The organism is Lysinibacillus sp. FSL K6-1151 (assembly GCF_038630755.1).
Lineage (GTDB): Bacteria > Bacillota > Bacilli > Bacillales_A > Planococcaceae > Lysinibacillus > Lysinibacillus fusiformis_D.
The window spans coordinates 2,311,519-2,369,189 of the sequence record NZ_CP152040.1; the positions used below are offsets into that span (position 1 = coordinate 2,311,519).

General features: G+C 38.2%; 51 protein-coding genes, 2 riboswitches and 1 other annotated feature (2 of these 54 only partly in view). Of the genes, 34 read left to right on the forward strand and 17 right to left on the reverse strand.

Features of this window, described 5'->3' with window-relative positions; all coding sequences use genetic code 11:
* From argS to recQ, 4 genes are all read left to right on the forward strand, one after another.
* A protein-coding gene (gene argS / locus MHI04_RS11245) for an arginine--tRNA ligase (protein WP_342535770.1) crosses the window boundary here: on the forward strand, nucleotides 1–341 show its 3' end. It extends 1,339 nt beyond the left edge of the window; the window shows 341 of its 1,680 coding nt (coding positions 1,340–1,680); the start codon falls outside the window, past its left edge; its stop codon occupies nucleotides 339–341.
* 151 nt (nucleotides 342–492) lie between these two features.
* Nucleotides 493–1,668, forward strand: a complete 1,176-nt coding sequence (locus MHI04_RS11250; RefSeq protein WP_342535756.1) for an MFS transporter — start codon at nucleotides 493–495, stop codon at nucleotides 1,666–1,668.
* A 254-nt stretch (nucleotides 1,669–1,922) separates the two neighbouring features.
* The gene (locus tag MHI04_RS11255) at nucleotides 1,923–3,026 is read left to right on the forward strand and encodes a hypothetical protein (protein ID WP_036125975.1); all 1,104 of its coding nucleotides are present in this window, start codon (nucleotides 1,923–1,925) and stop codon (nucleotides 3,024–3,026) included.
* A 7-nt stretch (nucleotides 3,027–3,033) separates the two neighbouring features.
* On the forward strand, nucleotides 3,034–4,806 hold the full coding sequence (gene recQ, locus MHI04_RS11260) for a DNA helicase RecQ (RefSeq protein ID WP_036125973.1): 1,773 nt from the start codon (nucleotides 3,034–3,036) through the stop codon (nucleotides 4,804–4,806).
* Between the two features lie 54 nt (nucleotides 4,807–4,860).
* Here recQ and msrA read toward each other — a convergent pair whose 3' ends face one another.
* On the reverse strand, nucleotides 4,861–5,382 hold the full coding sequence (gene msrA / locus MHI04_RS11265; RefSeq protein WP_089933578.1) for a peptide-methionine (S)-S-oxide reductase MsrA: 522 nt from the start codon (nucleotides 5,380–5,382) through the stop codon (nucleotides 4,861–4,863).
* Nucleotides 5,383–5,556: 174 nt separating this feature from the next.
* Here msrA and MHI04_RS11270 point away from each other — a divergent pair, with 174 nt between their 5' ends.
* From MHI04_RS11270 to MHI04_RS11280, 3 genes are all read left to right on the forward strand, one after another.
* On the forward strand, nucleotides 5,557–6,507 hold the full coding sequence (locus MHI04_RS11270; protein ID WP_036126458.1) for an LCP family protein: 951 nt from the start codon (nucleotides 5,557–5,559) through the stop codon (nucleotides 6,505–6,507).
* A gap of 64 nt (nucleotides 6,508–6,571) precedes the next feature.
* Entirely contained in the window at nucleotides 6,572–7,771 is a 1,200-nt protein-coding gene (locus MHI04_RS11275) for an AI-2E family transporter (protein ID WP_141904389.1), read from the forward strand.
* Nucleotides 7,772–7,862: 91 nt separating this feature from the next.
* Nucleotides 7,863–8,228, forward strand: coding sequence for a cupin domain-containing protein (locus MHI04_RS11280; protein ID WP_340811108.1), 366 nt, complete (start codon nucleotides 7,863–7,865; stop codon nucleotides 8,226–8,228).
* Between the two features lie 71 nt (nucleotides 8,229–8,299).
* Here the strand turns inward: MHI04_RS11280 and MHI04_RS11285 are convergent, their stop codons facing one another.
* Nucleotides 8,300–9,475 carry an aminotransferase class I/II-fold pyridoxal phosphate-dependent enzyme gene (locus MHI04_RS11285; protein WP_058844421.1) on the reverse strand — a complete coding sequence of 392 codons (1,176 nt, stop codon included), beginning with the start codon at nucleotides 9,473–9,475 and terminating at the stop codon, nucleotides 8,300–8,302.
* A gap of 821 nt (nucleotides 9,476–10,296) precedes the next feature.
* On the opposite strand from MHI04_RS11285, the gene MHI04_RS11290 reads away from it, so the two are divergent.
* A complete protein-coding gene (locus MHI04_RS11290; RefSeq protein ID WP_036126442.1) occupies nucleotides 10,297–11,112 on the forward strand; it encodes an AAA family ATPase in 816 nt (271 codons plus the stop codon).
* A gap of 44 nt (nucleotides 11,113–11,156) precedes the next feature.
* On the opposite strand, the gene MHI04_RS11295 is transcribed toward MHI04_RS11290, so the two are convergent.
* Nucleotides 11,157–11,951, reverse strand: coding sequence for an enoyl-CoA hydratase/isomerase family protein (locus MHI04_RS11295; RefSeq protein ID WP_036126440.1), 795 nt, complete (start codon nucleotides 11,949–11,951; stop codon nucleotides 11,157–11,159).
* A gap of 366 nt (nucleotides 11,952–12,317) precedes the next feature.
* Between MHI04_RS11295 and MHI04_RS11300 the strand changes: the two genes are divergently transcribed.
* A complete protein-coding gene (locus MHI04_RS11300) occupies nucleotides 12,318–13,193 on the forward strand; it encodes a site-specific integrase (protein ID WP_036126431.1) in 876 nt (291 codons plus the stop codon).
* A gap of 43 nt (nucleotides 13,194–13,236) precedes the next feature.
* Here the strand turns inward: MHI04_RS11300 and MHI04_RS11305 are convergent, their stop codons facing one another.
* The 3 genes from MHI04_RS11305 to MHI04_RS11315 form a co-directional block, all read right to left on the reverse strand.
* Nucleotides 13,237–14,091, reverse strand: a complete 855-nt coding sequence (locus tag MHI04_RS11305) for a transglutaminase family protein (RefSeq protein WP_036126429.1) — start codon at nucleotides 14,089–14,091, stop codon at nucleotides 13,237–13,239.
* Nucleotides 14,092–14,152: 61 nt separating this feature from the next.
* Nucleotides 14,153–15,118: an alpha-E domain-containing protein gene (locus MHI04_RS11310; protein WP_080717130.1), complete on the reverse strand. Its 966-nt coding sequence runs from the start codon at nucleotides 15,116–15,118 to the stop codon at nucleotides 14,153–14,155.
* Complete coding sequence (locus MHI04_RS11315; protein WP_330493330.1) at nucleotides 15,072–16,562, reverse strand: circularly permuted type 2 ATP-grasp protein; 1,491 nt, start codon at nucleotides 16,560–16,562, stop codon at nucleotides 15,072–15,074. Before MHI04_RS11315 ends, MHI04_RS11310 begins: the two co-directional genes overlap by 47 nt.
* A 76-nt stretch (nucleotides 16,563–16,638) precedes the next feature.
* On the opposite strand from MHI04_RS11315, the gene MHI04_RS11320 reads away from it, so the two are divergent.
* The 8 genes from MHI04_RS11320 (at nucleotide 16,639) to proS (ending at nucleotide 24,451) form a co-directional block, all read left to right on the forward strand.
* The gene (locus tag MHI04_RS11320) at nucleotides 16,639–17,052 is read left to right on the forward strand and encodes a hypothetical protein (protein ID WP_340808994.1); all 414 of its coding nucleotides are present in this window, start codon (nucleotides 16,639–16,641) and stop codon (nucleotides 17,050–17,052) included.
* Nucleotides 17,053–17,540: 488 nt separating this feature from the next.
* The gene (gene tnpA / locus MHI04_RS11325; protein WP_271912593.1) at nucleotides 17,541–18,014 is read left to right on the forward strand and encodes an IS200/IS605 family transposase; all 474 of its coding nucleotides are present in this window, start codon (nucleotides 17,541–17,543) and stop codon (nucleotides 18,012–18,014) included.
* 250 nt (nucleotides 18,015–18,264) lie between these two features.
* The gene (locus tag MHI04_RS11330) at nucleotides 18,265–19,227 is read left to right on the forward strand and encodes a tyrosine recombinase XerC (RefSeq protein WP_036126422.1); all 963 of its coding nucleotides are present in this window, start codon (nucleotides 18,265–18,267) and stop codon (nucleotides 19,225–19,227) included.
* 57 nt (nucleotides 19,228–19,284) lie between these two features.
* Entirely contained in the window at nucleotides 19,285–19,779 is a 495-nt protein-coding gene (locus MHI04_RS11335) for a DinB family protein (RefSeq protein WP_036126434.1), read from the forward strand.
* A 175-nt stretch (nucleotides 19,780–19,954) separates the two neighbouring features.
* Nucleotides 19,955–20,104 carry a hypothetical protein gene (locus tag MHI04_RS11340; RefSeq protein ID WP_036126419.1) on the forward strand — a complete coding sequence of 50 codons (150 nt, stop codon included), beginning with the start codon at nucleotides 19,955–19,957 and terminating at the stop codon, nucleotides 20,102–20,104.
* A 217-nt stretch (nucleotides 20,105–20,321) separates the two neighbouring features.
* Nucleotides 20,322–20,492: a hypothetical protein gene (locus tag MHI04_RS11345; RefSeq protein WP_058844418.1), complete on the forward strand. Its 171-nt coding sequence runs from the start codon at nucleotides 20,322–20,324 to the stop codon at nucleotides 20,490–20,492.
* Nucleotides 20,493–20,883: 391 nt separating this feature from the next.
* Nucleotides 20,884–22,590, forward strand: a complete 1,707-nt coding sequence (locus MHI04_RS11350; RefSeq protein WP_271913421.1) for a GGDEF domain-containing phosphodiesterase — start codon at nucleotides 20,884–20,886, stop codon at nucleotides 22,588–22,590.
* Between the two features lie 69 nt (nucleotides 22,591–22,659).
* Nucleotides 22,660–22,879, forward strand: a binding site (T-box leader).
* Between the two features lie 135 nt (nucleotides 22,880–23,014).
* On the forward strand, nucleotides 23,015–24,451 hold the full coding sequence (proS, locus tag MHI04_RS11355; RefSeq protein WP_058844416.1) for a proline--tRNA ligase: 1,437 nt from the start codon (nucleotides 23,015–23,017) through the stop codon (nucleotides 24,449–24,451).
* A 27-nt stretch (nucleotides 24,452–24,478) separates the two neighbouring features.
* Here proS and MHI04_RS11360 read toward each other — a convergent pair whose 3' ends face one another.
* A complete protein-coding gene (locus MHI04_RS11360) occupies nucleotides 24,479–24,907 on the reverse strand; it encodes an NUDIX hydrolase (protein ID WP_340834329.1) in 429 nt (142 codons plus the stop codon).
* A 180-nt stretch (nucleotides 24,908–25,087) separates the two neighbouring features.
* On the opposite strand from MHI04_RS11360, the gene MHI04_RS11365 reads away from it, so the two are divergent.
* From MHI04_RS11365 to MHI04_RS11385, 5 genes are all read left to right on the forward strand, one after another.
* Complete coding sequence (locus tag MHI04_RS11365) at nucleotides 25,088–25,774, forward strand: diphthine--ammonia ligase (protein WP_342534825.1); 687 nt, start codon at nucleotides 25,088–25,090, stop codon at nucleotides 25,772–25,774.
* Between the two features lie 585 nt (nucleotides 25,775–26,359).
* Nucleotides 26,360–26,686 carry a metalloregulator ArsR/SmtB family transcription factor gene (locus MHI04_RS11370; protein ID WP_101966647.1) on the forward strand — a complete coding sequence of 109 codons (327 nt, stop codon included), beginning with the start codon at nucleotides 26,360–26,362 and terminating at the stop codon, nucleotides 26,684–26,686.
* On the forward strand, nucleotides 26,683–27,093 hold the full coding sequence (locus MHI04_RS11375) for an SRPBCC domain-containing protein (RefSeq protein ID WP_036126406.1): 411 nt from the start codon (nucleotides 26,683–26,685) through the stop codon (nucleotides 27,091–27,093). The genes MHI04_RS11370 and MHI04_RS11375 overlap by 4 nt, the downstream gene beginning before the upstream one ends.
* Before the next feature lie 104 nt (nucleotides 27,094–27,197).
* Nucleotides 27,198–30,365: an ATP-binding cassette domain-containing protein gene (locus MHI04_RS11380; protein ID WP_342534826.1), complete on the forward strand. Its 3,168-nt coding sequence runs from the start codon at nucleotides 27,198–27,200 to the stop codon at nucleotides 30,363–30,365.
* A 163-nt stretch (nucleotides 30,366–30,528) separates the two neighbouring features.
* Nucleotides 30,529–31,482 carry a nucleoside hydrolase gene (locus tag MHI04_RS11385; protein ID WP_058844414.1) on the forward strand — a complete coding sequence of 318 codons (954 nt, stop codon included), beginning with the start codon at nucleotides 30,529–30,531 and terminating at the stop codon, nucleotides 31,480–31,482.
* A gap of 1 nt (nucleotide 31,483) precedes the next feature.
* Here MHI04_RS11385 and MHI04_RS11390 read toward each other — a convergent pair whose 3' ends face one another.
* From MHI04_RS11390 to MHI04_RS11400, 3 genes are read right to left on the reverse strand one after another with little or no spacing between them, the layout of a single operon-like run.
* Complete coding sequence (locus MHI04_RS11390; protein WP_036126396.1) at nucleotides 31,484–32,608, reverse strand: Ger(x)C family spore germination protein; 1,125 nt, start codon at nucleotides 32,606–32,608, stop codon at nucleotides 31,484–31,486.
* Nucleotides 32,595–33,716, reverse strand: a complete 1,122-nt coding sequence (locus tag MHI04_RS11395) for a GerAB/ArcD/ProY family transporter (RefSeq protein ID WP_036126393.1) — start codon at nucleotides 33,714–33,716, stop codon at nucleotides 32,595–32,597. The genes MHI04_RS11390 and MHI04_RS11395 overlap by 14 nt, the downstream gene beginning before the upstream one ends.
* A gap of 16 nt (nucleotides 33,717–33,732) precedes the next feature.
* Nucleotides 33,733–35,253 (reverse strand): spore germination protein, encoded by a 1,521-nt coding sequence (locus MHI04_RS11400; RefSeq protein ID WP_342534827.1) that lies wholly within the window; start codon nucleotides 35,251–35,253, stop codon nucleotides 33,733–33,735.
* Nucleotides 35,254–35,716: 463 nt separating this feature from the next.
* Between MHI04_RS11400 and MHI04_RS11405 the strand changes: the two genes are divergently transcribed.
* From MHI04_RS11405 to MHI04_RS11420, 4 genes are all read left to right on the forward strand, one after another.
* The gene (locus MHI04_RS11405; RefSeq protein ID WP_342534828.1) at nucleotides 35,717–36,601 is read left to right on the forward strand and encodes a GNAT family N-acetyltransferase; all 885 of its coding nucleotides are present in this window, start codon (nucleotides 35,717–35,719) and stop codon (nucleotides 36,599–36,601) included.
* A gap of 174 nt (nucleotides 36,602–36,775) precedes the next feature.
* The gene (locus MHI04_RS11410) at nucleotides 36,776–37,318 is read left to right on the forward strand and encodes a glycoside hydrolase family 73 protein (RefSeq protein ID WP_101966653.1); all 543 of its coding nucleotides are present in this window, start codon (nucleotides 36,776–36,778) and stop codon (nucleotides 37,316–37,318) included.
* Nucleotides 37,319–37,330: 12 nt separating this feature from the next.
* The gene (locus MHI04_RS11415) at nucleotides 37,331–37,969 is read left to right on the forward strand and encodes a response regulator transcription factor (RefSeq protein WP_101966654.1); all 639 of its coding nucleotides are present in this window, start codon (nucleotides 37,331–37,333) and stop codon (nucleotides 37,967–37,969) included.
* On the forward strand, nucleotides 37,966–39,306 hold the full coding sequence (locus MHI04_RS11420; protein WP_058844410.1) for a HAMP domain-containing sensor histidine kinase: 1,341 nt from the start codon (nucleotides 37,966–37,968) through the stop codon (nucleotides 39,304–39,306). The genes MHI04_RS11415 and MHI04_RS11420 overlap by 4 nt, the downstream gene beginning before the upstream one ends.
* Nucleotides 39,307–39,724: 418 nt before the next feature.
* Here the strand turns inward: MHI04_RS11420 and MHI04_RS11425 are convergent, their stop codons facing one another.
* Nucleotides 39,725–40,927: an MFS transporter gene (locus MHI04_RS11425; protein WP_342503787.1), complete on the reverse strand. Its 1,203-nt coding sequence runs from the start codon at nucleotides 40,925–40,927 to the stop codon at nucleotides 39,725–39,727.
* A gap of 142 nt (nucleotides 40,928–41,069) precedes the next feature.
* Here MHI04_RS11425 and MHI04_RS11430 point away from each other — a divergent pair, with 142 nt between their 5' ends.
* Both MHI04_RS11430 and MHI04_RS11435 read left to right on the forward strand, forming a co-directional pair.
* The gene (locus MHI04_RS11430; RefSeq protein WP_036126370.1) at nucleotides 41,070–41,624 is read left to right on the forward strand and encodes an XRE family transcriptional regulator; all 555 of its coding nucleotides are present in this window, start codon (nucleotides 41,070–41,072) and stop codon (nucleotides 41,622–41,624) included.
* Nucleotides 41,625–42,184: 560 nt separating this feature from the next.
* Nucleotides 42,185–43,714: a DHA2 family efflux MFS transporter permease subunit gene (locus MHI04_RS11435; protein WP_036126369.1), complete on the forward strand. Its 1,530-nt coding sequence runs from the start codon at nucleotides 42,185–42,187 to the stop codon at nucleotides 43,712–43,714.
* 510 nt (nucleotides 43,715–44,224) lie between these two features.
* Here MHI04_RS11435 and MHI04_RS11440 read toward each other — a convergent pair.
* Nucleotides 44,225–45,139, reverse strand: a complete 915-nt coding sequence (locus MHI04_RS11440) for a C40 family peptidase (protein WP_340834337.1) — start codon at nucleotides 45,137–45,139, stop codon at nucleotides 44,225–44,227.
* A gap of 414 nt (nucleotides 45,140–45,553) precedes the next feature.
* On the opposite strand from MHI04_RS11440, the gene MHI04_RS11445 reads away from it, so the two are divergent.
* Nucleotides 45,554–45,877: a DUF4304 domain-containing protein gene (locus MHI04_RS11445; protein WP_330493315.1), complete on the forward strand. Its 324-nt coding sequence runs from the start codon at nucleotides 45,554–45,556 to the stop codon at nucleotides 45,875–45,877.
* A 5-nt stretch (nucleotides 45,878–45,882) separates the two neighbouring features.
* Nucleotides 45,883–46,101: a hypothetical protein gene (locus MHI04_RS11450; protein WP_342503786.1), complete on the forward strand. Its 219-nt coding sequence runs from the start codon at nucleotides 45,883–45,885 to the stop codon at nucleotides 46,099–46,101.
* 61 nt (nucleotides 46,102–46,162) lie between these two features.
* Here the strand turns inward: MHI04_RS11450 and MHI04_RS11455 are convergent, their stop codons facing one another.
* Nucleotides 46,163–46,786: a YitT family protein gene (locus MHI04_RS11455; RefSeq protein WP_342534829.1), complete on the reverse strand. Its 624-nt coding sequence runs from the start codon at nucleotides 46,784–46,786 to the stop codon at nucleotides 46,163–46,165.
* Between the two features lie 124 nt (nucleotides 46,787–46,910).
* On the opposite strand from MHI04_RS11455, the gene MHI04_RS11460 reads away from it, so the two are divergent.
* Nucleotides 46,911–47,429 carry a GNAT family N-acetyltransferase gene (locus MHI04_RS11460; RefSeq protein WP_271913436.1) on the forward strand — a complete coding sequence of 173 codons (519 nt, stop codon included), beginning with the start codon at nucleotides 46,911–46,913 and terminating at the stop codon, nucleotides 47,427–47,429.
* 48 nt (nucleotides 47,430–47,477) lie between these two features.
* Here the strand turns inward: MHI04_RS11460 and MHI04_RS11465 are convergent, their stop codons facing one another.
* Entirely contained in the window at nucleotides 47,478–48,095 is a 618-nt protein-coding gene (locus MHI04_RS11465; RefSeq protein WP_101966656.1) for an FMN-binding negative transcriptional regulator, read from the reverse strand.
* A 168-nt stretch (nucleotides 48,096–48,263) separates the two neighbouring features.
* Between MHI04_RS11465 and MHI04_RS11470 the strand changes: the two genes are divergently transcribed.
* The gene (locus MHI04_RS11470; RefSeq protein ID WP_342534830.1) at nucleotides 48,264–49,679 is read left to right on the forward strand and encodes a PLP-dependent aminotransferase family protein; all 1,416 of its coding nucleotides are present in this window, start codon (nucleotides 48,264–48,266) and stop codon (nucleotides 49,677–49,679) included.
* A gap of 219 nt (nucleotides 49,680–49,898) precedes the next feature.
* Here the strand turns inward: MHI04_RS11470 and MHI04_RS11475 are convergent, their stop codons facing one another.
* From MHI04_RS11475 to MHI04_RS11485, 3 genes are all read right to left on the reverse strand, one after another.
* Nucleotides 49,899–50,264: a hypothetical protein gene (locus MHI04_RS11475; protein ID WP_036126354.1), complete on the reverse strand. Its 366-nt coding sequence runs from the start codon at nucleotides 50,262–50,264 to the stop codon at nucleotides 49,899–49,901.
* A gap of 229 nt (nucleotides 50,265–50,493) precedes the next feature.
* On the reverse strand, nucleotides 50,494–51,231 hold the full coding sequence (locus MHI04_RS11480) for a DUF3888 domain-containing protein (protein ID WP_036126352.1): 738 nt from the start codon (nucleotides 51,229–51,231) through the stop codon (nucleotides 50,494–50,496).
* A 162-nt stretch (nucleotides 51,232–51,393) separates the two neighbouring features.
* Entirely contained in the window at nucleotides 51,394–52,875 is a 1,482-nt protein-coding gene (locus MHI04_RS11485) for an Lsa family ABC-F type ribosomal protection protein (protein WP_342534831.1), read from the reverse strand.
* A 555-nt stretch (nucleotides 52,876–53,430) separates the two neighbouring features.
* Nucleotides 53,431–53,610: riboswitch (cobalamin riboswitch) on the forward strand.
* Nucleotides 53,611–53,788: 178 nt separating this feature from the next.
* Here MHI04_RS11485 and metE point away from each other — a divergent pair.
* Both metE and nikA read left to right on the forward strand, forming a co-directional pair.
* On the forward strand, nucleotides 53,789–56,086 hold the full coding sequence (metE, locus tag MHI04_RS11490) for a 5-methyltetrahydropteroyltriglutamate--homocysteine S-methyltransferase (protein ID WP_342534832.1): 2,298 nt from the start codon (nucleotides 53,789–53,791) through the stop codon (nucleotides 56,084–56,086).
* A 171-nt stretch (nucleotides 56,087–56,257) separates the two neighbouring features.
* Nucleotides 56,258–56,451, forward strand: a riboswitch (cobalamin riboswitch).
* Nucleotides 56,452–56,835: 384 nt separating this feature from the next.
* Nucleotides 56,836–57,671 carry the 5' portion of a nickel ABC transporter substrate-binding protein gene (gene nikA, locus MHI04_RS11495; RefSeq protein ID WP_342534833.1) on the forward strand. Its footprint extends 778 nt past the window's final position, so 836 of the gene's 1,614 nt are visible here — the first part of the coding sequence; the start codon lies at nucleotides 56,836–56,838; its stop codon lies beyond the right edge, outside the window.

Here is a 57,671-nt window from a genome sequence, read left to right on the forward strand (position 1 = left end):
TACAGTATACGTATGCCCGTCTTTGCTCCATTTTAGAAAAAGCAAACGCCCCAGCTGAAGTGATGACCTTCCAGCCATTAGGAGAGCAGGCTTGGCCAATTGTTTTATTACTGGAGCAGTTTCCGAAAGTGGTAGCTACGTCTTTTGATCAGGCTGACCCGTCCCAAATAGCGAAATATGCCTTACAATTGGCCCGTTTATTGAATAAATATTATGCCCAACAGAAAATATTAGCGGATGATGAATATCAAGCGTCACGTCTAGCACTTTGTTCATGTGTTGCGATTGTCTTAAAAGAATCATTCGCCTTATTGGGCATTGAATTACCTGAAAATATGTGACATCTACTGAATCAAGATAAAAAACAGCCATTTTCAAGAAACTGTCCCAAGATTGACCGTCTATCGAAAACATGGTAAAAGGAGAGAGGAATAAATAAACAAACTCTTTCAGCAATGAATGTTGAGTGGCAGTAGAGAGGATATTGAACAAATGGCAAAAAAACAATGGACCCTTTCACTTATACTAGTGGTCATCAGTATATTTTTTGTTGCACTCAATATGAGACCTGCAGTAACAGGGATTGGCCCACTTTATAATGTACTGATGACATCCTTACATGTCTCCAATACAAGTATGAGTTTTCTGACATCCATCCCCGTTTTTTGTATGGGTTTATTTGCACCTTTGGCTGTACCGCTTCAGCGAAAGGTTGGCACGAAATCCGCCATAACATTTTTAGTGGCTATTCTCGTCCTTGCCAATGGACTACGCCTTTTACAAGAAAGCTACGCTTTGCTCATTGTGACAAGCTTTGCAGCAGGCTTAGCTATTGCGATGATTGGTCCTATTTTAAATGCCTTTATTAAGAAAAAGTTTCCACAGCGTTTTACGACTGTGATTGGCATTTATTCCTTCGGCATTGGCGTAGGTGCTACATTAAGTGCGGCCTTAACGGTGACATTTTATCAACGTTTCGGCAATAGCTGGACCGTCGCTCTTGGGATATGGGCTCTACTTGCATTAGTGGCGCTAGTTATTTGGTTATGGGCCATACCATCACAGCAAAATGAACAAGTTCTAAAGATAACGACGACTGAATATGCTCGTAATCCTTGGACATCTGGACGTGCTTGGGCAATCTTACTGTACTTTGGCTTACAAACCTCGCTGTTTTTTTCGATGATGGCGTGGCTTACACCGCTGTTGCAGGATAAAGGCTTATCACTAGAAACAGCAAGTGCTATGCTGACGTTTATGTCTATTGTGCAAATGATCGGCAATATTGCAGTGCCGATGCTCATGGAAAAATGGTCAAGTCGAATGGTATGGATACTGGCACTAGGCTTTGTAGGATTAATTGGTTTCACGCTATTATGGCTTACGTTAGGCGTCTATTTATGGCTTGCTGTTTTATTAATCGGCATTGTTCTAAGTGGTCTATTTCCGATTGGCTTATTGTTACCGCTGGATGAAGCCAAAAATGATCTGGAGGCTAATAGCTGGTCATCCATGGTGCTATCAGGTGGCTTTATGCTGAGTGCAATTATTCCCATTATGATCGGGGTTTGCTATGATATCACAGGCAATCATACATGGACTTATATCATCTTTTTACTGTTGATGGTGGGCATTATCGTATCGACAAGACTGTTAAGAAAAAAATAATCGAAGAAGACATGTGAAGCAATGCGCATGTCTTTTTTAATGAAAATTATTTTTAGGTCCAGTTATCCTCCAATCCTCATAGCAAATTTCGTATTTCATAAATAATAATAGGTAGAATGAAATATATTTAGCGGTGTTGTCGCATTTCCCTAACATTATTATAGAAATAATAATATTATGTAAACTTGAAACATCACAAATCCTTGATTATGATAGATAATAGAGAATGATGAATAGAAAGTTTTGGTGAAGGTATGTATAAAAAAATGCTCGTGTTAGGAGCGACGGCTTTCCTCGTTACAGGCTGTGACAGTCAAATAGGCACAGGCTGGTTTCAAAGTAAAAATGCGGAGGTTCAAACAGAGGGGGCAGTGACCAAGCAAGAGGAAAAAATTGTCCCAGAGGTCAAAGTCATCGGAGAGTATGGTGTTGGAGCAGGTATTATTATCAAGCAGCAGGAGGATCAGCTGTATATTTTAACAAATGGTGCATTAGTTGCTTCCAAACCGACGGCCCTTGTTCAATTTGGTCAGGACAAGCTAATGGCAGCAAACGTACATGTCATGTCAACAGCTCATAATCTAGCACTTCTGCAAGTAACGTATAAAGCGAATGTGCATGTGCCAAAAACGTATGAAGGTGAGCTGAATCAGCTAGCCGTTTATGTGAATGGCTTGCCCTACACGATTCAGAAATATCAAGATAAGGTAGCGGCCTATTATATAGATGTGAAACAAGCTATGCCTTTAGGAAGTCCTGTAATGGAGGCTGAAAATGGAGCTATTGTTGGACTATATTTTAATCGTCAACAGCAAGGAGAGTCCCAGCCATACATATTGCCGATGAAGGAAATCCAATCATTCGTGGATAAATGGATTGAGGATGGCATGAAAGCAAGTGTACGATTGTCCCAATCCAAAAATTTATATCCCTATATAGAACAAGGTGACAAAGAAGCTGTACAGCAAGCAATCGAGCAATATGGTGAGAATGTGTTTGCGTATAATACAGATGAAATCAAGCTGTTTTTAGATACGTTCCATAAGCATTTAAAGGCGGCTGTGGCCATTCAGGATGCGAGTGTCATGAAACCAATTGTCGGAACAGAGGATTTACAAGAGACCTTGAATAGCATGGTTGCTTATTATGCTTCCAAACAAGCTAAGATCCATTTCTCTAATACCGATATTCAAGCTATTCGTATAGAAGGCCAGCATCTTATTCTACGTGCTAAAACGGAATATGTTTTGACGAATGCTGCAGGGCAGGAGGCACTTGCCCATTCCATCATACTGTATGAAATCGAAAAAAATGAACAGGGCGAGTACATGCTACTTCGTCTAACAAACGAGGAGTGAACTTTGCATGGAGCAAGCAAGACAAATGCTACAGCATCATTTTGGCTATGAAGCCTTTCGCCAAGGACAAGCCCAAATTATAGAACAAACATTACGAGGGCAGTCGAGCCTGTGTGTCATGCCAACTGGTGGAGGGAAATCCATTTGCTATCAAATTCCTGCATTAATGCTAGATGGGTTAACTATTGTCATTTCCCCCCTTATATCTCTGATGCAAGATCAGGTGGAGGCTTTACGTGCGGCGAACATTCCTGCCGCCTATATTAACAGTACGTTGTCGGCACAGGAAGTAGATGAAACGATGCAACTAGCGAGCGCAGGCTATTTAAAACTTCTCTATATTGCGCCTGAGCGATTGGAAAGTGTATCCTTTCTGCAAGCACTATCCTATTTACCTGTGCCGTTAATAGCGGTAGATGAGGCACACTGTATCTCGCAATGGGGGCATGACTTTAGACCAAGCTATCGCTCCATTCAAAAGCTGTTTACACTATGGTCACAAAAGCCCGCGGTTTTAGCGCTGACAGCCACTGCGACACCAGCTGTCTGTGATGACATTCGCCAATTACTAACGATTGATGAGCAAGCGACAGTCATGACAGGCTTTTCACGTGAAAATTTGGCGCTGTCCGTACTAATTGGTGAAAATAAAGAACGTTATGTAAAAAATTATGTACAACAAAATAAACAGGAAGTCGGCATTATTTACGCAGCCACTCGAAAAGCAGTAGACGCGATTTATGACATGCTGAGTCGCTCTGGTGAAGCGGTTGCGAAATATCATGCGGGTCTGTCAGAGGACTTGCGAATAGCTGAGCAGGAGCGGTTTTTAAAAGATGAAGCACGTATTATGGTAGCAACGAATGCTTTTGGTATGGGGATTGATAAAAGTAATGTGCGCTTTGTGTTGCATTATCAAATGCCTCGTAATATGGAGAGTTATTACCAAGAAGCGGGTCGTGCAGGACGTGATGGTCTGCCGAGTGCCTGTATTTTATTATATGCTTCTGGGGACGTCCAAACACAGCGTTTTCTAATTGAACAAACACAGGATGAAGCACGTATAGCCCAAGAATTAGCCAAGCTCCAAACGATGGTCGATTATTGCCATACAGAGGGCTGCTTACAAAATGCGATTTTATCCTATTTTGCTGAAGAGCCAGAGGAGCCTTGTGGGCGCTGTAGTAATTGCAATGATGGGCGGGCAGTGACAGACGTGACTGAGGATGCACAAAAGGTGTTAGCCTGTGTGGTACGCATGGGACAAAAATTCGGCAAGACCATGGTGGCTCAGGTGTTGATTGGCTCCAAAAATCAAAAAATAACGGAATTTGGCTTTGCACGTTTATCGACCTATGGCATCTTAAAAGGAAAATATGCCTCAAAGGATGTTTCGAACTTCATTGAATTTTTAATTGCGGAAGGTTTACTTGCTGTGAAGCATGGGACATTCCCAACCATATATGTATCAGCGAATGGCAAGGAAGTACTGCTTGGCAATCGACAGGTTATGCGCAAGGAAGCTGTAGCAGTGAAGAAGCTGGTGGACAACGATCCTTTATTCGAACATTTACGCGTATTGCGCAAAGAGATTGCAGATGAAGAAAAGGTGCCACCATTTGTAGTGTTCTCTGACAAAACATTGCGTGATTTATGTGATAAGAAGCCAGCCGTACTGGAGGATTTACGACAGGTGAGCGGTATTGGTGAGGTGAAATTTGACAAGTACGGTAAGCGATTCTTTGACGCATTACAATCGTTTTTAGAAGCTTCCGTGTAATAGTGCTTATTACGTAGAAAGAGGTGTCTCTCCATTGTGAGACACCTCTTTTCATTATTGTTCCCAGTGCTTTGTTATGAATGTATCACGGCCAGAATTGGCACGATCTTGCTGATAGTGTTCCGTCTCTTTTTTATAATAATCTTGGTGATAGTCTTCTGCTGGATAGAAGCGTTCAGCATCGCGAATTTTGGTTACAATAGGTTTATCAAAGCGTCCACTATTGGCAAGCTTTTCTTTTGAGGCCTCTGCGATTTGCTTTTGCTCATCTGTGTAGGTAAAAATAGCTGTTGTATAGGATTCTCCACGATCATGGAACTGTCCATAAGCATCCGTTGGGTCAATTTGCATCCAGTAAATATCCAGGAGCTGCTCATAACTAAAAATAGCAGGATCGAATTCAATTTCGACCACTTCTAAATGGCCCGAAGATCCTTCCTTAACATCTTCATAGGTTGGGTTTTCTAAATGGCCGCCCATATAGCCAGAAGTCACTTTATGTATACCGTCCCACTCGACGAATGGCTTCACCATGCACCAAAAACATCCGCCAGCAAATGTAGCTTTTTCGATCATTTACATCATCCTTTCTTTTGTGAAAATATTATAGCATTGTTTTGCTCGAAACTGAGTAATTAGGTGTAAAATAATGATGAGATAGAAAAACATGGAATAGCTGATTGCCAAAATGAAACTTTCTAGCTAATCAATCGTTACATTAACTATATCAAAATAGAGGAGTTAGTTGTTATGGAAGAGCAAGATTATACGAGACGCTCCCAACGTCCTAAAAAACGTAAATTACGTAAAGGGAGAGCAATTTTTACACTATTATTACTGTGTATCATTGTCATCGTCGGATATGCTGTCATGCAATATCGCAGCGGGCTTGAGCTGGCGAATGATACGAAAGTAGCGCAGGAGGATTTTTCTGGAGATACAATCAAAGGGGATATTGAGAACTATTTAATTTTAGGAGTCGATACACGCGGCGAGGAAAAATCTCGTACAGATACGATGATGGTATTATCCTGGAATAAAGCAAACAATGATATTAAGCTTGTGTCCTTTATGCGTGATATTTACGCAGATATCCCAGGCTATCAATCCTATAAACTTAATACAGCTTACTACCTAGACGGTGTACAGCTATTAAAGGATACATTGACAAATATGTTTGGCTTACCGATTCATCATTATGCCCTAATTGATTTTAAAAACTTTGAATCATTAGTGGACATTTTAGCGCCAAATGGTGTGGAAATGGATGTAGAAAAGGATATGTCTGAAAATATTGGGGTAGAGTTAAAGCAAGGTGTTCATCATTTAAATGGACAGGAGCTATTAGGCTATGCACGTTTCCGTCACGATGCTGAAGGAGATTTCGGTCGTGTTGCCCGTCAGCAAAAAGTCATTGAGGCTTTAAAAACAGAGCTATTAACGCCTACGAACATGTTAAATTTACCAAAATTTGTTGGAGCTGCACAGGGCTATATAACAACCGATTATTCATCTGCTGAGGAAATGCAGCAAGTGCTTAAATTGCTATCTAAAGGTAAGGTCAACATTGAAAAAGCAACGATTCCCATCGAAGGTAGCTATCAATTCCAAAACTTTAGTCATGCAGGCGATTCCATCGTCATTGATGTGGAGCAAAACAAAGCCTTTTTAAGTGAATTTTTAGGTATTTCACTGGAGTGATGTTTCGCAAAAACCAACATTATCCTGTAATATAAAGGTAGAGCATTTGGATTGGGGTGGATATATGGAAAAAGAAAGACCAAAAGAGCGTTCAAGCCTATTAGCAACCAAGTTTATTCGTTTTTTAGGTGGTAGAAACCTATTATTTATGCTGGTGATTTTATTACTAGTTGCATGTGTTATTTTTATGTTTAATCAGGTTTCCTTTATCTTTACCCCGTTACAAGTATTATTTGAAGTAGTGATTTTACCAGGGGTACTAGCCGTCATAGGCTACTATTTATTGCGTCCATTGTTGGCGATCTTGGTCAGATGGCGAATCCCAAGAATTTGGGGGATTTTAATACTATACATTGCGGTTATTGGTGTCATTACACTACTCGTTGTGTTGGTTTATCCATTTTTACGCGACCAGTTCACGAACTTAGCACAGGAATTCCCAGAGTATTTCATGAAGTTTACACAAAATATCGTTGCATTCTTGAACAATTCACGTTTTAACGATTATTTAGATAAAATTAATTTTGATTACAATGAAGTGGTTAAAAACTTCACTACAGATATGGTGAAAACTGTAAGGGAAACAGCTGCAAATGTAGCGCAAGGTGTGGCCACAGGTATTACGGGCTTCCTTTCAACCTTAACAGGTATTGTGCTATCACTTGTAACGGTGCCATTCATTTTATTTTACTTATTAAAAGAGGGCGAAAAATTACCGAAATTTATGCTGAAAGTGTGCCCACCACGTATGCGTAAAGAAGTCACTGAAATTTTCCATGACATGGACAAGCAAATTAGTTCATACATACAGGGGCAAATTTTAGTATCTATGTGTATTGGAGCAATGGTGACCATTGGCTTTTTAATCATTGGCATGAAATATGCTTTATTGCTTGGATTCCTAGCGATGATTACAAGTGTAGTTCCTTATTTGGGGCCAGTCATTGCCATTACACCAGCCGTTATTATTGCCCTTGTCACATCTCCATTGATGTTGATTAAGCTGGCGATTGTATGGACGATTGTTCAATTAATCGAAGGAAAATTCATTTCTCCTCAAATCATGGGGAAATCACTCAGTATTCACCCGATTACGATCATTTTCGTCTTATTAACGGCAGGCTCATTATTCGGTGTTCCTGGTGTTATTTTAGGGATTCCAGGCTATGCGATCTTTAAGGTGCTGGTGACCCATTTATTCAAGCTCTTTAAACAGCGTTACAACCGTTACGAAGATGATGTTCATCAAAAATATGATGTGTGATAAAAACAGCTACTGCCGTTTGACAGTAGCTGTTTTTTTAATGTGTGTTATCCTTATTAGTAGATTCATCAAAAGGATGGGGGAAAAGGGCATGACATACATACCGATTAATTTTCAAGAAAAATTAACTAAGTTTCAAGAGCATTGGTCTCCGAAAGTGATTGCTGAAATGAATGATTATCAATTTAAATTAGTTAAAGTACAAGGGGATTTTGTTTGGCATAAACATGATGATACGGATGAAGTGTTTATCGTCATTGAAGGGCAGCTAATCATCGAATTCAGAGATGGAGAAGTGCGTTTAAATGAAGGAGAGATGTTTGTCGTACCACGCCATGTTGAACATAAACCTTATGCGGCTTCTGAGTGTAAAATTCTACTTGTAGAGCCGATGGGGGTTGTCAATACAGGCGAAGCACAATCAGAGCTAACTGCTGAAAATGATGTGTGGATTTAACATTCCTGAATAGTCATAGTAAAACCCTTCTAACAGACAAGGTTAGAAGGGTTTATTATTTTTCAAAAGCACTAGCTTTGTGCCAGTAATTGCACTTGTGCTAAGCGATCAACAGCTTCTTGAAGAAGTTCCTTTGGTTGCACCAATGCTAAACGTAAATAGCCTTGTCCAGCCGTACCAAATACGGTACCAGGAACGGTTACAACGCCAACTTGTTCAATTAATTGAAAGGCTAGTTCTGTACAGTCCATATCGAACGGATATTTTGCCCATACGAACATTCCACCATCAGATGGTGCGGCTTCCCAGCCTAATGCTTGTAAGCCGTTCATCAGGGTTTTATGACGTTCTGAGAATGTGGCACGTAAGCTTTCCGTAATTTCTTCTGCGTTATCAAGTGCGACGACTGCTGCATCTTGAATAGGCTCAAAAATACCGAAGTCTAAATTTGATTTTAATTGCTTAATAACGGCGATCATTTCAGCATTTCCTGCGATATAGGCAATACGCGTTCCTGCAAGACTAAAGCTTTTGGAGAGGGAGTTAATCTCCATACCGACTTCTTTTGCACCTGGTGCTGCAAGGAAGCTAATCGGACCATCACCTGTAAAATAAAACTCGGAGTATGCCGCATCATGAAGGACGATAATATTATATTTTTTGGCAAAGGCAATGACTTTTTCAAAATACGCTAAGGACGGCATCGCTGGTACAGGATTCCCTGGTAAGTTTAAAATCAATAGCTTTGCTCTCTCAGCAATTTCTTCTGGGACAGCGTCTAAGTCAGGTAAATAACCATTATCGGCCGTTTGAGGCATGTAATAAGGTGTTGCCCCTGCTAAGTGAATTCCTGCATCATAGGCAACATAGGCTGGGTTTGTGGATAACACGATGTCTCCTGGGTCACAAAAAGCTATCGGTAAATGGACAAGGCCTTCTTGAGAGCCAATAGTTTGAATAATTTCCGTAGCGGGATCTAAATCGACATGGCTACGACGCTTATAGTAGCGACTAACGGCTTCATAAAAACGCTGTGTGCCTGTCAGTGTGTAGCCGTAAGATTCAGCTAACCCTGCGCGATAAGAAAGATGCTCACGTATTTTGGCATGTGGAGGAAGATCAGGGCTTCCTAAGCTTAAGTCAATCAAGGTCATGCCCTTTGCTTGCTGCTCACGGGCAAAATTTTTCAAATCTCCGAAAATTGCTGGTGTAAATAATGACATTTTTTTAGATGGTACGATTTTCAAAACTAGTACACTCCTTATCGTTGTATAAAGTGCAACGTCAATCCGTAGATGATTCTCTTGTCTACGCTAATTGTTTGTTTGCACAAATCGGGCTTTAACAGACCATTGTTTGCTTACGGGCCTGTTTATGCGAGATAACAGAATAGTAGTACACATTTTATCATACTAAAGCACAGAAATGGGCAGATATTCTGAAAAAAGAAAATATTTATATAATGTAGAGGATGTGTGCATAGGCTAGCGAAAATAGATTGTCTGATGTTGGGATAAGCGACTATAAATACCTTCAAAGAGAAAATTGTATTATACTGAGTATAAAGTTTTTCAGGTGGGGAGAGCATGCATCTTAACGATTGAATAGCTGATTCAGTAGTGAACGATATGTTGCAAGGTTTCACTATTGTCTGCGCCGTAACAGAAACAACCTCCTTTTTACAAGATCGGACATAGACTTTGCTTACAGCTATACATACTGAATAGTATTAAAGGATAGCCATCGTATTGATGTTCCCCTATTATTGACAGTGGCAATGCTGGATGAGTAGGGGCAAAACAAACTGCCTATGCAAGTGTACGACAAGGCAGTCTTTACAAAACATGATGAATCGTTCAGCATTACGATTTTCAATTGTCTACAGCCAAGATAGGGAGGTATTAAAAAAGCTATATGCCAGCGGACTAGCGGGCATTGTATGTAAAAACCTACGCAGCTGCTGACTATGATACTATGAGGAATACCATAGTTGCGGCATGCACACTATTTCGAAGCATGTATGATACTACCTGATACGCAAACCATTTAGTAAGGGAGGGAGAGGGCAGTGAAGGTATATTCGTTAAGTGGACCAAGCGGCACAGGCAAAAGTACGAGTGCCCTTGCCTTTGCTCATAAATTAGGAGTGGAGGCTATCATTGATGATGGTCTTCTCATTGTCAATGGAATAAGAGTTGCTGGCATTTCTGCCAAATTCGAAAAAAATACAATTACCGCTGTACGACGTGCCATTTTTACGGAACAGGAACATCGTGAGGCTGTCAAAAAAGCGTTAGCAAGTCATAAGGTGCAGTCCATTTTACTGATTGGGACATCCACTAAAATGACGAATAGTATTGCTAAGCAGCTAGATCTTGGACCCATTGAACATTATTACGATGTGGAGGATGTTCGTTCCTTTAAGGAAATTCAAAAAGCTCGTTTTATTCGTCAAACGCAGGGCAAGCATGTGATGCCAATTCCTTATCGACAAGTGGAGCAAAACTTTTTTAAACGATTGGTACAAAAGGGCATGGAGATTTTTTCATCAAAACGCGAAAAAATCGGGGAAACAACGATAGTGCGACCTGATTTTCAACGGGAGTACATTGAAATTAGCAAGCATGTTTATGTTCAGCTACTGACGTATTGCTGTAGTCAACAAGCAATTGTACAAAAGGTGGAACAGGCCCAATTTTTGTTAGGAGATCAGGCTCAAGCTATTCTGACTATACAAGTAAAGCTACCGATAGATTATCCATTAGCAGCGCGTTTACTAGAGCTACAGCAGGCGGTGCAGAAGGCGTTTTATTTACAATTTGGCTATGAATTAGATGCGATTCATGTTCATGTCAAGACGGCTATACAAAAGAAAAAGTCGTGAAAAACAGGTACTCCCAACGCACTTTGCGACGAGAGTACCTGTTTTTATTTTGGTTGACGGCTGAACTGTGGCTGACGTTTTTCCACAAAGGCACGACAGCCTTCGGCGAAATCGCTGCCTACAAACGGTGAAGAGCCTTGCCATAATGTCGGCACACTATCGAGACATTCTTGAACGGATTGCTTCACAGCAAGCAAGGACTCTGGCGACATGCCTGCCACAAGCTTGCCCATGCGAATCATATATTTATTTAAATCCTTTTCGGCTACTAAGTAGTTAAGCATCCCAAGCTTGAAGGCTTCCTCCGCTTTAAACATGCGTCCTGTAAAGACTAAATCCTTTGTGGTCGCAGGGCCAACGAGCTGTACTAAACGTTGCGCAAATTTATTGTTTATGGTGATGCCTAATTTTCCGACAGGAATGCCGAGCTTGGCTTTGTCTGAGCCAATGCGGATATCACAAGCTAATGCCAATTCTAAACCAGCGCCCATCGCAGGCCCGTTGATGACGCCGATTGTTGGAATCGGAAGGCGCTCAATTGTGGAAATGGTTTTTTCCATATGTACAAACGCCTCCTCGGCTTGTTCAAGTGAGATGGCATTAAATTCTTTAATATCAGAGCCTGCGGTAAAGCTTTGACCAGAGCCTCGTAAAATGAGTACTTTATTTTTCGGATTGTCTAATACTTGTAGGGCAATCTTTGCTAATTGATCCCACATGTTTGCGGTTAACGCATTTTTTGCCTGTGGTCGGTGAATCGTAATTATCGCTAGTCCAGCTGTTTCTTGATAAATGATTTTTGCATCTTCTGCTTCCAATCGTGTCGTCTTTACTTGCATAGTGGAAAGCCTCCTACGTATTAATGTCTATCTTTATTATATAACACAATCAACTATAAACACGAAATGATATGAATTTTCACATAAAATTGCGTTGTTATACAAGAATGTAGGGAATAGTTAGCATTTATTGTTCTATAACAGGGGAGCGGAATTTACTATTGTAAGAAAGCAAAAGATATGAGAAACTACTGTAGGAACATACGTTTCTTATGCACGTAAGGGGCATTTGAAGACTGGAAGCGGCTTGTGTATTGATATTACAGATTATCCGACACTAAATTATTATAAAATGAATTGAAACACACGCACCCAAAATATAGTAAAATAAAATGACATGACGCACAGCAAACAAGGAGGGGCAATATGGTCACACTCAAGGAAGCATGGAATAGTTACATCTTACTGCTGCAATCATTGAAAAAAAGTGCTGCCACAAAAAAGCAGTACAACATAGATGGACAGCAATTTTTAACGTTCGCCCATGAACACCAATACTTGTATGTGGATCATCAATTAAAAAATCTATTACAGCTTTATTGTGACTATCTCAAGGAAACCTACTGCAATATCAATACATTTAACCATAAAATAGCGACATTGAGAGGCTTTGTAGACTTTATTTTTTTACGAGAATGGGTGACACCTTTTGATTATCAGCCCATTTTACAGCCGAAAAAAAGGCAAAAAGAGGTGCTGCAAGTACTGACCAATACGCAGATTATGCAAATTGCCAACGTTTGGCCAACCTATTTTCAATATGCAAAAACAGAGGAGCATGCTTGGCTGGCTAGACGCAATGGCTGTATAGTCCAAATGTTGATGGAAACAGGTTGTAAGCCTGCAGAGCTTGTGCGAATGAAATGGACTCATTTTAACGAAGAAAAGGCAACCCTTTTTATTGCGAATCGAAATGGCCGTCGAGAAATAAAATGTTCTCCTGTACTAATGGACATGCTAGCTCAGTATAAACTAGCGACAACAGTTTTACATGGGCAAGAGGTAGGGGAATGGGTTTGGGTAAGTGAGGCAAGTATTGTGAAGCCAATTTCAACGAAGACGGTGGAGCGTATTTTTCAAACGATGTCACAAGATATAGGAAAAAACATAAGAGCAACCGATTTGCGATATACCGTTATGCAACGGGCTTTTCAGCAGGAAAAAACGCTGGAGCATATCCAACAAGAAATGGGCTATGTGAGGAAATGGGTGCTGACAGAAAGACAGCAACGCTTCGAATAAAAGCGTGCAGTAATCGCGATTTATCACCATTACTGCACGCCTATTATAAATGATTCAATGCTTTGACACTCACTTTGACCGTTAAATCATGCTTGCCTCCACTATAAACACCTTCAACAGGGCTAATATCACTATAATCGCGACCTATACATAAAATAATATGATTTTCTAAAACTTCTACATTATTTGTTGGATCAAGACCAATCCAGCCAATACCTGGTATCATGACTTCCACCCAGGCATGTGTAGCACTATCACCAATGAGGGCTGAATTTTCATCCACATATAAGTAACCACTGACATACCGAGCGGGAATGCCTTTAGCTCGCAAAACAGCTAGCATGACATGGGTGAAATCCTGACAAACACCCCGTTTTAATGCAAATGCCTCACTTGCTGTTGTCGTTACAACTGTCGCTGTAGGATCATACTCAAAGCTAGCATATAAATATTGCATTAAATTAAGTGAAAAGAGCACTGGATTTTCAGCATGACCAATCGCATGATAAACTTCCTCTAATTGCTGATCGGTCATAAAAGTAAAATGAGTTGCTTTTAAATACGGTAAATAATGCTCATAAAATAGCTGTGAATGGAAAATGGTCTGCATTTCGGGCGAATATTGAATACGATGAATAAATGGTGCACGCTGAATACTAACAATCGAAGATGTATGAATTTCGAGTATTTGATGCTGCTCCGGTATATAAAAAGAACCAACTGTATTACCCCAAATATCCGTATGCTCACGGGTCAATGAGGAGGGCGTAATGGCAATTCGATACGATAATAATCGCTGCCGCTCATCACTGCGAGGCTTTAAACGAATCGTATTCAAGCTTTGATCGACTTCAGACTCATATTGAAAAATATTGGTATGCTGAATTTCAAATTTCATCGTGTCCGCTTCCTTCTGCTTACTGACTTGCCTGTTGAAAGGGAGCTGTGGTGGGTTCCTTTCAAGGTTGTATGCTGGGTTCATATAAATGATAAACTGTCGAAAAGGTATCACTAAAAGCTATACATTGCGACAGTCTTTCCTCCATTATAGTCATCGTTTCTTCAAGAGTCATTTGCCAAAAATCAAGATGATTGATTGCTAGGATGAGGCTACGAATGCTTGTATGCAGTGTTAAAAATCTTGAGGATAAAGAATCATGTTCAATCGCCGTAATAGCTTCCTCTATTTTCTTTAGACAAAACATCACAGAACATGGGAAATGCTCATCCTGTACTAAATAGCGAATAACCGCAAGTAAATTCGTCTGGCAATGTTTCCGCATATAAGACTCTCTTGCTGCTGTAAGCGCCAATAAAAAGCTACCATCATCCTCTAACAGGGATAAGCCCGACAGCTTCTGTTGTTCCACTATACTTAACGTCATCCGCAACGTTTTTTCTGCTCGTTCAAGCCATTTGCCAACCTGCATGAAATAAAAGGGAAGATCACGATCCATCGTGCTCTCGATTAACCCGTTCTCCATCCATAGAGTTTTTCTTACTTCCTGTAAAAATGCTTGAAGTTCAATAAGTGGGATTGGGCGTTCTCTTGTCAGTATGGCCTGTTGCTTCGTTAAATAAAAGGTATTTTGTATTTCCCATAGCTCAGTTGGTATACTATCACGCGTAACCCGTGCATTTTCTCGTATGGCACGTAATGTAACGTGGAGGGCATTGCCGTTTTTCTCGGAAAAAAGTAGATAGTCAATCAATGGGTTGACACGTATGGCTGAGTAATTCGCTAAATATTCCTCCTTAGAGGCACAAATAGCTAAGACAGCCTCCCAATGATCAAGATAAGCATGTTCTTGCCCCGATTGCTCCAACATATTCAACAGCTGTACCTGTAATATATGTGCATTTGATTGTGTGCGTTCACTATACCGTGCCATCCAGTATAGCGCGTCGGCTACTCGACTTAGCATGCTGCAACTCCTCCTTTAGTATCCACGTATCCTTAGCACCACCGCCTTGTGAGGAATTTACGACAAGTGATCCTTCTTGTAGTGCCACTCGAGATAAACCGCCAGGCAACACATAACAATCCTCACCCTTCGTGACATAAACTCGTAAATCGACATGACAAGGATAGAATCGTCCATTTTGAAAGGCAGGGGCTCTAGACAATTTAATCGTTGGTTGTGCAATATATTGAAATGGCTGCTTGCTAATTTTTTGCTTAAACAAAGCAATCTCTTCCTCACTAGCATGCGGGCCAATCAACATATCATAGCCGCCAGAGGCACTCACATTCTTAATGACTAGCTCTTGAATATGTTCTAGCACCCATGCTCGTTGCTTATCATCTCCTAAATGATAGGTTTTCACATTCGGTAAAATAGGCTCCTCCTGCAAGTAATACCGAATCATCTCTGGTACATAGGCATACATTGCTTTATCATCAGCAACCCCGTTGCCAACAGCATTTAAGATGGCGACATGCCCCGCTTGATAGGCAGCCATTAAATGAGGAACACCCAATAAAGAATCCTCACGAAAGACAACAGGATCTAAAAAATCATCATCAATACGACGATAAATAATATCTATTTGCTGTAGACCATAAATAGTTTTCATATATACTTTCAAATCCTGTACCACTAAATCACGACCCTCTACGAGCTGTATATTTAAATGCTGGGCTAAAAAGACATGATCGTAATAAGCTGAATTGTACATGCCAGCTGTTAGTAGCACGGCTTTAGGCTCTCTCTCTGCTTGCATGGAAGGTGGGCGGTGCACAAGAAGTGCTTTTTTCATATAAGCGATGTGTTTATCAAGTGGTTGGATGGTATGCTTAGAGAAAAATTCAGGATACACTTCCTTCATGACATCACGATTTTCAAAGACATAGGAAATGCCAGAAGGGTTGCGTAAATTATCTTCCAATACATGATAATCACCCTTTTCATCCCGTATTAAATCAATGCCTGCTAAAAATATATGATTCGCAATCGGTACTTGGAAACCCATCATTGTTGCTGTAAAATACGGATTATTTTCAACAAGCTGTCTTGGAATAAAACCGTCTCGAATAATCCTTTGTTGCCCATAAACATCCTGCAAAAATAAATTGAGGGCTTGCACACGCTGTTTGACGCCTGCCTCAATCATGGCCCACTTCGTTTGAGGAATAATAATGGGGACACAATCAAAGGGCATTGTACGCTCAGTTCCATCTTGCGCTCCATAGACCGTAAAGGTAATTCCTTGTCTGAGAAAGCTTGCTTGTGCTTGTCGATACTTTTCTTCAAGTTGCTCCTGAGAAAAAAAGGATAGCTTATGATGAAAAGATTGATAATGAGGCTTCGGCTGATTGCCATCAAACATTTCATCAAAAAACAGACTAGAATCATATAAATTCATCATATGGATCGCCTCCGAATTCAAGTAGTAGTGAAAACATGTTACACTGTGAATAAATACATATAAGGAGCTAACAATCATGACCATCATTAATTTAATGCAAGCTTATGAATTAGATAAACTATCTAAATTAAATTTTTCAGAAGAAGAGATCTTAGGCGCTTTACGTACGGGGGATGTATCAGCTTGGCAAGAACAAGTACCAAACTATGAATTTAATGAGACAATGGCTCTTTATAAAGAAGGGGAACAACAATTCTTAGAAGCGTACCATGGCCATTATCGAATCAAGTATGTAACATTGCCAGGCATCCAACGTTTATTGCAACTTCGCTTTCAATTAGAAGAAGGGAAGGATTACCAACTGTTAGAAACAGGTATCCAGCATTTAACGTGTAATGAGGAGACAGTCGCAAGACTTCAGCAAATGTTATCGACAAACTGGTCACTAACAAAACAGGCAGACGGTGCTTATTCAGTTTTTGTAAAATAATACCATTCGCGTTGTGAGACGAATCGACATGGGTAGTGACCCATCTTCTATTTTTTCAAAGCGTCTCACAGGGCAAGCGAATTGCGACTCCTCGTAACTTTGTTTTCAAGTAAATAAACAATACTCAAGCTACCAAGTAGAAGTTACTTGATATTAATCACACCGATATTGCCATAAGACATAGCCCTTTTTGACGGTTTAGTAGAAGGTGGGCAAGACAAGCATTTAAGCTGAATCAAGATGAAGTATACTAGATTTTAATATTCATTTAACGTGAACTTTATGACTATTTTCCTGCAACTGTCACAAAAGATTTAAAAGGAAATCCTCTTTTTTTAAAAAGGGGATTTTTTTATTTGTGTGCTTTGAAAACCCCCTGCTATGCAGGGGGTTCCGGAAAGCTTTTAGCTATGGACAATAAAAAAACTCCAAACGTACAATAAAGTCAGGTCTAGTCAACCGACTTCGTACGAAAGGAGCCACCATAAATGGATAACAAAAGTTTAGCACATACAACGTGGAATTGTAAGTATCATATCGTCTTTGCGCCAAAGTATAGAAGGCAGATTATTTATAGTCAAATTAAAGCAGATGTTGGAAGAATATTGCGCCAATTATGTGAAAGAAAAGATGTAGAAATCATAGAGGCAACAGCCTGTCCTGACCACATTCATATGTTGGTAAGTATTCCACCGAAATTGAGTGTATCTGCGTTCATGGGTTATTTAAAAGGGAAGAGTAGTCTAATGATTTTCGACCGACATGCGAATTTAAAGTATAAATACGGTAATCGTCAATTCTGGTGTCGAGGATACTATGTGGACACAGTCGGCCGAAATAAGAAAAAGATACAAGAGTATATAAAAAATCAATTACAAGAAGATATCCTGCAAGATCAAATGACGATGAAAGAATTCATTGACCCATTCACAGGAGAAGAAATCAAGAGAAAGAAAAAATAAGTAAGCCGCTTTAGCGGTTTGTGTGAAAACGGAGTGCGGTTGGCAGACCATTCAGAATGTCTTTAGACATGGGCCAGTACCCCAGCGTTTCACGCGCAGAGCAAACCACCAGTTATACTGGTGGTTCTGATTGCTTAAAAAGAACATTTGTTCTATATCATGAAAAAGGGCATTTTTTTCAATAAAGTTCCCAAATTTATATTTGGGAACGTTTTTTCATGGTAAAATAGAGCAAATAGAGGTGATTAGCATGCAAAATACCAAGCAACCGAAATTCATGAAGGATTTTCTAGTTTATTTAACGACCATCAAAGGAAAATCACAGCGCACAAGAAAAGAATATGAATATGACCTAACCTTATTTTTCCGTTTCCATAAAGCAATCCAGGAGGATCTGGATATAGAAAATTTAGTAGCCATTGATATTGCCACTATTACAATAGAAGAAATTCGTGATATTACATTAGAGGATCTTTATTACTTTATGGAGTACTGTGAGGTACAGCGAGGAAATTCTGCTGCTTCGAGGGCACGAAAAGTGGCGACATTAAAATCCTTTTTCAAGTACTTGAAAGGAAAACGTCGACTTATTGAGGAAAATCCAGCAGAAGAATTAGAAACACCAAAAATTGGCCGAAAAAGACCAATTTATATGAATCTTCAAGAGGCTACTCAATTTATCGATGGAATACCAACAAATCAGGCATCACCAAGAAATTACTGTATGATGATGTTTTTCTTAAATTTAGGAATACGTGTGACGGAGCTTTGCCAGCTCAATAAAACATCTATTCAAGGACGTTATTTAACGGTTGTCGGGAAGGGCAATAAGGAGCGTACTGTCTACTTAAACGATAGCTGTTTGCAGGCACTCGCAGATTATGAAAATAGTGGGAAAACGCCTTATAAGGGGGACGGGGATGAGCCTCTTTTCGTCTCACAAAAAGGAACACGCTTTACGCGCCAAACTGTTGCCAAAATCGTGAAACGTATTAATCAACAATCAGGTCTTCAAAAGGAACGACTTACACCACATAAGTTGCGTCATACATCTGCGACTATGATGTATAAAGCAGGTGCAGATATTCGGAGCTTACAGCATATCTTAGGACATTCAAGTGTAGCGACGACTCAAATTTATACGCATATAGAGGACGAGCAGCTACAACATGTTTTAGAAAATAATCCCTTTAATATTGTGCGCGAGAGATGATTTTTACCCCTCTCTGTCGAATATAGTAGTATGCCAAATGAAGGGGGTTAACTTATGATGTTAGTAGCAAAAGAACAATTCGACGCAACAAGGGCGCAATTACTTCAAACGATTCAAAACTTAGACAATACAAGCTTTAATGACAAACCAGATGCACAAAGCTGGAGTGTAGCACAAATCTGTCATCATCTTGTGTTAGTAGAGGAAGCAGCCAAAAAAGCCATTACATGGGGATTACAAGCCCAAGAACAATCATCACCTGCAAGAAAAAATGTTCAGCTTGTTGTTTTGGATAGAACAAAAAAATTTCAAGCACCAACTATTGTGGAGCCAATAGATCAGCCTTTTACCGTTCAGGAGATGCTAGATTTACTAGCCACAACAAGAATGAATTTTCTCGCTTTTTTACAAACAATCGAAGAACCTGAAATTTTAACAAAATATGCTGTGAAGCACCCAGCCTTAGGTACATTGCCACTCGATCAATGGATTGAAATGGTTTATTTACACGAGCAGCGTCATATCGAGCAAATACAAGAAATAATGAAATAAACATATGGTAAGTAAGTATAGAGGGATTTGAGCACACAAGTGTGAGCCAAATTCCTTTTATTGTTATATGTTTTTTCTATCATAACCTCTTGACGTGCTACATAATCTGTTATATATTAAATAAAAATAATAACAACTGTTATAAAACAGTTTTCAAATCAAGGAGGAATTTTTAATGACAAAGTATCGAGACGGCTATGAATTTTATTGTGAAATGTGTGAGCGTTATGGATTAGAGCCAATTTCTTTCCGCTATTATGTATTACAGTTATCACAGCAACAACTGTCTGCTTATAACATGCAAGCAAAACAATTAGGCATTTAAAGGACGTGGTTATGACGGAAGCCGACGTGAATATTTTATGAAAAGCCCAGCCATACTAAATACAATGGTTTGGGCTTTTGTGATTTATAAAAGAAATTTCAGATAATTTATTGACAAGCATCATACTCTGTTATATATTTTTAGAAAATAATATTACTGTTATATAACAAAAATCAAAAACCACATTTAGTAGCAATCATGAAAGGAAGTTAGAAGGGTGACAGATTATCGAGAGGGTTATGAATTTTACCGCCAAGTATGTGAGGAGCACGGACTAGAGCCTATTAATTTTCACTATTATATTTTAAATTTATCGCAAGAGCAGTTACATGCATATAACCAATATGCAAAATCATCAGAAGAGTCAATCGAATATGAGGTTTCTTAACTTGTAAAATACCTTATTACCTCTGTGGGTTCGTAAGGTATTTTTGCTTTCACAAAAAATTTACATAGCTGCATTCTCTTTATCTAGCATAATTGAAATTTGTATTTAATAGATAAATAGCCTAAAGAAAGCACTTTCAATAGTACAAAAGTATCAAAAAACTTTACGATTAGGTAAATTTAGGGTGTTTATAACCGCTATTTTTTGGCTATTTTCTCATAAATCCTCAAATAGGGCTTTAGATGTTTTTGATATTTGGGTTGAATTAACTGCTTTTCTAAGACTATAATATAATTACATAAAAAAGGGCGATATACCACAACTTTATACCTCGCTGTAAGATAAAGCAAAAGTACCAAACCCTTCATATTTTAATGAACGGAGAATGAAAATGATGAATATCACGCCTAATAGCATTAATCAAATGAACTATAGTCTAAAAGAATTACAAGATATCTTTTCCGCCATGAATAGTTCCATCATTGTAGCGATTACCGATCGTACCGGGAAAATTACGTTTGTTAATGATCATTTTTGCAAAATTTCGAAGTATACGCGTGAAGAATTATTAGGTCAAGATCACCGTTTACTTAACTCAGGCTTCCATCCTAAATCTTTCTTTAGAGAGATGTGGAGAACAATAGGTAATGGTGATATGTGGAATGGCGAGGTGTGCAATCGTGCGAAAGATGGCAGTTTATATTGGGTAAAGACAACGATTTTCCCATTCCTTGATGAAAAGGGAAAGCCTTATCAATATATCGCCATTCGCGTCGATATTACAGCGCAAAAGGACATAAAAAAAATTACCCATATTGCCTATCACGATGAATTAACAGGACTGCCAAATCGTCGTAAACTAGAACAGCGTTTAGAAAATGAATTCCATCAATCTCGACGTACAGGAGATAAATTTGCGTTATTTTTCATTGATGTGAATCGATTCAAACACATTAACGACGGGCTTGGTCATATTATCGGCGATATGTTTTTAGTGGAAATGTCGAATCGTCTACGAAATGTTGATTATACATCTAATTCATTCTATCGCCACAATAGTGATGAATTTGTCATGATTTTAAATGACGTCAGTCGCATTGACGAAATGGCCAAAGAAATCATTAATGTCTTCAATGAAAGTTTCATCGTCGATACCTATGAATTTTATGCAAGCATCAGTATCGGCATTAGTATATTCCCAGATCATGCAAACTCTGTAGAAGAATTATTGAAAAATGCGGATATTGCCATGTATGCAGCAAAATCTACGCGTGGAAATCAGTACCGTTTATACCGTGACAATATGGATGAAGCCAACGATAAATGGCTTCTATTAGAAACAAAATTACACCAAGCATTAAAACAGGACCGCTTAGAATTACATTACCAGCCTAAAATTGATTTAAAAACAGATACGGTCATTGGCATGGAAGCCTTGCTACGCTGGTATGATCCTGAATTAGGTCATATTCCACCAGATCGTTTTATTCCATTTGCAGAAGAATGTGGGCTTATTAATGATATCGGTGTTTGGGTATTACATAAAGCCTGTGCTCAAGCTCGTTTTTGGAATGAAGCACATAATTTAACATTGCGCGTAGCCGTCAATATTTCTCCGATTCATATTAGTACAAGTAGCTTTGTGGACATGGTGTGTGAAGTCATTGCAGAAACAGGCATTGACCCACACTTATTAGAAATTGAAATTACGGAAATGAGTATGCTTGATTATACGGAAGATTTAATTGATACCATCAAGCAATTACGGGCATTGGGCATTACGATTTCATTAGACGATTTCGGGACAGGCTATTCATCGTTAAACTACTTAAAAAAATTCCCTGTGGATGTCCTTAAAATTGACCGTGCCTTTGTCCGTGACATTGTGCCTGAAAAATCAGGGATTGCGATGATTTCAGCTATGATTTCCTTAGCACATGCTTTAAATCTTCAAGTAGTTGCTGAAGGTGTCGAGGAAGAAGCTGAATTGAACGTACTTCGTGAGCATGGCTGTGAGTATGTGCAGGGTTATTATTTCAGTAAGCCATTGTCTGTAGATGATTTTACAGATTTAATCGTTAATTCTGTGACAAAATAGACCAGTTATGAATTGCTATTCCTGAATGATTTTGCTAAAGTGGGATAAAGCCAAACAGTTCAGACAATATTCAATTTGATGATGTGGCCAAGTAAGTAAGAATTGTGAGACAGAAAATATAGCAATTGCTGAGAGCTATATCACCGCTTCTTTACTGAACACCTACCACGGAGATGTTATGCAAACATAACCGAGTCGTTTTCGTTACCAAACGTGAGAGGGTTTTAAGTTCTACTTAAAGCTAAATCAAGGTGGTACCACGTCTATCCAGCACAAAGACGTCCTTATTCAGAGGACAGCTTTGTGCTTTTTTCATTCAGCTTGATAGTAACAGCTCGCTGAAACAAGCTAAACGCCCTGGTAGATGGCACTGTTTTTCTTACACCAAGGCAACAATGATTTAACAAAAATTGGAGGAGATCACATGTCAAAACAATTAGAAGATTTTTCGAAATGGTATATTGAGACTATCCAAAAAGCTGATTTAATGGATTATACACCTGTTCGTGGCTGTATTGCCTTTAAACCTGATGGCTATGAGATTTGGGAGCATATTCAAGAGGAAATGGATCGTCGCTTTAAAGAGACAGGGCATCGTAATGCCTATTTCCCAATGCTTATTCCTGAATCTTTCTTCCAAAAAGAAAAGGATCATATCGAAGGATTCTCACCTGAGCTACCTTGGGTAACAGAGGCAGCAGGGGAACAATTAGAAGAACGTCTGGCACTACGTCCAACGTCTGAAACGATGATTGGCCATCTTTACTCCAATTGGATTAAAAGCTACCGTGACCTACCCGTTTTGATTAATCAATGGGCAAACGTCTTCCGTTGGGAAAAGAAAACTCTTCCTTTTATTCGCACATCTGAATTTTTATGGCAAGAAGGACATACAGCGCACGTCGATGAAGAGGATGCTCGTCAAGAAACGATGCAAATGCTTGAAATCTATAAAGAAGTTGTAGAACAAGTACTAGCAATTCCAGTCTATGACGGACAAAAAACACCTTCTGAACGTTTTGCAGGTGCTGTCGATACGTATTCGATTGAGGCGATGATGAAAAATGGCAAGGCTGTGCAAGCTGGTACATCTCATTATTTAGGTACGAAATTTGCAGAAGCCTTTAACATTAAGTATTTAAATAAAGCAAACCAGCATGAGTATGTGCACACAACATCTTGGGGTACATCTACGCGCTTAATCGGCTCGGTAATTATGGTGCATGGTGATGAGCAGGGGCTTGTTTTACCTCCACGCATCGCGCCAACTCAAGTTGTTTTAATTCCAGTGGGACCATGGAAAAAGAACCCTCAAATTATGGAGCATCTAGATGAAATTTTTGTCGCTTTAAAAGCGAAGGGCATTCGCGTACGCCTTGACGATTCGGACCAATCACCAGGCTTTAAGTTTAATGAATGGGAGCTAAAAGGGGTGCCAGTTCGCATTGAATTAGGACCTCGTGATCTTGACAACAATCAAGCTTTACTTAAAGCCCGTGATGAAGAGGAAAAACGAACAATTGATTTAGCTACGATTATCACAGCCATTGAAGAAGAATTAACAACCATGCAAGCGCGCTTACTCGAAAAAGCACGTCAGTTCCGTGAAGCAAACACACATACAATGATTGATTCATTACCACAATTACAACAGCATATTGAAGCAGCCAAAGCAAACGGTACAATTCCTGGCTGGGTACTAGCTGGTTGGTGTGGAGAAGATGCATGCGAGGAAAAAGTGAAGGAAGAAACAAAATATACATCTCGTAATATGCCGTTTAATCCACCAACAACAAAAACAACATGTATTGGCTGTGGAAATGAAGCTAAACATACGGTTTGGTTTGCACAAGCCTATTAATAACGACTACAACAGCCTCCTATTTAATTAGGAGGCTGTTGTTATGAGGTGGTGATCGATTACATCCTTTGCTTTCGGGAAGTAGTCCAATTTTAAGCTTTCGCCATCCCTCATAGTGAGCCATCCATCTGTCTGATCTGCTAAAAAGACTGCCGTTACGCCGAATACCTCATCCCCATTAGGATATTTAAAATAGTCCTGATAACCTGATAATATCGTTAAAAACTGAAGATTGTTTGCATGCAATTCTGTCTCTTCATACAGCTCTCGTTTCGCTGTTTCTTCAAGGGTTTCCCCTGGCTCCATTACTCCTCCAGGTAATCCCCACATTTCGATATCAGCACGAAATTGAAGGAGCACTTCTTTCGTCTGATTTAAGACAATTACTGTAGAACCTACTAAAATAACAGGCATTGTCCCAACTAGTTGTCTTAATTTGATAACATAATCACTCATAGCGCCCCTCCAACATAGTTAGCCAAATTTTTATTCTACTTATGATAAAATGAAGGGGTGTTATATCTTGAAAATTTCCTGAAGAAATGGGGATATAGCGATTAAAAATGATGCTACTATCTATGACTCAATTTTTTGATAAGGATGCTAACAGACTATTTTTGACAAGGAGATAAGGGAATGACAGATACAACAGGCTGGAAACAGAATGCACAAGATCGTCCATTTATTGCCTCATTTAGTGGTGGAAAGGACAGTACTTTAGCTTTATATAAAGCATCCCAGGTAGGTCAGGCTGTAGGACTGCTTGTGATGCTAGAGGAGGAAGGGAAACGTTCGAGGTCACACGGCATGCCACCTGAGCTTATCCAGGCGCAGGCTGACTCGATCGGATTGCCTGTCTTTACGGCTGCAGCTAGTTGGGCAGACTACGAAAGTGTCTTTATGCACCTTTTAGAAAAGGCAAAACAGCAGGGGGCAGAAGTGTTAGTGACAGGTGACTTAGATATGCCTGCACATGGCTGCTGGCATGATAAGGTCACAAAAAATGCTGGGTTACAGCTAGGCATGCCATTATGGGAAATGGACCATCGCGAAGCAGTCGATGAATTTATTAACTTAGGATTTATCACGATGATTGTCACGGTCAACTTATCCTTAGGCATGACTGAGGATGATTTAGGGCGAATACTTACCCCTGAATATGTATTAGAACTAGAAGCTCGTAAGATTGACCCGTGCGGGGAGGGAGGAGAATTCCATACAACCGTCATTGATGGCCCTCTTTTTCAGCAGCCAATAGCTGTGCGCAAATGTCCAATTATAAGAGATGGAGACTATGCATTTTTACCTTTAGAACGAGCGTAAATCCACAGCCTTTCTTGTGATGATCATGGTTTTTCCTTTTAATGTATATGGTCGTGTGTAATAAAATGATTACAGAGGAAAAATACATTAAATGGGGATGAATTACTATTAGTATTAAGTGCTTTGTCAAATCCTTATCGTTGAAAAATGATTGCCACTCTTCATCAAGAAAAGCAATATGTTAGCTGGCTAGCGCGAGAGTTAGGGAAGCTAAATTGATTAATGGTTATCACGAAATTTCTGAAAGTGGCAAAGCATTGAAAAAATACTGAAACAAGTTGATTAGACAAATGAGCGTTTCTTAAATAAACGATTTCGAGTAATAGAGAAAACAATGAGTCAACATATAGGCTTACTACATACTCTGGTTTTCATGGCTCTCATAATAAATTTAAAGAAATAGATACTAATAATGAACGAAAAGTACAAAGGCTCTCACCTCTGTACTTTTTTTGCATTTTGGCTGTTTCTTCTTTATAGGTATAGAATCCATCTCATTTTGTCCAAAATAATCATTGACCGGACACTAAATGGTGTCATATAATTAAGACACCATTTAGTGTCCTATTAGAAAGGGTGGTGGTTTTGAATAACAATCATCAAGAGCGTGACGTTTATGTAGCCATTGCTGACCCTACAAGACGAAAGTTGATCCGTTTACTGGCAGAGGTAGATGAGTTACCGCTTCACGAATTAACCGCTCAATTTGACATGGGGCGTACCGCTGTTTCGAAACATTTAGCCATCCTGAAAGATGCAGGTCTTGTCGTTGCTCGCAAGGAAGGTAGAGAGACAAGGTATCGGCTGAATGCGGCCCCGTTGAAAGAAATACAGGATTGGGTATCGTTTTATGAAGGATTTTGGAAAGAAAGAATCGCTAAATTACATCTATTATTGGAGGAAAAAAAATGAAACCAGATGTATCATTAGATTTTACATTTACAAGTTCAATCGAGCAGGTTTGGCATGCTTTAACCGATTCAGATACGCTAGCAAAATGGATTTGGAATAATGACTTCCAACCAATCGTTGGGCATAAATTTCAATTCCGTGCTGAACCAAATGAATGGTGGGACGGCATTGTAGACTGTGAGGTACTTGTAGTAGAAGAGCCTCATACATTATCTTACACTTGGACAAGTGCTGGTGAAACAACGACTGTTACATGGACATTAACACAAGATTCAGATGGCACGACTCAGCTTCATCTTGATCAAAGTGGCTTTAGCGAAGAAACAAAAGCTCGTCAAGGGGCAATCGAAGGGGCAACATATGCTTGGACGAATATGAGCACACAGCTTGAAAAAGTACTAGCCTAATACAAATCAAACGATAACAAGGAGAGCGCAATTCCGTAGCAAGAATTGTGTTCTTTCATTTTCACTCAAATTTTTTAATTTTCTAGACATGGAAGGATAACTAAATGAAGATCAATCAACTAATTGCCAACAATATCAACCGTTTAGATGTCGTCTTACCAGAACATCATTCATTGGGTATAGCCGGTTTGTCTGGCTCAGGGAAAACGACATTTTGTCAAACGATTGGGGAAGAATCCAAAAAACGTCTCGTTTCTTTATTACCTAAGGCGGAGTATCAATATTTATTTCCAAACATTATGGAAACGAACTTCAGTGCCATCAAAATGGAGGATATGCCCCTCGTACTTTTTTTAGGAAAATCCTCTATCTCCAGCAACCCACGTTCAACGATTGGTACTCATACGGGTGTTTTTAAAGAAATTCGTAATCGACTCGCGGATGAATTTCAACTTTCTCCAGAGATGTTTTCCTTTAACAATGCATTAGGCTGGTGTCCTGCATGTAAAGGACGTGGCACGACGAAAAATGTAGAATGTAAAAAATGCTCAGGTAAACGCTATAGTCCTGAAGTGGAGCAACATAAAATAGCTTTATGGAATGAATCATACAGTATTTCTGATATTCACAATTTCAGTATCGAAACGATCTATTCCTTATCAAAAGAATTAAATATAAGTGAAGAGAAGCAACATATTCTTCAAAATATTATCCAGATGAATATTGGCTATTTAACATTAAATCGTATTATGGGGACATTGTCGGGCGGAGAATTAACAAGACTTTACTTAGCAGAATTCATGGCTACTAGCGAAAACACGGTCATTATTGTCGACGAAATTTCTGTTGGTCTTGACCATGACACATTACTAAAAATCTTAGAGCAAATCCAACAGTTGGGCACTAAAAACCAAATTTGGCTTATTGATCATTCAGATACGGTGCTAGACATGGCAAATAAGCACCTATTCTTTGGACCAGGGAGTGGGAAATACGGCGGTAAAATCGTGGAAGAATCTCCTCGACCACAGCCTATCTATTCGGAACGAAACCCATCAAAGCCAACATCCTTTTATCAATTCCGAGACTTATATTGCCGCAATATACAAATGGACGAAATAGCCATTCCGCAAAACCGACTTATTACTTTTACTGGGGAGTCTGGCTGTGGGAAATCAACGCTTGTGAATGAATGTATCGCTAAAGATTTTGTCAAACGCTATCCAAAGGACAAACTAGTGATGGTCGGGCAGGATCGGAATCAGTCCATTACTAGTCGATCAACTGTCGCAACTTTCCTCGATATTAAAAAGAAACTAACCAAATATAGCGAGGACATTGATGCTATTTTCCAACGCTCGATTGAAGACATTATTGATGAACTTCCTCATGAAGATATCGCCCATAAACGTTTAAGCTTACTAATTAAACTAGGGCTAGGCTATTTGACACTGGAAAGAAAAACACAATCGCTGTCGACTGGTGAATTCCAATGTGTGCATTTAGTATCGGAGTTATTTGCGAATTCGCGAAATCCACATACACTGTTTATTTTTGATGAGCCTTCTAAAGGATTATCTCAAAACATTTTAAACCAGTTTATTGATAGTGTAAGGGACATCCTTGAGGATGAAGCTATCTCTATCATCATGATTGAGCATAATACCTATATGTTAGAGAGCTCTGATTTCATTGTAGACTTTGGTAAAAGACAGCAGGAGCCTGTGACACATCTTGAGGTAGTTTGTCATGAGGACTATTATAATCAGGTTAACTATACAAAAACGGCTCCATTACAAATCGCGTCTACGCTCGCATCAAGAAATGGTATTCAATACTTAGAAGACCAACCTATAAGCTATTTTAAAAAGGCTGAAAATATTTATAAAGGTGGCATTTTAAAAAGCCTATCTTCAATGGCACGTCTCATTTACGGTGACTACGAATCCAATAAAATAGGGCCTGTTATTGCGATCGACTTGGAAAGACATTTATATAGTCAGTATAGTTTTCTGTATGAAATGGGTGGTCTGATTAATCATATTGTCGCTGCACACCCAACGAATAAGGATACAAGAAGCTTCGATTTCTATAGCCAAGACAATCATTGTCCAAGCTGTTCAGGGAGATTGGAAATTTCCAAATTCGATTTTGATCTAGTCGTACAAGATAAAAACGTGCCATTTTGGGATGGCTTATTACACCCAGATATTATGGAGGTCTTAAAATACTATCAACATGCGAAGCTGGAATTTCTTTTTGAAGAAATTAAAAATGAACTTGGTCAAGACATTAGTAAAAGTTACAATGCTATGACTGAGGAAGAAAAGCATACATTTTTATATGGGTATTGGGATAAGTCCTTTTATGATAAGGCAACAAAATCTTCGAAGAAATGGGAAGGTTTTAACTTTATCATTGGTCGCTATATCGTCATTTCAAAATCCATTATTAAGGAGCAAATGAAGGAAACAAGAGAGATGATGCCTTGCCCAATTTGTCATGGCACTGTGCTTAACCACCAGAAAAAATTACAATTTGGGGACACAGATATTCGTGACTTGATTCGTCAACCTCTTGATGTGGTAATAAAAACTGTAGGGAACTTACCACAACTTGAAAAATTGAAAGCCATTGTAGGGGGTGACATGTCACTTCTACAAGATGTCTCCTTATTGCCAAGAGAAATACAAGTAGCGTTGAAAATGCTGGAATTAGAGCTAGCAAGCTTTGTTGGCTATGAAATGGTCCTACAAAATGCACTTCCATTCTGGGACAAAATCCAAGATTATATAAAGAACATCAGCCTAAAAAACCAAGTAACCATCTGTGATTTTGCCAATATTTACGAGACAAGAGAAAATATCATCGACCAGTATTTTACGAATGGAAAATACAAAAAATTAACGTATGTTTATGAAGCATTTGGCTATAAAAAAATTGTCACTCAAATCAATAAAGTAAAAGCTAGTCATAGTTGTCCATTCTGCAAAGGGAAAAAGGTGCTTTCAGAGGATGGATTGCATGATGGGGTCCATAAATTAACCGTTCCATGTGTCAACTGTGGTGCAAGTGGTATAAACGATGAAGGTCGCCAGCAAATTGTTGATGGCATTGATGTGGAAACGTGGCTAACTGGTACTGTCAGTGATGTAGTAATAGAAGGCTCTCATCTTGAGGCAGTTGCCAATATTCCTATTTTCAATCGCATTCGTGAGCTGAATAAACAGGAAATGATGGCGGTTTATCAGTTCTTACAGCATAATAATTAAAGCTAATATGTTAGAAAGCCCATTTGCACTGAGCAGATGGGCTACTTTCATTTGACTAGAATCACACACTAATTTTTCCAAAAACATTCAAATCTGTATCGTCTTTGAGCTTTTCATCGTACTATAGGAATAGCCAGATTGGCAGGAAAAGGGAGGATATTCTTTGGTAAAAAAAGTGCTGTTATTTGGGGATATTGGCATTGATGATACCGTAGCATTAATTTATGCCAGGCTCAATCAGGAAATAGAAATTGTTGGGTTAGTGGCAGACTACGGCAATGTATCGCGAGAAGATGCGGTATCCAATATTTATTATGTCATGAGATTGTTTAACTTCCCTCAAGGGATTCCCGTTATTTTAGGGGCAGAAGTACCTTTAACTGGTGAACAGCCGACTTACTATCCAGAAATACACGGCGAACGGGGATTAGGACCCATTATTCCAAATGATGATCATGAATTAAAAATTGAAAACTTTTTTGAAATCGTCAATATTATAGAAAGATATAAAAATGATGAACTAACAATTGTTAATATTGGGCGATTGACCTCGCTCGCAACGATGTTTATCCTCTACAAAGAGCTTATGAAACATGTCAAGGAATTTTATATTATGGGTGGAGCGTTTTGGGTTCCTGGCAATGTCACAACAGTGGCAGAGGCAAATTTTCATGGTGATCCGTTTGCAGTTAATATCGTGCTTACCTATGCAAAGAATGTCACAATCATTCCCTTGAATGCTACACAAAAGGCGATTGTCACGCCAGGTATGGTAGACTATATTGATTCATTTGGACAAACAAAAATCCTCAAGCCATTAATGGAATACTATACTCGCTTTTATCAAGAACGGGACCCCTCACTTTTAGGGAGCCCTGTGCATGATGCGTTAACGCTGATGGCTATAATGGAGCCTGACATGTTTATATATGAGTCCTATCCCGTAACTGTTGTCGATAAATTAGAAGGCCCTGCAAGAGGGCAAAGCATTGCTGAAACACGGCCTTATGAAAGTATAAACAATGGCGAGAAAAAACATCGTATTGCCTTTGATATCCAATACGAGAAATTTTTCCACCACTTTTTGACGATCATGACAGGGCAACCATTGCAGTAGCTTATTCAAAAACACCGTTCCGTAAAATCACAAAATCAACATGGACATTTACTTTCATATCTTTATACATCTTATGCCATTTTTCTTTAGTGAGTTCAGAATGTCTCACAGAGCTTCGGTATTTTTCACCGAAACCAAAAATATCGGATTCGACTTCCTGACTATGGGCAATCACTCTTGATACTTCCTTCGACAATTTTTTCTCAATCGCTTTTTCTAGTGCCGATACACTTTTTGGGTCACCTTGGTTAATATCTGGGTACACTTCTAATACTCTTGACTTGATTTTGATGTTTAGGTCAAATGTTGGTTTATCCGCATCGATTAATTGTATTTCTCTTTTCGAATGAATCGCATCAAAGGCTACTGTGATTTTGTTGGCTTTTTTTTGAAGGATCTTGGATGGAACATCTTCGTTGTCCAGTATAGTTTCATATAGTCCCACTTTGAATGTGTCTCGAACGATTTTTACGTAAAAGCTATCTTTAACTGGTAGGGTGCTGACCATTTTACTTCCTTTAAAAAGAGCGACACCACTTAACTCCACTAGCTCATCATCTCTTTTTAATATGGGCATAGCTAAATCTTTGCCAATTGAGTAATAATCGTGGGCAATTTGATGAAGCGTGGACGAAATCATATATTCCTGCTTGACGTTTTGTTCGATGAGCCTAAAAATATGCTGCCCTATGTCCTCGATATTTTTGTATTCGTATTTCAGTAATGGTGCTGCTTCGCCTTCCACAACTGCCATAAAGATTCCATTGCTGACACTTGCATTTTCTAGATTTGTATCAAGATAATAACGAAGATCATCTTTCGCAAGTTCTTCACCGAACAAAATTACCCTCATTTGACCAACCATGATTTTTTTCGAAAGCTTGCGATTGGCTTCCATTCGATTCCCTTTACTTGTATCGTTTTCTGTTGTTAGAACTTCCACATTGCTTTGGAATTCAGGATTTACTTCACGTATGACGGCTGTCGTTGCAATTTTTTCTTCTTTTCCTATATCGTAGCCGACTAAAGTGGTTAATCCTACTTTATCCAAAATATTCGTTTGGGCACATCCATATAAAAAAACAATCGATAGAAGAACCAACCATTTTCCTTTAAGCTTGTTCATTCTTTTTCACCTTCTTTGATGTGAGGTTCTTCTTCAGTAGGGCGATTGGCCATAGCACAAGAGGGTAGACAAAGATCACAAAAAATGCCACTTGTCCAAACACCGTGTTGATTGTATTGATCTGTGTGCGTGTTTGAATAAGTAATGTTCCAATGAAAACAAAGAACGAAAGTATCCAGACAAAAGTCGTTCCACTTATATTGACTAATCGAATTGCTCCCCGATAGGCCGCCCATAAATACAGACAAAGATTAGGTAAAATAATCAACATCCAAAAACAAACGGCTACAAATTCAAAGCGTTCCATGAAAGGGAAGCTAATAAAGCTAAACAATGTCAAAGTTGCCCAAATTGTTTTCAGTAGTTTGCCTTCACTGTAGTAGGTGATAGACACCAGCATGACGGCTAAATAGATGACCGTTGAAGCCAATAACCCTAAATGGACAGGTTTTCTAACATTTTCCTTGTCTTTCACAAAGGGATAAATCACGTTCAAAATTTCAAAGCCAATGATGGTAAAAGTCATCGAATGGGCACCCTTTAAAATCGAGCGAAAGTCGTTTTCTAAAATAGGAAAGAGACTTTCTGCTGAGGAATACTTCAAAGGGAAGGCTAACATCGGCATAATCCATAACGATAGGATGATACTAAAAAAAGACACCCCAACAATTACTCGAAGCCCACCCGTAAAGGCATAAATAATAATGATTAATAACGTAGCAGATAGAAACCATGTCCCAATACTTGGGAAAATCCATGCTTGTATAACTTCTATATAGTTTCGCAAAACGGAAAAGAATGCTACAGAACAATAGATGACATACATAACATTTAAAAAATTGCCAATCCATTTGCCAAAAATATCGATTTGAATTCCATATAAATCATTGGAGCCATAGATCTCTAAAGTTTTAATCATACAAAATGTGACGATATGTGTAGCAATACCAGCCAGTAGAACTGAAATCCATGCATCTTGTCTTGCATCCTGATAGATAATGCGTTGAAATCCCTGTATACCAACCCCAATTTGTGCACCGTGTACCACAAAAAAAAGCAAATAAGCATTGATCATATCTTTAGGGCTAAGTTGTATAGGTTTTGCCATTTATCTCACCTTCAGTTCAACTTTTTTCCGGTTTTACAGGCTCAGGCTCGAATTTATAATCATCCTTCGGTCTTGTTAAAGCAGGTCTTTTTGCTGTTAAGGGAATAGGCATTCTGATAATACTATCCCGCATTTCCTTCAATCTTGGTGGGTAGAAAGGAGACATATATGGTGCTCCCAAGCTTGTCTGGCGTAACAGATGGATAAGAATAAAACAAAAAGCCAGCATGATGCCGTAAAAACCCCAAAATCCTGCAAGTATAATAATAGGGAAGCGAATAAGACGAACCACATTGCCCATCATATAACTCGGTGAGGTAAATGATGCTAAAGCACTTAGTGCAATAATAATCAGTAAAATATTACTTGTTATACCTGCCTGTACAGCTGCTGTCCCGATAACGATACCGCCAACGATACCAATCGTTTGTCCAATTTTAGTTGGCAATCTGGCTCCAGCTTCTCTCAGTAATTCAATGATAATTTCCAGCAGCAAAGCTTCAAATATCGGTGGGAACGGAACCAAAGCCCTCGATTCACTTAATGGTACGAGGAAGGCTTGCGGAATCACCTCGTAATGAAAGGTCAAAGCTGCCACGTAAAAAGGTGTTAAATAAACGGACAAAAAAAAGGCAGTAAGTCGCAATAAACGGAGAAAAGTAGCAATTTGCCATCTTAAATTTTGATCTTCTTGACTTTGGAAAAATTCAGTAAAGGCTTGGGGGCCAATGATGGCCATTGAGCTACCATCTACAAGAACGCCTACCTTGCCATCTAAAACCGCATCACAAAATCTGTCAGGTCTTTCCGTCAGCAGCATCTGTGGGAAGACTGATAATGAATTATCATCAATCATTTCTGCTAGAACCGCACTATCGAGCAATTCATCGATCGTAAGGTCTGTAATTCGCTGGCGTAACGTCTGGACCATTTGATCATTAGCAATCCCATGCATATATAGGAGTGAAACAGACGTATTGGTGCGCGTGCCAACTTTTATTTTTTCATTGCAAAGATTCGGACTTACTATGTAGCGACGAATTAAGGAAATATTCGTTGAAAGACTCTCATTGAAACCAACCTGTGTACCAATTACTTGTGACTCATTTTCAGGAGCTGACAAAGCTCTAGATTCTCGGCTAGCAATATTGGCTAAAATCACTTGTGAGCTACCGTCTACATGAATCACAACAGATCCATTGACCATTGACGCTACGGTTTCCTTTAATAGACTGGCTTGACTAACTTCAGCAATAGAAAGGGCCATCACAATGTCCTCTGGTGTTTCATGTGGCTTGTTCTGTAAACAGGCGATAATATCATTATTCAAAGTTTGATCATCAATTAAGTTATCGATATAAATAAGGGTCAAGTTTGGAGGAAGTGATTTAATAATTAAATCAGCTGGATCATTTGTTGCATTTTTGATTGATTGAATAAAATGTTCTGTTGTATGTGCAACCCTCACAAGATTTTCTTTAGGTGCCTCTTTGATGGAAGGTGGCTGTTGTTTATTGAAAGGTAGTTTAAATTTCATGATGAATTGTAGGCTCCCTTCATTGCTAACTTCTTTTATAGAATTGTCTTGAAAGGGGTATTCTATACTTATTTCCTTCATTTTCATCATCAAGTAGACAGTACTTAACAAAAAGTGGTAGTATAATAGTATTCTTAAAAACAGAAGGGAGATCAGCCGTTTATGCTAAAACTAATTATCGCAAATTAAATTCCAATGAATTTAATAAAGGGGCTATTCTATAATTTTTTGTGAATTATAGGGTTTATTTAGTATGGCCCTCTTGCGATAACGAAGAGCAGCATAATCCTGTCTGATCCATGTAAACAGAGATCATTGGTAGTTACTTAAGTGGCTAGCATTATTTTCTGTATATAACAAAGGACTTTATGAGTTTGTTCTCATAAGGTCTTTTTTCTGTTTTTAGGAGGTGAGTATTCCCACAATAATGAGCTAATAAAACATAAAATCGGAGGGAATAGACGTGATAAAATATGAGTTAGTGAGTAATTATCGTCATGATGAAAAATTGAAGGCCAGCTTTAATGATTTAGCCATCGAAACATTCGGCTTAGATTTTAGAGGCTGGTACAACAAAGGCTATTGGAATGATCGATATATTCCGTATTCTTTTGTTCAGGGAGGAAAAGTGATTGCCAATGCCTCTATTCATAAAATGTCTGTACTAATAAATGGTCAACAATTAAAAGGGATTCAAATTGGTACGGTGATGACCGATGAAAAGTATCGCCATCAAGGTTTGGCTAAGCAGTTAATGCAGCATATTCTCAAGGAATACGAAGATGCCTGTGATTTTATGTATCTTTTTGCCAATGATACGGTACTAGATTTTTATCCAAAGTTTGGCTTTACACGAATTCATGAAAGCGAATTTAGCTTAGACCTCACGGAAAAGCCTATTCCACTGAGGGAGGATGCCATCGTCCGACAGTTGACAATTGAACAGGATCTAACACTCCTTGAAAACTATGCGAAAAATCGTCATATCCTTTCAAATATTGTAGATGTTGAACAAAACGAGAGTTTATTAATGTTTTATTTCACCCTAGTATTCCAACATGCCATTTACTATTTAGAAGATTTAGCAACCATTGTGTTAATGGAGGAAGAGGACGGGATATTAAATATTTACGATATCATCTCCCAGCAGGCAATCAATGTGGAGGCTGTGTTAGCAAGCATTGTAAAACAAACAACGAAAAAGGTGGTATTTTATTTCACACCTAACTTTGCGATGGACGACATGACAGCAACCATCACACCAAATGATGACGACGCCCTATTCATCCTATCGAAAAAGCCACTCCTACAAGGTAACTTTATGTTCCCTTTAACATCCCATTGTTAGTCTGGACATGAGTGCTTTTAACAAAAATTCATCAAAGCAAAAATAACATGAATACTAGCTCGTACCTTCAAAGGTGCGGGCTTTTTTTAGCCATTTATGATATTTTGTCAAATGGCTGTAACATTGTTGTTTTACGATACAAGCATCACATGAATGGAATTGAGGTTAAACACTATGAAAAAAATAATCATCATCTTATTTGCAGTAATGATAAGCTTGTACGTAGCCAAACTATGTGGGCAGGACAATAACGATGAAATGAAATTTGTCGACGACATTGCGCCAATCGCTGTTGCATTACATCAACAAAACGGAGAGATATTGCCTAGTATAACAATCGCGCAGGCTATTTTAGAATCCAATTTTGGACGGAGTGAATTGGCTGTCAATGCCAATAATTTGTTTGGGATAAAGGGACGGTATCAAGGGAAGTCCATCAAAATGCCGACAATGGAATATCAAAACAATAAAAGCTATACAACCGAAGCTGAATTTCGAGCCTATCCTGATTGGAAAAGTGCATTAAAGGACCATCGTCAGCTATTATTAAATGGAACGAGCTGGAATGCCCATCAATATGATGAGGTGCTGAAGGCAACCAATTATCAAGAGGCAGCCTATGCCTTAAAAAAAAGCAATTACTCGACAGACCCTTTATATCCTGAAAAATTAATTGCGATTATCGAACAATATCATTTAGGAAAATATGATCAATAGGAGTTCTATAAAATGAATATACTCATTGCTGATGATGAATTAGATATGTTAAAGATTTTACAAAGCTATTTTCAAAGGGAGGGATTCACTGTCTTTACTGCTATAAACGGGGAGGAAGCACTTGCGATATTCTATCAACAAAAAATTGATTTAGCGATTTTAGATTGGATGATGCCTAAAATAGATGGCATTACGGTTTGTCGTGAGATGAAAAAAACACAAAAAATCAAGGTTTTAATGCTTACAGCAAGGGACACTGGTGAGGATGAATTTCAAGCGCTAGCAGATGGAGCTGATGATTATGTCCATAAACCATTTTATCCAAAAGTACTCATTATGAGGGTGAAAAAATTGCTGCACATAGAGTCTGTCCAGCAACTAAAGGAAGTATCCTTCGATATCGCCAGCAAGCGCGTTTGGCGAGCAGGGACAGAAATTGAGTTAACCAAAACAGAATTCGAGCTGTTACGCGTTTTTAGCCAGAATCGCAGACAAATCTTAACGAGAGATCAGCTCTTAGATTTAGTGTGGGGACTGGAATATGTCGGAGATCCTCGTACCGTCGATACACATATTCGACGATTACGAGAAAAAATAGGAGAGGACATTATCCAAACACATAGAGGTGTTGGCTATAGTACAAGCGAATGAAGCAAAAAATCGGCACTAAATTAACCATTTATATCACATTCGTTGTGATTGTCACGTTTACGATTTCGCTTGTCGTCAGCCAATTTTTTCTGCCTAAATATTATCTCTATCAGTTAAATAAAAAAGTAGCAGACGCTTATGAAACGTATCAGACCAAGGATGAACCTAGCCTAGTGGAACGACAATTTGATGTCACAATCATCACTGTGCCTCTTGAAGGCTCTATCGATAATCTGAACGAAAATTTAAGACTACAGCTGGCGAGAGAACAGATCGCTCTTAATAAATTTTGGGTTTCAGAAGAAGTGCTACAAGACATAGCTGGAGAAAAAATAGTAGGCAAACTGTATGATCAAGGAAAACAAAAATCGAGCTTTCTTGTACATTATGCCAAAGAGGGAAATCAGCTTATAATGATTGGGGCCTCTATGGCTCATTTTACGGATATTGCTTCTTTTATCAATCGCTTTAATTTCGTCTTTTTAATTGCCAGTATTTTAGTAATTATCATGGTGACAGCCCTCTTATCTCGCAAGCTGACCAATCCATTAAATGAGCTACAACAAGTGGCACAGGAAATTGGCGCACTAAATTTTCAGCAGGCAAACATTCAAACAGGTGATGAAATCGAAGAATTAGCCAAAAGCATTAATAAAATGAGTCAAACACTGGAATCAGCCCAACAGCAATTAACGCAACGCAATCTGGATTTGAAGCAATTTATGGTAGGCTTAACACATGAGCTAAAGACGCCTCTTGCCTTAATCAACGTATATGCAAGTGGAATGGAAGATGGGATGGATGATGGAACCTATTTAACCGTTATTCATCAGCAAATAGATCGAATGGAAAAAATCATCACAGATATGCTTTATTTCGCTAGAACTGAAGAAAACGATTCGAAAGTATCCAGCTTTGATGTTATTCAGCTACTGCAACAAATCATTCATAGCTATCAGCCGCTGCAGGGAGATAAACAAATTTTTCTTCAATCAGAACTAACCGAATTCATGCTAAACACCGAGCAAGAGAAAGTCCATTTTATTGTAGAGAATTTGATCAGTAATGCTGTCAAATATACCTCTGGTCGTGACATATTCATCTGCTTCGATTCACATGGTAGGCTAGAAATTACGAATGATACTACACTGCCAGATATCTCTAAAATATGGCAGCCATTTTATGTAGGGGAAAGCTCTCGAAACAAGCATATTTCAGGAACTGGTCTCGGTCTCGCCACAGTGAAAAGTCTTGCTGAACAATTAGGCTACACGACTAAATCCACATTAGCCGATGGGAAAATCACCTTTACAATTAATTTTTGGCAGAGGGGATAGTGCCTTACTCTTTACAATGATGTAGATGGGGACTATTTCCTCCAATAGAGGAGCTAGACAATGTTTTCCACGAGGATTTTCTTTACATGTAGAGGTATTTGCAACAGAGTAAAGTGGGGCAGCCATTATCTATGCTGATTGAAACTCAACAAATCAATAAAAGTGATATCTTTTAGCAAAAATGAAGGTGTTCATCCCTCATTTTATCGATGGCTGTTGTGACTAATACTTCTTCACATTGAAAATAAGAACGTATTCTTCTCCTAATGATGTGCTATTTTATTCATTACTACTTACTAGTAAGAAAGACAAAAAGCCACTTAAGATTGGAGTAAAGCCAGCGTCACTCTTAGGGGATTAGCATCATCTTTCAACATGAAAAAGGGGAGGTCACATGAAGTGACCCCCCTTTTGTCTATTAGGAAAGTATACGAATAGTTGAATCGGTTTTTGTTCTCACTTTTAACGTTAGCAGCATGAGAACAAACATTACCACTAATAGGGCGAAAAGGGCAACGTCAAATGTATTAGTGACATCTTTTATGACCCCAACAAGCATCGGAATAATTCCACTAATAATATAGCCACCAAATTGAATCATGGCTGTCCATTCGCTTGCAGCTTTTGGTGTAGTCGTTGCATCTAAAGGCAGAATCATTGCTAATGGGAATAAACCACCAGCACCTATCCCCGTTAATGCGGCACAGAGAATTGGAGAAGTCCCGCCAATTATTAATAATAGGATGCCGATAAAGGAGCTGAAAGCACATAGTAGCATCCAAGGTTTTCTCTTCACACTATTATTAATGATAATTGGAATAATAAAGCTACAAATCATTTGCATAACAGAAAAAATAGTAACCGTTGTTGCGGCATATGCATCACTATAACCCATGTCCTGTACTTTTGGCGCAAGCCATGTTGCCAAGGAATAATAAACACCTGATTGTAAACCAAACATCACCATCAAAAGCCAAACATAACGATTTCCCCAAGGTAGTCGGCTTTTTTGACTGACAGCTTGCTCTGCTATGTTTTGTGATTGATGTGATTTTTTTATAATAGGAATCCAAACGATGATTCCTACTAGTGCAAACAAAGACCAGATCGCTAAAGCGATGTTCCAAGATTGGTGAAAAGCATGCATAACAGGCACAACTAAGCCAGCACTTAAAGATGCACCAATCCCCATGCCAGCTGAATAAACACCAATCATCGAGGATGAGGATTTAGGAAAATGCTTTTTAATATAACCAGAAATTAGTGGACCTGTAATGGCAATGCCTATTCCGCTAAAGACAGCTGTCAATAATAAAAGAAAAGGGAAAGTCGCTACTAAACGTAATGCAGTTGATACGCCAATTAATAAAATCGATAACGCAATCGTCAGCTCAATGCCCCACCGTGCACTTAACTTTCCAGCCAGTGGTGCAAAAAGCCCCATACAAAAAACGGGTAAAGCCGTTAGTAAACTGACGACAACACTCGACATCTGTAAATCGGCCTGGATATTTTTCAGCACGGGTGAGATGGATGTAATGGAAGCTCGTAGATTCATAGAGAGTATGAATAAAGAAAAAACGCTCCAAATAATATATAGATTTTTTGATTTTGCTATCATTGAAAGCACACCTCTTTTTGTCAATATAGATGATTATTTGATATACTATAATTAACTTTTTATTTTAAAAATAAACTATAATTTATCGACTTGTATACTATAATATACTTAATATACAAAGTCAATGAAAGGGGTGCGCATAATGAATGAGGAAAATATTGACTTATCTGGTCAAGTCGGGGTTAATCTAAGAGAAATTCGAAAAAACAAAAGGATGAGTTTAGAGGAGCTAGCGAATGTCAGCAATGTTAGTAAATTGACATTAGGGAAAATTGAAAGAGGGGAAACAAATCCAACCGTCAATATCCTGTGGAAAATATGTAGAGGACTCAATATTCCACTCGTTTCTTTATTAACATTTGAAGAACATACAGAAGTCCATCGATTCGGCTCGGAGTATCAATTTGCAGGGCATAATAACGACTGGTTTGTCGAACCATTATTTAAAACACATGGATCAGAGTGGTATAGAGGCTGTATCGAGCCAAATAGTAAGTACAGTGAATGTCACTTAGCAGGGTCTGAAGAAATTGTACTTGTGTTAAATGGACAATTAGAGCTGAAGGTCGGAGAAAAATGCCATCAGTTAAACCAATGGGATGTCATTAAATTTAAAGGTGAAGAACTTCACACTTACATCAATCGCTCAAATGAAAAAGTACATTTAATGCTGTCGTTAACGTATACAACGCCCTAATTATCCCACAAAAGCTAGGCAGAAACCTGACTCTAAAAAGGTTGATGTAAAAAATAGAAAGAACCCCCTTTTAATAAAGAGGTTATACAAATACACAATAAGTATCATTAATTTTCTCAGTTATACCTGTTCTAAAGCAACCCCTTATCAGTATCGCCACAACCATTTACGAATGAACGGGGAAGGCTTAATAAAAATATAATGAAAAAAAGTCGCATTCCTATAGTTTAGGAATCGACTTTTTTGTGAAAATAATTTATGTAAACACATTGAAATAAAGCATGTCTTATGATAAATTTATATAGATAGACGTTGTATATTTATTATACAGCGCACTATCCCTATTTTAATTATATAATACATTCTATTCTTTCGTCAACACTTTTAATAGTCTTTTTTTTTGAGGGGTGGTTTTGATGAAGTCAACAGGGGCAAAACAGCAGATTGGGGGAAAAATGAACGAAGCAGTTCAAATCTTTTAAGGACTTAAAGGTAATCGAAAGGCTTCCTAAACATGTGAATGAAATTGAAAAAGATAAAGAAAGTAGGACTGATACTATATGTCAGAGAAAACCATTTCAGTTGAGACAAAAACGCCATACGGCATGATTGCCATTTTATTTATTGGGGCCTTTGTTGCTATATTAAATGAAACCTTACTAAACATTGCGCTTCCAGCCATTATGATTGAATTCGATGTGAATGCAACGGCAGTACAGTGGCTTTCAACAGGTTATATGTTAATTAACGGTATTTTAATTCCCGCCAGCGCGTTCTTCATTCAACGCTTTACGGATAAAAAATTATTTATTACCGCGATGGCCTTGTTCACATTGGGTACATTTTTAGCTAGTATTGCACCTGCATTTGGTGTGTTACTAGGGGCGCGAATGATTCAAGCTGCAGGATCAGCGATTATGATGCCTCTATTAATGAATGTTATGCTGACTGCATTTCCGGTCGAAAAACGAGGCGCTGCAATGGGGATGTTCGGTCTCGTAATGATTACAGCTCCAGCTATTGGACCGACTCTTTCGGGGTGGCTAATTGAGCATTACAGTTGGAGAATGTTATTTGATCTTGTACTACCAATTGCCATTCTAACATTAATTTTCGCAGCCTTTAAATTAAAGAATGTGACGCCACAACGTCCTATTAAGCTCGATGTAATTTCACTTATTTTATCAAGTATTGGATTTGGTGGCTTGCTTTATGGCTTTAGTTCTGCTGGAGAAAAAGGATGGGATAATGCCCTTGTATACGGAACGATCATTATTGGAACGCTCGCTTTAATTACCTTTATCCTTCGTCAGCTACGACTGGAGGAACCAATGCTTGAGTTTCGTATTTTCAAATATCCAATGTTTGCCTTATCATCAGCCATCTCCATTGTCATTTCGGTGGCAATGTTTTCAGCTATGATTTTAATGCCGATTTACGTTCAAACAATCCGTGGTATTTCACCAATGGATTCAGGTCTACTCATGCTACCTGGTGCGATTGTGATGGGGATCATGTCACCTATTACAGGGAAGCTTTTTGATAAATATGGGGCAAGAAGCTTGGCCGTATTTGGCTTGATTATCACCATTGTGACGACGTATTACTTTAGCAAAATTAGTATGGATACGGCTTATTCTACACTAGTGGTGCTGTATACATTACGTATGTTTGGGATGTCCATGGTAATGATGCCAGTAATGACAAATGGTTTGAATCAGCTACCAGCGCATAATAATCCACATGGAACAGCGATGAACAACACATTACAACAAGTTTCAGGCGCAATAGGTTCAGCAGTATTGATTACGATTATGAACAATAAAACAACTGTCAAAGCAGAGGAATTAGCTGCAAGTGCGATGAACAATATGAGTGCTAATGCAACTCAAACAACGTCACAGTCTGCTGCGGAATTAAAGCAACAATTGATGAACGAAGCCATGCTACATGGTATAACTTATACATTCTTCCTGTCAACATTGATTGCAGCGATTGCACTCGTCCTTGCCTTCTTTATTAAGCGAGTTAAACCTAGTCATGAAAATCATGCTAGTGGGGAAGTTAATGAAAAAATAGTGGAAGAATAAATAAACGGGCGTTGCTAAGCTTAAGCAACGCCCATTTTTATTTGGATAAAGAGGATTTATAAAAAAATTATCGATACAACTCAATAATTTGGCTGGCTATCTATTCAGAGCTAAAATGAATCCCATCTTTGAGCAACTCCTAGTACAGAAGAAGCAAGAATATCCATTGATAACGTTATTTCTTCAAACTCTCTCTCTCATGATCAAGTCTGGTAACATCATATAAACTTTTCTTTTGAAGCAAGGGTGTCAATCTGCAAAGTCAGCGTTATTTTTACCAACAAATCGTTAGAAATATCGTACACTACTTGTTTTAATAGATCATTCATATCTATAAAATGCAAATAAAAAGTGGCTCGATTTAGCTCGGTACGTTCGGCTAATATAGCGTTTATCTTAATCTATTTATATAATTTTGAAGTGAGTATAATTAGTGCGGGCTTTGGAGGTGGGGGAGCTACAGAACAAAAAGGCGTCTCATCCATAGATGAAACACCTCTTTGAAGTTAGTTATTGAGCTAATCGTTGGATAAAAGCATCTAATTGTACGAGTGTAACATTGTCATTCACCCCAAATACATTGTCACCTTTACCAACTGTAACTTTATTGGAAGCGAGGATGGATACATAATTGTTTGCCCAATGCGCACTTGGAACATCGACAAATTGTTCTGCCGCTCCTTGTTGTTTTAAATGAAATGCTTCCACTAAAACTTTCGATAATTGACCGCGTGTCATAGGAGAACCTGGATTGAATTTGCCATTTTCATCCCCCGTAAAAACGCCGATTTTTTTAAGTGCCTCAGCAGCACCCGCATATTTAGACGATGGTTTTACATCAGGAAAACTTGAATTGGTGCTACTAGTATCTAATTGTAATTGCTTAGCCAGTTTAAGAGCTACTTCTCCACGTGAAGCATAAACGCTAAAGTCGATTTCAGCATCTTTTACTTCTCCAAACTCATTTTCAGTGAAGTTCGCCACGCGTTTTGCCCCTACGTAACGAGATCCCCAGTAATAAGGGTCATTGATGTTATCAATTTTAACACCAGAACTTGTAGTAGCTGAAATAAAACTGCTGTCACCTATGTATATGCCGACATGGGAGATACCACTTCCCGAAGTATTAAAAAATACTAGGTCACCAGTCTTCAATTGATCTTTAGCAATCGAAGTACCTTGCTGATATTGAGCTTTGGATGTACGTTCTAGTGAAATCCCTAGCTTTGAAAAAACAATTTGTGTAAATGCAGAGCAATCCACACCTGTCTTAATATTTGTGCCCCCGTATTGATAAGGTACACCTATATATGCTTTTGCTGTATTTGTTATATCTGCTATTGTTGCCGCTTTCGCTTCATGAACACCTATGCCTGTGAAGAACATAAATGAGGCGAAAATGGGTAGTAACCATTTTTTCTTCAATTAAATCTTACTCCTTTCAAAAAACTTTCGCTTTTGAACTAAAGTAAGAATAGCATGAAAGAGACAAGCGTTATTTTTCAATAATATTACCGATTACCCCTAAACAGCTAAATTGAAACCTTAATTTTAACTGTGTAAAACTTCTGCAATAATCACGGATAATTTTACCAAAAAATATATGAAATTATTGGATGTGTAGGGATATAAGTGCTATTTTATATATTTCATCTATATTAAAAAACCAAAAACCATTGAACAAAATATAAAAACATAGAATTATGACAAATGATTTGGGAAGAATTAGTCGATAATCAAGAGGTGAAAATTCCATTCAAAGAGAGGGACATCATTTTAACAGGAAATGAAATTAATCTGTGAACCTCATTACTTAATAACCTGATAGGAGGGATTCTATTGCAGCAGATTTTTAATAAGTTAATAAAACAGAACATCAAGCCATTTCTTTCGATGCTTGGCTACAACAAGAAAAGTTTGAATTTCTATAAAACAACCGACAATCTTATCTATATGTTCAATTTCCAAAAATTCGCTAATAATGTCATGTTTTATATGAATTGCGGTATTTACGCAACCGAGTTGGCACACGTTCAATCGAAAGAGATTCTGACAGCATCAAAAGAAGCAGAATGTCACTTCCGAGCAAGAATTGAATCAATTGTCGAAGGTACATTTAATCTCGATTTTCCATCCATCCTACTACGAATATGGATGGTCTAAGAAAAATGCTACTTCGTGGGATGAAAGAGGCTCATCATTTCTTTGAATCGATGACTAATGCCAGATCCATTATAAACTATTACACGTCTGGCCCATTTCTACATTTAAATGATGTAACAGCAGCTAAGCGTTATTATCATGAATGGCAGAAAAAGCATGGAACTGAACAGCGATGGGCCATTTTCGAAAAAAATATAAGGCTATCTTCAATCAATTTGGTGTGAAACTTGATGAAGAGTAGCTATCATAAAACTAGAATTCCTTCTTCATCGAATAGCCGGTTTTTTATTTCAGTTTCCCATTTTGATCATTTACAGTCGTATTCAGTATAGTATCTAGTATTCTTCCAGTAATGGGCATAAAGAAATGCAGGATAAAGCCACCTAAGCAAACCGTTAATAATGTACCGACACCGATTGGTCCTTTACACAACATCGCCAACACCAAGAAAAAGAGGTAAATAACCGTTCTTGAGAAAAAAATCGATTTGTTTGTTAGCTCTTTTATAATTAAGGTTAGTCGGTCTACAGGAATTGGCGCAAAATTTGTATGTAAATAGGTTGCCGTTCCTAATCCTGTCACAACTAGCCCTATGCCAAAATAAACCACCTGATTATACCATAGTATTGCTAAATCATTTAATAGCAGTAACCACATATCAATTCCTATACCTGTGATAAATGCTGTGATCAGCCCTACTATTTCAGGCTTTTGTCTAGCTAATATGGAATTACTACCGACTAATAGGATAGCCAAAATGATTTCCCAGCTTCCTACAGTTAGACCTACATGATTAGACAATCCGACTAAAACCGCATCAAAAGGGGAAGTCCCAAGGTTGGAATGAATTGTTAGAGAAATACCTAGCGTTAAAATGAAAATGCCTACTACATAAAAGATATATTTCAAACGAAAGCCCTCTTTTCATTTTTATTGCAAATACAATAAAATTACGTTAAATTGACTATATACTCTTTTTGTTGCATTTGCAATATAAAATCTAGAAAGAGTTCACGATAAGGGAGTGGAAGCAATGACCGTTAAATTAGAGGAATGTAGTCTAGCAAACTTAAAAAAGCTTCAAGAAATAAGCATCGAAACATTCAATGACACGTTTAAAGACCAAAACTCGCCTGATAATATGAAAGCTTATTTAGAGCGTGCATTTCATGATCATCAGCTAGAGCAGGAATTGACCAATGTCGATTCAGCCTTCTATTTTATCTATGATGATGAAGAAGTAGCTGGCTATTTAAAAGTAAATGTCAATGAGGCACAATCCGAACAAATGGGGGATGAGTCACTCGAGGTGGAGAGAATTTATATTCGACATAAATTTCAAGGCAAAGGGCTCGGTAAATACCTCATCAATAAAGCAATGGAAGTAGCTATTGCACACAACAAAATAAGCATTTGGCTAGGCGTTTGGGAGAAAAATGACCATGCTATCGGTTTTTATAAGAAACTTGGCTTTGTTCAAACAGGTGCTCATTCTTTTTATATGGGGGATGAAGAACAAATGGATCTCATCATGACCAAAACGCTCGAATAAAGTGATAATGGCAGAAACGTTGATAAAACAACATTTCTGCCATTTTTATTAGTCATTTCTATTTTTCTTCATGGCATCTGCCAATGCATCAGCTTGAGGTTGTTGTTCTTTATAAAGCTCGCTAATAATATTGGCATAATCATTAGCATTACGATTTTGGCTTAATTTATAGGCAGCCTGCACTTCGTCTATCTTTATTTTAAATCCTTTAATCCCTTTTATTTCTTGCTGTAAAAGCTCAGGCGATAGTTTATCCCACAAAACAGAGTTTTCACGGAATTTCTCATATTTTTCTAGTAAGCTAGTCAAATCTTGCTCTAACTCTTTTCCGTTCATAAGGCTTGCTTTTCCGTATATATGGACAGCTTGATAATTCCAAGTTGGCACATTTTCATGCTCATACCAAGAGGAAGAAATATAGGCATGAGGCCCATTAAATATGACGAGAAGGTCATTCACGTCCTCAAAGGTCTTCCATAAAGGATTTCCATAAGCTAAATGACCTGTCAGGTAATAGTCATCCTGAATTTTATTCAGCAGTACAGGGATATGGGCTGCTATTGGTTTACCTTTTCTAATTGAAACAATTGTCGCAAAGGCATTGTTTTGAATAAAATCTTTGATTTCTTCAAAATCTGTTATTTTGTAGTACTTTGGAACATACATGCAAACCTCTCCTTATCTCATCAAATCATTGTGAGCTTTTTGAATAAACAAACTATTGTGATTACACGTCTTTACATTTTCCCCTCTACAATGTAGATTTTATTATAATCAATCACTGGTACCTCTTAAAAGTGCCAGTAAAGCTATTTTCAAAGGAGCCAATAAGCCATGCTCGAAATGACACCTAACTTGCATAATGAAGAACCACTTTATCTTCAGTTATATAGCTATATAAAAGCTGAAATTCAAAATGGAAATATTTTAGCTCAAACCAAATTGCCGTCTCAGCGCAGCTTAGCTAAACATTTACAGATTAGTCGCAACACGGTTGATGCAGCTTACCAGCAGCTCCTTGCAGAGGGCTACGTAATTAGTAAAGAACGAGAGGGGCTTTATGTTGTAGAACTCGAAAGGGGCTATTTTCAAACAAGTTCTAATCATTTTGAGCCGCAGTTAGCAACTCCGCAAGAACAACAACTACCTTCAATTAAGTACAACTTTAATTATGGAGATATCAATTTAAAAGATTTCCCCTATAAAATATGGCGTACATTAACACTGCAAAGCCTGAATGAAGAGCAGGCTCATCTGCTTTTATATGGAGATCCGCAAGGGGAGCTTGAATTAAGGAATTACATTGCAAGCTATCTTTATGAAGCAAGAGGGGTACAATGCCAAGGAGACCAAATTGTCATTGGTGCAGGTTTGCAATTTCTAATGGGCATCGTATGTCATTTAATTGGAAGAAATGAGCTTTTTGCTATGGAAGATCCAGGGTATTATCGCGTTCGTTACTTGTTTAAGGATCATGGTATAAAGGTGAAACCTATCCCTCTCGACGAACATGGCATTCATATCAGCCAGTTAAGAAATAGTAGGGTCAAGGCTGTTTATGTCACCCCTTCCCATCAATTCCCCATCGGAACGGTCATGCCGATTTCAAGAAGACTAGCATTATTAGAATGGGCCAAGGATGAAAATGCTTATATTATTGAGGATGATTATGATGGGGAGTTTCGATATGCAGGTAAACCTATACCTGCTCTACAAGGATTAGATTCGAATGACCGCGTCATCTATATGGGCACTTTTTCAAAATCATTGATTCCTTCCATCAAGCTAAGCTATATGGTTTTACCAAGGGAATTAACCCTTTTATTTAATAACAACAACTACTATGTTCAAACTGTATCGAGACTTCATCAGCATACCTTACAGTTATTTATGGAAAGTGGGCATTGGGAGAGACATTTGAATAAAACACGAAATGGCTATAAAAGAAGATATGAGGCTTTATTAAAGTCCATTCATCAAATATTAGGGGATAATGTGAAAATACATGGGGCTAGTAGTGGCTTACATATTCTACTCGAAGCAAATAATAAAATGTCTGAAGAAGAACTAATTGAAACAGCAAAACGGGCAGGTGTAAAAGTATACCCAACCTCTATTTTTTACGCCAATCCTTCCGTCATACAGCATGCAAAAGTTTTGCTTGGATTTGCAAATTTAGAGGTAGAAGAGATTGACAAGGGGATTAAGCTATTAAAAAATGCATGGTTTGATAGCCCCAGCATGTTGTAACTCTCTTTGAAAGCTCTATTTCTATAGATCAGTACTTATGCATGTAACAGTAAAAGTTGTGTTAAATCATATTATTGCGGAATCAGCATATTTTATTGGCATTGCACAAACCATCTTATTTCAACAGAAATGGTAAGACTTGGCGAGTTAAAAAATGGAGTTTGGTAGAAGAAACTCTTACCAAATTCCATTTTTCATAACGCTATCTTTGTCACAATATTAACTATTCGGAATTTTCTCTTTATACTTTAAGGAAAGAAGGCTTAAAGAATAATTCTTAAGTGTATCTGTGTTAATAAAATCATTTAGAATACCTTCAATGGAACTACAATGCTGATTAATTAAATTGATTTCTTCTATATAATTTGAATCAATCGAAGCTTCTCTTAACGTTTTAAACACTACTTTCTGTTCATTAAACAAATAGACCAATTCAAACCTAGCATTCAGTATCAAAATAGTAATCTCTGGAAAAACAATTCGATCTTTTAAAACTTCAAGAATGCAATCGACAGACTTTACGCCTTCTATCGCATGCAAAGATGAAAAAACACCATGTAATAATTCTTCAAAATCAACCTTCATTTAAATCCTCCATCAATCATAAATCCTTTCTGATCATAACACTTTCTCAGAAAAATTTTAATGCTTAATATTTTCCTTCAATAATGTGGAATGGACTCATGCAAACGATAAAGATAATAAAGATTTAGCATTAAGGAGTTCCCACAAATGGGATGATAGAAAAAATGTTAATTATAAAATTATTTAACAAAAGAAGAAGAATCGGAAAAATTAAATTTCCCATTCTTCTTTATATATACCAGGGTAATTGATGCTGCATTTTCTTACCTGGCTTACTTGCTTTATTTATTACGGTCCATGTGCCGTCTTTCTTTTGCAGCTGATAGCTTACATTGGTCCCATCTGCCCTTTTAAAGAGCATATAGCCTGTATTGTCTTTGATAAAGGTGACAGGGTCAACTACATTTTTATAGGGTATCTTTCGCTCAGGAAATAAAATATTGTTTGCTATTTCATCTGCAATCGTAGCAAGAGGCTTCATTTCATTATTTATTTCAGCCTTGTATTGCAATTGATTGTATCGATAGGAAATGAACGAGGCTAAATTCAAATTAAAGCTCTGCTGTATGTCTAAAAGTGTTGTGCGATAGAATGCATCTATTGCTTTTTCTACATTATCTGCCTCATGTTTATAGTGAAGGGTGTTCACATCAGTTGGACTGATTTCAAACGTAATGATTTCCTTGCTATATGGTGGGGAATGGGCATGTTCAAAAGTAGTAACTTGAACGTTAACCCTAAAGCTAAACTGACTTTCCCTAATAACGTTCAAAATGTTCGCATCATACAAGCCATACTGCTTAGGATAGCCGTAGTAATGGTCAATTTCCTTTTCTATAAATGGATTAAGGATTGTTATCAATGTATCAGTGATGAGTTTCTCATCAGCTTGTTCGCTTTGTGCATAAATCTTACTGGGCATAATCAAAATAGTGACTATAGTCATTAAAGTAGCGATTTTTTTCATGGGATTGCTAGCCTTTCTATAAAATATTCCTTTATAGTGTGCGTCGATCACAGAAAATTATTAAACGTTTTATAGTTAAAGATAAAAATAATAAAGGTGTCACTTGGTTTCATTAAAAAGAAGAATCCATTTTGAAAATGGACTCTTCTCTAAATGTTTCCTTTATGACAAAGATATTGTTTTCGTTGCCACGGTTTGTTGAAAGGCTTGATCATGCTCCACAAAAATCATTGTAGGATTAAAACTTTGAATAAGCTCTTCAATCTGCATGCGCGAATAAATATCAATAAAATTTAAGGGTTCATCCCAAATATAGAGATGTGCTTTTTCACACAAACTTTTGGCAATCAACAGCTTTTTCTTTTGCCCACCTGAATAATGTGAGATGTCTTTATCAAATTGAATTCGGTCAAAGTCCATCTTCCGCAGAATAGATTTAAATAACGTCTCATCTATAGCATGCTCTTCAATAAAATCCGATAATGCTCCCTTCAAATGAGCAGTATCCTGTTGAACATAGGAGATAATAAGGCCAGCAGCTAAATGTATAGAGCCTGTATGCTGTATAGGCTTGCCAAGAAGCAGCTGTAGGATACTACTTTTTCCGCTTCCATTTTTGCCATCGAGAACAATGCGATCACCTTGCGCCACTTTGAAGCTAATAGGCTGATTCACAAAGTTGTCGTCATACTGAATTGATACATCCGTTACAACAACCATGTCTTTTGATGGAAATGCTAATGGTTGTACTTTTAAAGATTCCGTTTTTTCAACATTTTTTAGCAGTTTTGATTTTTCATCAATCGCTTTTTGCTGCCTAGATTCCAAGTTCTTTGCTCGCTTCATCATCTTGGCTGCTTTATGTCCAACAAAGCCTTTATCTAGCTTAGAACCCGAATTCGTAGTTCCATTTTTGGAAGCCTCCACTTGATTAGACCAACCTACCGAACGCTTGGAAGACTGCGTTAAACGGTCGATATCTTTTTGCAGACGTTGATTAGTTGCTTCTTCATGTTCCTGCTGTCGATCAAAATTTAACTTCCAAGTTGAGTAGTTACCACTTTGAACATCAATATTGGCTCTATTGATCGATAAAATATGATCAACACAGCCATCTAAAAAGGCTCTGTCATGCGAAATTAAAATAAATCCTTTTTTCTTGCGTAGATAATCAGAGACCGTCTTTCGTGCATCTGTATCGAGATGATTGGTTGGCTCATCAATTAATAGAAACTGTCCCTCTGTTAAAAAGAGCGCTGCAAGCAACACCTTTGTTTGCTCTCCATTAGATAATGTTTGAAAAGGGCGATACATGACCTCAGCATCGACATCTAGATAGGCTATTTCACGAATATATTCCCAATCTTCTGCCAGAGGGCAAATTTCTTCAAAAATTTCGTACGTATATTTATTTGGGTCTGAAACAGGATAGGGGAAATAAGTAAATTCTACTGAAGAAATGATGTTCCCACTATACTCATAATTCCCTAATAGCAAATTAAAAAATGTTGTCTTCCCACGACCATTCCTACCGATAAATCCAAGTTTCCAATCTGTATCAATCTGAAAGTTGACACCCTCAAAAATATAATCAAAGCTGCTTGGGTAAGAAAACGTTAAGTCTTGTACTTGTATCATTGACATGATAATTCCTCCTTTGTATAGCAAATCATTTTTCTTTTATACAAAGTCGGTACATCCATCTATGCTAAATTTCTCCGTATAAGTTGATGGATGCTAACGACTTATACGGAGCATCACATGCGTCACAATAGGTTCAGAATCGCTCATTTTTTTCTCTCCTTTATTAGGTAGATGAAAGATACAGAATAAACTATGAGAGCAAGAAAAAATCCCCCCAATTGGATATTGGAAGGATTAGTCTCTCACTGAATAAACTTTATTTGCCAATGACATCATGACAAATAAACGCAAACTGATTGTTAAAAATGGATAGACTAATCCTATATTTTGTCGTTTGAAGTGATTCATTTCAAATAAAAATATAGATTAGTTCATCATTGTCCATTCATCAGTCCTCTCATAATTGTATTTTTATAGTAACAAATTTTTTTATGGAATACAATGTAGCCTTATCTTCTTAAACCAATCCCTACAATAATTATAGAAATAATTTAGATAATCGTATAAAAATTATTTCTACTATTCTGAAAGATATGTTATAGTAGGAGCATAATTGAATAATGTGTAAGAATTGGTGCCAAATGAAGGTTTGGCTTAAAAGGGAAGTCGGTGCAAATCCGACGCTGTCCCGCAACTGTTATTCGGAGCAAATCACAAAGGCCACTGGGAAACCGGGAAGGCTGTGAGGCGTGTTGATGAGAAGCCAGGAGACCTGCCAATTTCTAGTACACACCAAATACCTACGTGGAAATAGGTGGTGAAAAGTGACCAAATCGGCACTGTGCGATAACAAATGATTTATGCGAAAGTAGATACTTTTTTCGTATTGTTTTAGCATTAAAAATTTCAACTAGCAGCCATTCTCCTCCTTGGAAAATGGCTTTTTATTTTTTTCTGAAAAGGAGATATAAAAATGACCTATACAAGCACACTCATTGGTTACCCGTATATCGGGGAAGATCGCGAATGGAAAAAAGCATTAGAAGCATTTTGGCGCAACGAGCTTTCTGAAGAGGATTTTGAGGATAGTTTAAAAAAAATCCGTTTAGCTAGAATTGACAAGCAGCTACAGCTTGGCATCGACATGGTGACAGTTGGCGATTTTACGTATTACGATAGAATGTTAGATACAGCATTAATGTTTGGTCTCATCCCAAAACGCTTTAACTGGCAGGGAGGGAAAGTAGATTTATCTACCTACTACAGCGTAGCAAGAGGGAATAAAACAGCTGTAGCTAGTGAGATGACAAAATGGTTTAATACAAACTATCACTATATTGTTCCTGAATACGAGGGACAGGCCTTGAAACTAACAGAAAATAAAGTGTTGGCCGATTTCTTAGAGGCGAAAGAAACGTACGGTATTATTGCAAAGCCAACATTGATTGGTCCCTATACATTCTGCAAGTTAACAAAAGGCTATAGCAAATTCACACAGGTTGAATACTTATTAGCTCTAATACCGCTCTATACACAAGTATTAAAAGAATTAGTAGATGCAGGTGCAAATTGGATTCAACTAGAAGAGCCATCACTTGTCACAACCCTTGATCCAGCAGACATCAAGCTTGTGCAAGAGATTTACGACCAGTTAGCCGTTGCCGTTCCAGAAGCGAAAATCATGCTGCAAACTTATTTTGAAGCATTATGCAGCTATGAAACATTGATGACATTGCCTGTAGAAGGATTTGGCCTAGACTTTGTTCATGGCTATAAAGGAAATATGGCGTCACTTCGTCAATATGGTTTCCCTCAGGACAAAGTATTGGCAGTCGGGGTTGTTAATGGACGTGATATTTGGCGTTCCAACTTAGCGGAGGTCAATGCTACAATTCAGGCAATTGAGCATTTAAGTAATGCAGCAGAGCTATGGATTCAACCATCCAGCAATCTACAACATGTACCGATCACAACTGCTCTTGAAAATGAGATTGACCCTGTTCTGAAGCATGCTTTAGCCTTCGCAGATGAAAAGATTGTAGAAATCACGGAGCTAACTAAATGTAGACGAGATACAGAGGGTATCTTACAGCATAATTTTTCTGAAAGTATGAAGGCAATTGAGGCTCTAAAAAACCATCCAATCCGTCAAAACAAGTTGATTCATCAAGCAGTTCAAACTGTGACAACGCAAGATTTTGAACGACATAGTGAATTTGCTCAGCGTCAAAAAATCCAGCAGCAAGCGTTAGCGTTACCGCTATTCCCAACAACAACAATCGGAAGCTTCCCACAATCCGATGAGGTGAAAAGGAATCGTAATGCTTGGCGTAAAAAACAATTATCGAATGAAGCCTACGAAGCATTTATAGAGCAGGAAACAAAACGCTGGATTACGATACAAGAGGAACTAGATATCGATGTACTCGTTCACGGTGAATTTGAGCGTACAGACATGGTCGAATACTTTGGTGAAAAGCTGACTGGCTTTGCCTTTACAAAAAAAGCATGGGTCGTTTCCTATGGCTCACGCTGTGTTAAGCCACCGATCATTTATGGAGATGTAGCGTGGTCTTCAGCAATAACTGTAAAAGAGTCAGCCTATGCTCAAAGCTTAACAAAGCGCTTTGTAAAAGGTATGCTGACAGGACCAGTGACGATATTAAATTGGTCCTTTGTACGAGACGATCTGTCACGTAAAGATGTCGCTTATCAAATTGCATTAGCACTTCGCAAAGAGGTTGAGGCACTCGAAAACGCAGGTATTTCAATTATTCAAGTGGATGAGCCAGCTCTAAGAGAAGGTTTACCGCTACGAAAAGAAGAATGGGGAGCTTACTTAGAATGGGCTGTTAATTCCTTTAAGCTGGCTACAGCTAGTGTCAAAGATGAAACACAAATCCATACACATATGTGCTACTGCGAATTTAACGATTTCATCGAACCGATTAGTGCACTTGATGCAGACGTGATTTCCATTGAAACATCAAGAAGTCACGGGGAGCTCATTACATCACTGCAAGGGCAACCTTATCAAAAGGGCATTGGCTTAGGCGTTTATGATATTCATAGTCCTCGTGTGCCAAGCAATGAAGAAATGCTAACTATTATGAGAGATAGTTTACAGGTGTTAGATCCCCATCAATTTTGGGTGAACCCAGATTGTGGTTTAAAAACAAGAAAAGAAACTGAAACTGTTGCAGCTTTAGCTAATATGGTTGCTGCAACGAAAACATTACGCCAGGAAGTACAACCATCTATCTCGAGATAACGACATCATTTTATAAATCTACTACAACTACTACATCTTCTCTCCGAAATACAACAAAGACCAGGAAAAAAATGGACCTGGTCTTTTGTTGTTTCATTCTTTTAAGATTTTTATTATATTCAGAAAATAAAATTGACGTGAACAATCGAGCATGTTATGTTTATAACGAATTTCATAGCGATCATTACAAGTTTGAGTGAAAAAGACTTTCATTCAATTAAAAGGAAAATGGGTGTAAATCCCATGCTGTCCCGCAGCTGTAAATGAGGAGTTTTGTTTCAAATACCACTAAGTGATTACTTGGGAAGGTGAAGCAAAATCATGATTCATGAGCCAGAATGCCTGCTTGTAAGGAGATTCATTGATGATCTACGAAAGATAGGGAGATGGATGGAGGCTTACTCATTGTAAGTTTTTCTGTCCTTATTCTTTTTTAGAATAAGGTTTTTTTAGTTTGATTCAGCAAATGTTTTTGTAGTAGCACATACAGAAGACTTCTTTTTCTGAAGAAGATAAATAGTCAATGGCTGTTTAAATGCCCTCTGAACGTCAAGAAGCACCACGTCCTGTGGCAATGTCGGTGTGTCTAAAGCCTCTAGCTGATATCACAAACTTTGAAAAGGTGTCTGCACAATGCAAATCAACTTCTACTCGTTAGCTCGAAAAATTTGAACGCATTGTTGATACCTTCTTTCCATCTATCTATAACTAGATTCATTTGTACCACGAATAGAGATAGGAGACAGAAAATGAGATTGACTAAGTATGTACTTCCCTTCATCCTTGTGTTAACTTTCAGCGTACTTGCTGGTTGTACAAGCACAGATCAAGAAAAGGGAGAGACAGGAACACAGCAAACAAATGAAAAAATGATAACAATTGGGTGGCCATTAGATGTCGGCCCATTGAACCCCCATACATATTTACCCAATCAAATGACCGCACAAGCGATGGTCTATGAATCCTTGGTGGAATACAACGACGATGGAACTGTTAGCCCAAAGCTAGCAGAAAGCTGGGACATATCAGAAGATAAAACGACTTATACTTTTCATTTAAGAAAAGATGTTAAGTATTCAGACGGAACTGCGTTTAATGCAGATAATGTGATTCGTAATTTCAATGCAGTATTAGCGGATCGGGAAATGCATTCTTGGATGGGTATGGTCAACCATATGAAAGAGGTTGTGAAAGTGGATGATTTTACAATTCGCTTGCAATTAGATGAACCTTATTATCCTGTCTTAAACGAGCTTGCCTTTGTAAGACCATTCCGTTTTTTAGGGGATAATGGATTCCCAGCCGGAGATGCGACACAAGATTCGATCAAGGCACCTATTGGAACAGGTCCATGGGTATTAACCGAGTACAAAAAAGATGAATATGCTTTATTTAGTCGCAATGAAAACTATTGGGGAGAAAAGCCTCTCGTAGAACAAATTAAAGTTAAAATTATCCCAGATTCAGAATCGATTTCATTAGCATTTGAAAACGAGGAATTAGATTTAATTTATGGTCGTGGCATCATTAGTTTAGATAACTATACGTATTTAAAAGATAGCAGTAAATACAAAACCGCTACCTC

Excerpts from the sequence above, each read along its gene's own strand:
- MHI04_RS11250 (WP_342535756.1), top strand. The coding sequence starts at position 493 with ATGGCAAAAAAACAATGGACCCTTTCACTTATACTAGTGGTCATCAGT.
- MHI04_RS11255 (WP_036125975.1), top strand. The coding sequence starts at position 1,923 with ATGTATAAAAAAATGCTCGTGTTAGGAGCGACGGCTTTCCTCGTTACA.
- recQ (WP_036125973.1), top strand. The coding sequence starts at position 3,034 with ATGGAGCAAGCAAGACAAATGCTACAGCATCATTTTGGCTATGAAGCC.
- msrA (WP_089933578.1), bottom strand. The coding sequence starts at position 5,382 with ATGATCGAAAAAGCTACATTTGCTGGCGGATGTTTTTGGTGCATGGTG.
- MHI04_RS11270 (WP_036126458.1), top strand. The coding sequence starts at position 5,557 with ATGGAAGAGCAAGATTATACGAGACGCTCCCAACGTCCTAAAAAACGT.
- MHI04_RS11275 (WP_141904389.1), top strand. The coding sequence starts at position 6,572 with ATGGAAAAAGAAAGACCAAAAGAGCGTTCAAGCCTATTAGCAACCAAG.
- MHI04_RS11280 (WP_340811108.1), top strand. The coding sequence starts at position 7,863 with ATGACATACATACCGATTAATTTTCAAGAAAAATTAACTAAGTTTCAA.
- MHI04_RS11295 (WP_036126440.1), bottom strand. The coding sequence starts at position 11,951 with ATGCAAGTAAAGACGACACGATTGGAAGCAGAAGATGCAAAAATCATT.
- MHI04_RS11300 (WP_036126431.1), top strand. The coding sequence starts at position 12,318 with ATGGTCACACTCAAGGAAGCATGGAATAGTTACATCTTACTGCTGCAA.
- MHI04_RS11305 (WP_036126429.1), bottom strand. The coding sequence starts at position 14,091 with ATGAAATTTGAAATTCAGCATACCAATATTTTTCAATATGAGTCTGAA.
- MHI04_RS11310 (WP_080717130.1), bottom strand. The coding sequence starts at position 15,118 with ATGCTAAGTCGAGTAGCCGACGCGCTATACTGGATGGCACGGTATAGT.
- MHI04_RS11315 (WP_330493330.1), bottom strand. The coding sequence starts at position 16,562 with ATGATGAATTTATATGATTCTAGTCTGTTTTTTGATGAAATGTTTGAT.
- MHI04_RS11320 (WP_340808994.1), top strand. The coding sequence starts at position 16,639 with ATGACCATCATTAATTTAATGCAAGCTTATGAATTAGATAAACTATCT.
- tnpA (WP_271912593.1), top strand. The coding sequence starts at position 17,541 with ATGGATAACAAAAGTTTAGCACATACAACGTGGAATTGTAAGTATCAT.
- MHI04_RS11330 (WP_036126422.1), top strand. The coding sequence starts at position 18,265 with ATGCAAAATACCAAGCAACCGAAATTCATGAAGGATTTTCTAGTTTAT.
- MHI04_RS11335 (WP_036126434.1), top strand. The coding sequence starts at position 19,285 with ATGTTAGTAGCAAAAGAACAATTCGACGCAACAAGGGCGCAATTACTT.
- MHI04_RS11340 (WP_036126419.1), top strand. The coding sequence starts at position 19,955 with ATGACAAAGTATCGAGACGGCTATGAATTTTATTGTGAAATGTGTGAG.
- MHI04_RS11350 (WP_271913421.1), top strand. The coding sequence starts at position 20,884 with ATGATGAATATCACGCCTAATAGCATTAATCAAATGAACTATAGTCTA.
- proS (WP_058844416.1), top strand. The coding sequence starts at position 23,015 with ATGTCAAAACAATTAGAAGATTTTTCGAAATGGTATATTGAGACTATC.
- MHI04_RS11360 (WP_340834329.1), bottom strand. The coding sequence starts at position 24,907 with ATGAGTGATTATGTTATCAAATTAAGACAACTAGTTGGGACAATGCCT.
- MHI04_RS11365 (WP_342534825.1), top strand. The coding sequence starts at position 25,088 with ATGACAGATACAACAGGCTGGAAACAGAATGCACAAGATCGTCCATTT.
- MHI04_RS11375 (WP_036126406.1), top strand. The coding sequence starts at position 26,683 with ATGAAACCAGATGTATCATTAGATTTTACATTTACAAGTTCAATCGAG.
- MHI04_RS11380 (WP_342534826.1), top strand. The coding sequence starts at position 27,198 with ATGAAGATCAATCAACTAATTGCCAACAATATCAACCGTTTAGATGTC.
- MHI04_RS11390 (WP_036126396.1), bottom strand. The coding sequence starts at position 32,608 with ATGAACAAGCTTAAAGGAAAATGGTTGGTTCTTCTATCGATTGTTTTT.
- MHI04_RS11395 (WP_036126393.1), bottom strand. The coding sequence starts at position 33,716 with ATGGCAAAACCTATACAACTTAGCCCTAAAGATATGATCAATGCTTAT.
- MHI04_RS11400 (WP_342534827.1), bottom strand. The coding sequence starts at position 35,253 with ATGAAATTTAAACTACCTTTCAATAAACAACAGCCACCTTCCATCAAA.
- MHI04_RS11410 (WP_101966653.1), top strand. The coding sequence starts at position 36,776 with ATGAAAAAAATAATCATCATCTTATTTGCAGTAATGATAAGCTTGTAC.
- MHI04_RS11415 (WP_101966654.1), top strand. The coding sequence starts at position 37,331 with ATGAATATACTCATTGCTGATGATGAATTAGATATGTTAAAGATTTTA.
- MHI04_RS11420 (WP_058844410.1), top strand. The coding sequence starts at position 37,966 with ATGAAGCAAAAAATCGGCACTAAATTAACCATTTATATCACATTCGTT.
- MHI04_RS11425 (WP_342503787.1), bottom strand. The coding sequence starts at position 40,927 with ATGATAGCAAAATCAAAAAATCTATATATTATTTGGAGCGTTTTTTCT.
- MHI04_RS11430 (WP_036126370.1), top strand. The coding sequence starts at position 41,070 with ATGAATGAGGAAAATATTGACTTATCTGGTCAAGTCGGGGTTAATCTA.
- MHI04_RS11435 (WP_036126369.1), top strand. The coding sequence starts at position 42,185 with ATGTCAGAGAAAACCATTTCAGTTGAGACAAAAACGCCATACGGCATG.
- MHI04_RS11450 (WP_342503786.1), top strand. The coding sequence starts at position 45,883 with ATGCTACTTCGTGGGATGAAAGAGGCTCATCATTTCTTTGAATCGATG.
- MHI04_RS11460 (WP_271913436.1), top strand. The coding sequence starts at position 46,911 with ATGACCGTTAAATTAGAGGAATGTAGTCTAGCAAACTTAAAAAAGCTT.
- MHI04_RS11465 (WP_101966656.1), bottom strand. The coding sequence starts at position 48,095 with ATGTATGTTCCAAAGTACTACAAAATAACAGATTTTGAAGAAATCAAA.
- MHI04_RS11470 (WP_342534830.1), top strand. The coding sequence starts at position 48,264 with ATGCTCGAAATGACACCTAACTTGCATAATGAAGAACCACTTTATCTT.
- MHI04_RS11475 (WP_036126354.1), bottom strand. The coding sequence starts at position 50,264 with ATGAAGGTTGATTTTGAAGAATTATTACATGGTGTTTTTTCATCTTTG.
- MHI04_RS11480 (WP_036126352.1), bottom strand. The coding sequence starts at position 51,231 with ATGAAAAAAATCGCTACTTTAATGACTATAGTCACTATTTTGATTATG.
- MHI04_RS11485 (WP_342534831.1), bottom strand. The coding sequence starts at position 52,875 with ATGTCAATGATACAAGTACAAGACTTAACGTTTTCTTACCCAAGCAGC.
- metE (WP_342534832.1), top strand. The coding sequence starts at position 53,789 with ATGACCTATACAAGCACACTCATTGGTTACCCGTATATCGGGGAAGAT.